This is a genomic window from Patescibacteria group bacterium (genome assembly GCA_041662965.1).
In the GTDB taxonomy this organism is placed as follows: domain Bacteria; phylum Patescibacteriota; class Patescibacteriia; order Patescibacteriales; family GWC2-42-12; genus JACPHD01.
The window spans coordinates 1-57,671 of the sequence record JBAZRI010000002.1 but is presented as its reverse complement, the minus strand read 5'-3'; the positions used below and the strand labels follow the sequence as shown (position 1 = coordinate 57,671).

47 protein-coding genes, 7 tRNA genes and 1 other RNA gene (1 of these 55 running past the window's edge) are annotated in these 57,671 nt (G+C 40.2%); 41 read left to right on the top strand and 14 right to left on the bottom strand.

Going from position 1 to position 57,671, the window contains the following annotated elements:
- From WC639_01570 to WC639_01550, 5 genes are all read left to right on the top strand, one after another.
- A protein-coding gene (locus WC639_01570) for a GerMN domain-containing protein (protein ID MFA6306477.1) crosses the window boundary here: on the top strand, positions 1-495 show its 3' portion. It extends 408 nt beyond the left edge of the window; only the last 495 of its 903 coding nucleotides appear in the window; its start codon lies off the left edge, out of view; the stop codon is at positions 493-495.
- A 43-nt stretch (positions 496-538) separates the two neighbouring features.
- Positions 539-1,543: a 23S rRNA (adenine(2503)-C(2))-methyltransferase RlmN gene (gene rlmN, locus WC639_01565; protein ID MFA6306476.1), complete on the top strand. Its 1,005-nt coding sequence runs from the start codon at positions 539-541 to the stop codon at positions 1,541-1,543.
- Positions 1,544-1,562: 19 nt separating this feature from the next.
- Entirely contained in the window at positions 1,563-1,835 is a 273-nt protein-coding gene (locus tag WC639_01560) for a DUF5661 family protein (protein ID MFA6306475.1), read from the top strand.
- A gap of 149 nt (positions 1,836-1,984) precedes the next feature.
- Entirely contained in the window at positions 1,985-3,316 is a 1,332-nt protein-coding gene (gene nusA / locus WC639_01555; protein MFA6306474.1) for a transcription termination factor NusA, read from the top strand.
- A 124-nt stretch (positions 3,317-3,440) separates the two neighbouring features.
- Positions 3,441-5,432: a sodium-translocating pyrophosphatase gene (locus WC639_01550; protein ID MFA6306473.1), complete on the top strand. Its 1,992-nt coding sequence runs from the start codon at positions 3,441-3,443 to the stop codon at positions 5,430-5,432.
- A gap of 503 nt (positions 5,433-5,935) precedes the next feature.
- Here the strand turns inward: WC639_01550 and WC639_01545 are convergent.
- Positions 5,936-6,310 carry a hypothetical protein gene (locus tag WC639_01545; protein ID MFA6306472.1) on the bottom strand — a complete coding sequence of 125 codons (375 nt, stop codon included), beginning with the start codon at positions 6,308-6,310 and terminating at the stop codon, positions 5,936-5,938.
- Positions 6,311-6,389: 79 nt separating this feature from the next.
- Here WC639_01545 and tig point away from each other — a divergent pair, with 79 nt between their 5' ends.
- The 16 genes from tig (at position 6,390) to polA (ending at position 19,376) form a co-directional block, all read left to right on the top strand.
- Complete coding sequence (tig, locus tag WC639_01540) at positions 6,390-7,688, top strand: trigger factor (GenBank protein ID MFA6306471.1); 1,299 nt, start codon at positions 6,390-6,392, stop codon at positions 7,686-7,688.
- Between the two features lie 5 nt (positions 7,689-7,693).
- The gene (smpB, locus tag WC639_01535) at positions 7,694-8,167 is read left to right on the top strand and encodes an SsrA-binding protein SmpB (protein ID MFA6306470.1); all 474 of its coding nucleotides are present in this window, start codon (positions 7,694-7,696) and stop codon (positions 8,165-8,167) included.
- A gap of 14 nt (positions 8,168-8,181) precedes the next feature.
- Positions 8,182-8,570, top strand: a transfer-messenger RNA (tmRNA) gene (ssrA, locus tag WC639_01530).
- Between the two features lie 5 nt (positions 8,571-8,575).
- Positions 8,576-8,662: transfer RNA gene (locus tag WC639_01525), tRNA-Leu, on the top strand.
- Between the two features lie 79 nt (positions 8,663-8,741).
- Positions 8,742-8,813 (top strand) — tRNA-Gly (locus tag WC639_01520).
- 111 nt (positions 8,814-8,924) lie between these two features.
- Complete coding sequence (infC, locus tag WC639_01515) at positions 8,925-9,482, top strand: translation initiation factor IF-3 (GenBank protein MFA6306469.1); 558 nt, start codon at positions 8,925-8,927, stop codon at positions 9,480-9,482.
- A gap of 184 nt (positions 9,483-9,666) precedes the next feature.
- The gene (gene rpmI / locus WC639_01510; protein MFA6306468.1) at positions 9,667-9,876 is read left to right on the top strand and encodes a 50S ribosomal protein L35; all 210 of its coding nucleotides are present in this window, start codon (positions 9,667-9,669) and stop codon (positions 9,874-9,876) included.
- Positions 9,863-10,210, top strand: a complete 348-nt coding sequence (gene rplT / locus WC639_01505) for a 50S ribosomal protein L20 (protein ID MFA6306467.1) — start codon at positions 9,863-9,865, stop codon at positions 10,208-10,210. Before rpmI ends, rplT begins: the two co-directional genes overlap by 14 nt.
- Entirely contained in the window at positions 10,210-10,431 is a 222-nt protein-coding gene (secG, locus tag WC639_01500) for a preprotein translocase subunit SecG (protein ID MFA6306466.1), read from the top strand. Before rplT ends, secG begins: the two co-directional genes overlap by 1 nt.
- 107 nt (positions 10,432-10,538) lie before the next feature.
- Positions 10,539-12,482: an ABC transporter substrate-binding protein gene (locus WC639_01495; GenBank protein MFA6306465.1), complete on the top strand. Its 1,944-nt coding sequence runs from the start codon at positions 10,539-10,541 to the stop codon at positions 12,480-12,482.
- Positions 12,483-12,512: 30 nt separating this feature from the next.
- Positions 12,513-12,596, top strand: a tRNA-Leu gene (locus WC639_01490).
- Positions 12,597-12,721: 125 nt separating this feature from the next.
- Positions 12,722-14,524 (top strand): ribonuclease J, encoded by a 1,803-nt coding sequence (locus WC639_01485; protein ID MFA6306464.1) that lies wholly within the window; start codon positions 12,722-12,724, stop codon positions 14,522-14,524.
- A 186-nt stretch (positions 14,525-14,710) separates the two neighbouring features.
- Complete coding sequence (locus tag WC639_01480; protein MFA6306463.1) at positions 14,711-16,018, top strand: M23 family metallopeptidase; 1,308 nt, start codon at positions 14,711-14,713, stop codon at positions 16,016-16,018.
- Positions 16,019-16,157: 139 nt separating this feature from the next.
- Complete coding sequence (locus tag WC639_01475) at positions 16,158-16,412, top strand: hypothetical protein (protein MFA6306462.1); 255 nt, start codon at positions 16,158-16,160, stop codon at positions 16,410-16,412.
- Between the two features lie 6 nt (positions 16,413-16,418).
- Positions 16,419-16,491 (top strand) — tRNA-Ala (locus WC639_01470).
- A gap of 83 nt (positions 16,492-16,574) precedes the next feature.
- Positions 16,575-19,376, top strand: coding sequence for a DNA polymerase I (gene polA / locus WC639_01465; GenBank protein MFA6306461.1), 2,802 nt, complete (start codon positions 16,575-16,577; stop codon positions 19,374-19,376).
- A gap of 99 nt (positions 19,377-19,475) precedes the next feature.
- Here polA and WC639_01460 read toward each other — a convergent pair whose 3' ends face one another.
- Positions 19,476-19,844, bottom strand: a complete 369-nt coding sequence (locus WC639_01460) for a hypothetical protein (protein MFA6306460.1) — start codon at positions 19,842-19,844, stop codon at positions 19,476-19,478.
- Between the two features lie 78 nt (positions 19,845-19,922).
- On the opposite strand from WC639_01460, the gene murD reads away from it, so the two are divergent.
- Positions 19,923-21,326 carry a UDP-N-acetylmuramoyl-L-alanine--D-glutamate ligase gene (gene murD, locus WC639_01455; GenBank protein ID MFA6306459.1) on the top strand — a complete coding sequence of 468 codons (1,404 nt, stop codon included), beginning with the start codon at positions 19,923-19,925 and terminating at the stop codon, positions 21,324-21,326.
- A gap of 57 nt (positions 21,327-21,383) precedes the next feature.
- Here murD and WC639_01450 read toward each other — a convergent pair whose 3' ends face one another.
- On the bottom strand, positions 21,384-21,560 hold the full coding sequence (locus tag WC639_01450; protein ID MFA6306458.1) for a lysine biosynthesis protein LysW: 177 nt from the start codon (positions 21,558-21,560) through the stop codon (positions 21,384-21,386).
- 80 nt (positions 21,561-21,640) lie between these two features.
- Here WC639_01450 and holA point away from each other — a divergent pair, with 80 nt between their 5' ends.
- Entirely contained in the window at positions 21,641-22,675 is a 1,035-nt protein-coding gene (gene holA / locus WC639_01445) for a DNA polymerase III subunit delta (protein MFA6306457.1), read from the top strand.
- A 154-nt stretch (positions 22,676-22,829) separates the two neighbouring features.
- Here holA and rpsT read toward each other — a convergent pair whose 3' ends face one another.
- The 4 genes from rpsT to WC639_01425 all read right to left on the bottom strand — a co-directional run bounded on the left by rpsT (position 22,830) and on the right by WC639_01425 (position 27,835).
- Positions 22,830-23,093, bottom strand: coding sequence for a 30S ribosomal protein S20 (gene rpsT, locus WC639_01440; GenBank protein ID MFA6306456.1), 264 nt, complete (start codon positions 23,091-23,093; stop codon positions 22,830-22,832).
- Between the two features lie 83 nt (positions 23,094-23,176).
- Positions 23,177-24,010 (bottom strand): prolipoprotein diacylglyceryl transferase, encoded by an 834-nt coding sequence (gene lgt, locus WC639_01435; protein ID MFA6306455.1) that lies wholly within the window; start codon positions 24,008-24,010, stop codon positions 23,177-23,179.
- A 1,052-nt stretch (positions 24,011-25,062) separates the two neighbouring features.
- A complete protein-coding gene (gene ppsA, locus WC639_01430; GenBank protein MFA6306454.1) occupies positions 25,063-27,438 on the bottom strand; it encodes a phosphoenolpyruvate synthase in 2,376 nt (791 codons plus the stop codon).
- Between the two features lie 79 nt (positions 27,439-27,517).
- The gene (locus tag WC639_01425; GenBank protein MFA6306453.1) at positions 27,518-27,835 is read right to left on the bottom strand and encodes a hypothetical protein; all 318 of its coding nucleotides are present in this window, start codon (positions 27,833-27,835) and stop codon (positions 27,518-27,520) included.
- A 104-nt stretch (positions 27,836-27,939) separates the two neighbouring features.
- On the opposite strand from WC639_01425, the gene WC639_01420 reads away from it, so the two are divergent.
- The 12 genes from WC639_01420 (at position 27,940) to WC639_01365 (ending at position 43,545) form a co-directional block, all read left to right on the top strand.
- A tRNA-Leu gene (locus WC639_01420) sits at positions 27,940-28,024 on the top strand.
- Between the two features lie 380 nt (positions 28,025-28,404).
- On the top strand, positions 28,405-29,781 hold the full coding sequence (locus tag WC639_01415) for an HD domain-containing protein (GenBank protein ID MFA6306452.1): 1,377 nt from the start codon (positions 28,405-28,407) through the stop codon (positions 29,779-29,781).
- Positions 29,782-29,878: 97 nt separating this feature from the next.
- Positions 29,879-32,941 carry a lamin tail domain-containing protein gene (locus WC639_01410; protein MFA6306451.1) on the top strand — a complete coding sequence of 1,021 codons (3,063 nt, stop codon included), beginning with the start codon at positions 29,879-29,881 and terminating at the stop codon, positions 32,939-32,941.
- A gap of 26 nt (positions 32,942-32,967) precedes the next feature.
- On the top strand, positions 32,968-33,516 hold the full coding sequence (locus WC639_01405) for a hypothetical protein (GenBank protein MFA6306450.1): 549 nt from the start codon (positions 32,968-32,970) through the stop codon (positions 33,514-33,516).
- Between the two features lie 112 nt (positions 33,517-33,628).
- On the top strand, positions 33,629-33,937 hold the full coding sequence (locus WC639_01400; protein MFA6306449.1) for a hypothetical protein: 309 nt from the start codon (positions 33,629-33,631) through the stop codon (positions 33,935-33,937).
- A 146-nt stretch (positions 33,938-34,083) separates the two neighbouring features.
- Entirely contained in the window at positions 34,084-36,534 is a 2,451-nt protein-coding gene (locus WC639_01395; GenBank protein MFA6306448.1) for a DNA translocase FtsK 4TM domain-containing protein, read from the top strand.
- 142 nt (positions 36,535-36,676) lie between these two features.
- The gene (locus WC639_01390; GenBank protein ID MFA6306447.1) at positions 36,677-37,321 is read left to right on the top strand and encodes an MBL fold metallo-hydrolase; all 645 of its coding nucleotides are present in this window, start codon (positions 36,677-36,679) and stop codon (positions 37,319-37,321) included.
- Between the two features lie 496 nt (positions 37,322-37,817).
- Complete coding sequence (locus WC639_01385) at positions 37,818-38,261, top strand: hypothetical protein (GenBank protein ID MFA6306446.1); 444 nt, start codon at positions 37,818-37,820, stop codon at positions 38,259-38,261.
- 63 nt (positions 38,262-38,324) lie between these two features.
- Entirely contained in the window at positions 38,325-41,015 is a 2,691-nt protein-coding gene (gene gyrA, locus WC639_01380) for a DNA gyrase subunit A (GenBank protein ID MFA6306445.1), read from the top strand.
- Between the two features lie 162 nt (positions 41,016-41,177).
- Complete coding sequence (locus WC639_01375; protein MFA6306444.1) at positions 41,178-41,990, top strand: response regulator; 813 nt, start codon at positions 41,178-41,180, stop codon at positions 41,988-41,990.
- 2 nt (positions 41,991-41,992) lie between these two features.
- A complete protein-coding gene (locus WC639_01370; GenBank protein MFA6306443.1) occupies positions 41,993-42,169 on the top strand; it encodes a ferredoxin in 177 nt (58 codons plus the stop codon).
- A gap of 77 nt (positions 42,170-42,246) precedes the next feature.
- Complete coding sequence (locus WC639_01365) at positions 42,247-43,545, top strand: excinuclease ABC subunit UvrC (protein ID MFA6306442.1); 1,299 nt, start codon at positions 42,247-42,249, stop codon at positions 43,543-43,545.
- 11 nt (positions 43,546-43,556) lie between these two features.
- Here WC639_01365 and uvrB read toward each other — a convergent pair whose 3' ends face one another.
- The 7 genes from uvrB to WC639_01330 all read right to left on the bottom strand — a co-directional run bounded on the left by uvrB (position 43,557) and on the right by WC639_01330 (position 49,886).
- The gene (gene uvrB, locus WC639_01360; GenBank protein MFA6306441.1) at positions 43,557-45,380 is read right to left on the bottom strand and encodes an excinuclease ABC subunit UvrB; all 1,824 of its coding nucleotides are present in this window, start codon (positions 45,378-45,380) and stop codon (positions 43,557-43,559) included.
- A 284-nt stretch (positions 45,381-45,664) separates the two neighbouring features.
- The gene (locus tag WC639_01355) at positions 45,665-47,533 is read right to left on the bottom strand and encodes a VanW family protein (protein MFA6306440.1); all 1,869 of its coding nucleotides are present in this window, start codon (positions 47,531-47,533) and stop codon (positions 45,665-45,667) included.
- A 55-nt stretch (positions 47,534-47,588) separates the two neighbouring features.
- Positions 47,589-47,804, bottom strand: a complete 216-nt coding sequence (locus WC639_01350; GenBank protein ID MFA6306439.1) for a DUF3006 domain-containing protein — start codon at positions 47,802-47,804, stop codon at positions 47,589-47,591.
- A gap of 8 nt (positions 47,805-47,812) precedes the next feature.
- Positions 47,813-48,295: an Hsp20/alpha crystallin family protein gene (locus WC639_01345; GenBank protein MFA6306438.1), complete on the bottom strand. Its 483-nt coding sequence runs from the start codon at positions 48,293-48,295 to the stop codon at positions 47,813-47,815.
- 56 nt (positions 48,296-48,351) lie between these two features.
- Positions 48,352-48,425: transfer RNA gene (locus WC639_01340), tRNA-Val, on the bottom strand.
- A gap of 22 nt (positions 48,426-48,447) precedes the next feature.
- Positions 48,448-48,521 (bottom strand) — tRNA-Ile (locus tag WC639_01335).
- A 168-nt stretch (positions 48,522-48,689) separates the two neighbouring features.
- On the bottom strand, positions 48,690-49,886 hold the full coding sequence (locus WC639_01330) for a DHH family phosphoesterase (GenBank protein ID MFA6306437.1): 1,197 nt from the start codon (positions 49,884-49,886) through the stop codon (positions 48,690-48,692).
- Positions 49,887-50,184: 298 nt separating this feature from the next.
- On the opposite strand from WC639_01330, the gene WC639_01325 reads away from it, so the two are divergent.
- The 6 genes from WC639_01325 to argS all read left to right on the top strand — a co-directional run.
- A complete protein-coding gene (locus WC639_01325; GenBank protein ID MFA6306436.1) occupies positions 50,185-52,926 on the top strand; it encodes a valine--tRNA ligase in 2,742 nt (913 codons plus the stop codon).
- A gap of 4 nt (positions 52,927-52,930) precedes the next feature.
- The gene (locus WC639_01320; GenBank protein ID MFA6306435.1) at positions 52,931-53,587 is read left to right on the top strand and encodes a transglycosylase SLT domain-containing protein; all 657 of its coding nucleotides are present in this window, start codon (positions 52,931-52,933) and stop codon (positions 53,585-53,587) included.
- Positions 53,535-54,353, top strand: a complete 819-nt coding sequence (locus WC639_01315) for a LysM peptidoglycan-binding domain-containing protein (protein ID MFA6306434.1) — start codon at positions 53,535-53,537, stop codon at positions 54,351-54,353. The genes WC639_01320 and WC639_01315 overlap by 53 nt, the downstream gene beginning before the upstream one ends.
- 9 nt (positions 54,354-54,362) lie before the next feature.
- Positions 54,363-55,580, top strand: a complete 1,218-nt coding sequence (tyrS, locus tag WC639_01310) for a tyrosine--tRNA ligase (GenBank protein ID MFA6306433.1) — start codon at positions 54,363-54,365, stop codon at positions 55,578-55,580.
- A 77-nt stretch (positions 55,581-55,657) separates the two neighbouring features.
- Entirely contained in the window at positions 55,658-56,500 is an 843-nt protein-coding gene (locus WC639_01305; GenBank protein MFA6306432.1) for a glutamate racemase, read from the top strand.
- Positions 56,501-56,689: 189 nt separating this feature from the next.
- On the top strand, positions 56,690-57,671 hold a 982-nt coding region (argS, locus tag WC639_01300), incomplete at its 3' end, for an arginine--tRNA ligase (protein ID MFA6306431.1).

Below are 57,671 nucleotides of genomic sequence, written 5' to 3'. Positions count from 1 at the left end.
GCAGCGGCCACGACTACGGGCATGTTGGTTTTAAAAAAGGATAATCCGTCCGGTTTGCCGGAAAATGATAAAAAAATAGAGATGCCGGTTTTAATCAGCCCTAGCGAAATTATGGCAGTCAAAGCCTTTTTTAGCAATAATAATTTAGATAAAGAGATAACTTGCGCTAAAGTTTTTGCCGTGGAGCGCCAGGCCGCTAAAACCGTAGCGACCGCTAAGGCGGCGCTTGAAGAGCTTTTAAAAGGTCCGAGCGGGCAAGAAATATCCCAGGGCTTTTACACCAGTATTAACCCGGGCGTTAAAATCCAAGAATTGACTATTGCCGGCGGAGTCGCTAAAGTTGATTTTGATGAAACTATGGAAAAGGGCATGGGTGGATCATGCCGCGTCGGCGCCATTCGGGCGCAAATCAGCGAAACCTTAAAACAATTTTCTACGGTTAAAGAGGTTATTATATCGGTTAACGGCCGAACCGAGGATATTTTGCAGCCGTAAAAAAGATAGGCGCTCGATAAGCATAATTATTTTGTTTTTTTATATGAATTTAGAAAAATTGGAAAATATTTTAAGTCAGGAGCCGAAATTTAGATTAAAGCAAGCCAGACAGGCGATTTTTGTTGACTTAATAAGCAATTGGAATCAAGCCACTAATTTTCCTCTGGCGCTAAGAAAAAAATTAAATCAAGAATGCCCGCTAGAGATTGAAGCGGAAAATTTAGTTAGCCGTGAAGGCAATTCTATTAAGGCTTTAATTAGTTTAGAAGACGGCTTAAAAATTGAAACCGTATTACTTGAGCATGGCGCCGGGCGCAACACGGTTTGTTTGTCTTCTCAAGTTGGCTGTCCGCTCGGCTGCTTATTTTGCGCTACGGGGAAAATGGGCTTTAAAAGAAATTTAACCGACGCGGAGATAATAGAGCAGGCTGTTTATTTCGCGCGCTTATTAAAAAAAGAAGGCCGGCAGATTAACAATATAGTTTTTATGGGCATGGGCGAACCGTTTTTAAATTATGATAATGTTTTAGACGCGATTAAAATTTTAAACGGTAAAGACGGCCTTAATATCGGTGCGCGCCATATTTCCATTTCCACTATCGGCGTAGCTACCGGCATTAAAAAGTTGGCTGCGCAGCCGCTACAAGTTAATTTGGCGATATCGCTTCACGCGCCTAACGATGATTTGCGCGAACAGCTTATCCCGGCCAATAAAAAATATTCGCTTGACGCGATTATTGAAGAATTAAACAATTATTTAAAACAAACCGGCCGCCGGGTTATGATTGAATATTTAATGATTGATAAATTTAATGATGATAAAGAGCAGGCTCAAGAGCTAGCGCTTTTATTAAAAAAAATAGATCGGCCGTTATACTTCGTGAATTTAATCGCTTATAATCCGACCGATGAATTTAAGCCGTCGCCGGCCAAGAGAATTAAAGATTTTAAATTGGCCTTAAATAAGCAAGGCGTAGAAGTAACCGAACGCTACCGTTTCGGCCAGGATATCAAAGCCGCCTGCGGGCAGCTGGCGGGGAAATTTTAATAATAAATTATAAAAAATTATGAGTAACAAAAAATTTTTTACAACCGAAGAAGCTAAAAAGGTCGGAGATGAAATCGGGATTGATTGGAATAAAGTGGATCTAGAACAATTTAAGCAGGGCTTGCATGTTGAATTGGAACATGGCTTGGTAGACCCTGTTACCAATGTGACCGATGATGATTTAGTTATCACGGGTAAAATCGCCTGGGCGCATTTGAATGAATTCGCGGATTATTACACCAGGCTTAAAACCATGGAAGATGAGGCGGAAGCATATTGGGAAAATAAATAATAATAAAATCCCCCTAACCCCCTTTGATAAAGGGGGTGAATTTGCTGGTTGACTTTTATGTTGAGCAATGCTAGTATATAGATACTAAGGCTAGTTGATTAAATTCAAACTAGCCTTTTATTTTACTTATAATTTTTAAATAAAATATTATGTCAGACATAACCAACGCCATGAAGCAAATTTGCGAAGAAAAGAACTTGAGCTACGAAGCGGTCGTGGAAACGATTGAGTCGGCTTTGGCCGCGGCTTATCGCAAGGATTTTGGCGAAAAGAACCAGAATATTAAGGTTGAATTTGATCCGGAAACCGGCAAATCCAAAGTTTATGACGTTAAAACCGTGGTGGAAGATATGCCGGAAGAAATCGTTGTTGATGAAACTGCAATGGACGAGGAACCTAAAAGTCAAAAATCAAAAATAAAAACTGATAAAGAAAACGCGGAAGTGAAAACAGAGGAAGTTATTCAGGAAATACCCGAGGAAGAGGTTAGAAAATTCAATCCTAAAACTGAATTACAGATCAAAGACGCGAAGGAAATTAAAAAAACCGCTAAAATCGGCGATGTTATAAAAACTAAGCTGGAAATTCCGGCCGATTACGGCCGCATGGCCGCGCAGACCGCCAAGCAAGTAATTATTCAAAAACTAAGAGAGGCTGAACGCGAAATGATTTTTTCTGAATTTAAAAATAAAGAGCATGAAGTCGTGGCCGGAGTGGTGCAAAGGCGGGAAGGCAGAATCGTTTTGGTTGATTTAGATAAAGCCGTCGGCGTTTTACCGGCGGAGGAGCAGATCATGAACGAAAGATACCGTCCGGGCGATCGGATAAAAGTTTATGTCAAGCAAGTAAGCATTACGCCCAGGGGACCGGAAATTCTTTTATCCCGCACTTCGGACGAAATTTTAAAAAAAGTATTTTATTTGGAAATACCGGAAGTCTCTAACGGGCTGGTTGAGATAAAGGCCGTGGCGCGCGAAGCCGGCAGCCGCTCTAAGGTGGCGGTTTCGGCCACCAGCGAAAACGTTGACCCAATCGGTTCTTGCGTCGGGCAAAGAGGTTCAAGAATTCAAACCATTATCAGCGAGTTAGGCGGAGAAAAAATTGATATTATTGAATATGATGAAGATTTGGCTAAATTTATCGGCCATGCCCTAGCTCCGGCTAAGATTTTAAGCGTGGAAATTAATCAAGATGAAAAGAAAGCCGTGGTTAAAGTGGCCGAAGACCAGCTGTCTTTAGCTATTGGCCGGGAGGGACAAAACGTTAGGCTGGCCGCTCGCTTAACCGGCTGTAAATTGGACATTGTCGGCGAAAAGGCCGAGAAGATTAAAGCTGAAGAGATAAAAGTTGAAGATGCGGTTCAATCGGAAGCGGCCGTAGAAATAGCAGCTGAAGCTGAAACTGAGAAACCGGTGGCGAAAGAGAAGCCGGAAGAAAAAGCTGAAAAGAAAGTTAAAAAAACTAAAAAATCAAAAAAATAAATTAACAATAATAATATCATTGCGAGCGCAACATAGTGGAGCGAAGCAATCTAAAGTTAAGCGCCACGTGCGTGAGATTGCTTCGTCGCTTGAAAGCTCCTCGCAATGACAATAAGAAAACTCTATGTCATTAGTTACTTTGTTAATCCTCGGCAGCTCTTTGCTCGCCATCATCTACGGAGCCATTTTAATTAAATTGGTTTTGCGTTTGCCGGCTGGCAATGAGAAAATGCAGTTTATCGCTAAAGCCATCCAGGACGGAGCCAAGGCGTATTTAAACCGCCAATATAAAACTATCGCGGCGGTCGCGGTTGTTATTTTTTTAATTATCGGTTTTATTCCTAAATTGGGCTGGACCATGGCCTTAGCTTTTTTACTCGGCGCTTTTTTATCGGCTTTAACCGGCTATATCGGCATGAATATTTCCGTGCGCGCCAACGTTAGAACGGCTGAAGCGGCCAGAAGCGGTTTAGCCAAAGCTTTAAACGTAGCGGTTCAAGGCGGTAATGTTACTGGCATGCTAGTCGTCGGCTTGGCTTTACTCGGCACAGCCGGTTTTTATTTTGTAACCAAAGACACTCATGCTTTAATCGGCTTGGGTTTTGGCGGATCTTTAATTTCTATTTTTGCTCGGCTCGGCGGCGGAATTTTTACCAAAGCCGCGGACGTGGGCGCTGATTTAGTCGGAAAAGTTGAAGCTGGCATTCCGGAAGATGATCCGCGCAATCCGGCGGTTATCGCCGACAACGTGGGCGATAACGTGGGCGACTGCGCCGGCATGGCGGCTGATTTATTTGAAACTTATGTCGTAACTTGCATCGCTACTATGATTTTAGGGTCGCTTTTATTCGTCGGTTTTGATAATGCGGTGCTTTATCCTTTGGTTATCGGCGCGGTTTCCATTATCACTTCAATCATCGGCAGTTTTTTTATAAAATTAGGCAGAAGCCAGAATATCATGAACGCTTTATATAAAGGCTTGATCGTGGCTGGAGTTTTAGCCGGTCTGGCCTTTTATCCCATAACCAATTGGCTGATGGCGGACAACGGAACTTACAGCGTTATGAGTTTATATTTAGCCTCGCTGGTCGGTTTGGCGGTAACCGCGGCCATGGTGGTAATTACCGAATATTATACTTCAAAAAGCTACGCGCCGGTAAAATCAATCGCCGAAGCTTCTAAGACCGGACATGGCACGAATATTATTGCCGGTCTAGCCGTCTCTATGAAATCAACGGTATTGCCCATGATAGTGCTTGTAGCCGCTATTTTAAGCGCTTACAGTTTAGCCGGGCTTTATGGCGTGGCGATCGCGGTTATGGCTATGTTATCCATGGCCGGGATAATCGTCACTATTGATTCTTACGGCCCGATTACTGATAACGCCGGCGGTATTGCCGAGATGGCCGAGATGGGCGACGACGTACGCGCGGTAACCGATCCTCTAGACGCGGTCGGCAATACGACTAAGGCCGTAACCAAAGGCTATGCTATCGGTTCGGCCGCTTTAGCCGCTTTAGTATTATTCGCTGATTTCACTCATAGTATTCCGGATACCTATCAATTTTTAATTAATGACCCGAAAGTTTTAGCCGGTTTATTTTTAGGCGGATTATTGCCATATTATTTCGGCGCTTTAGCCATGCAAGCCGTGGGCCGGGCGGCCGGCTCGGTAGTAGAAGAAGTGCGCAATCAATTCAGAGAAAAGCCGGGCATTATGTTAGGCACGGAAAAGCCTGATTATGGCCGGACTGTTGATATCGTTACTAAGGCCGCGATTGGCGAGATGATTGTGCCAGCTTTAATTCCGGTGGCCGCGCCGATTTTAGTCGGGTTTATTTTAGGCGTTGAAGCTTTAGGCGGCTTGCTGGTCGGTTCAATCGTTACGGGAATTTTTATGGCCATTTCCATGACTTCGGGCGGCGGGGCCTGGGATAATGCCAAAAAATATATTGAAGACGGGAATTTCGGCGGCAAGGGTTCGGAGGCGCATAAAGCGGCCGTAACCGGCGATACGGTCGGCGATCCTTATAAAGATACGGCTGGTCCGGCGATTAACCCAATGATAAAGATATTGAATATTGTGGCGTTATTGATTGTAGGGTTGTTAATATAATTTGAAATAAGCTCGGCTGGGGAAAATTATTTTTCCTGCTTGGATGAAATTTGTGCGTTTTTGAAAAATTAAATTTTTCAAAAACGCTACAATTTCGTATGCGCGATAAAAACAATTTTCCCCAGCCGAACAACTAAAATTTGTCATTCCCGCGAAAGCGGGAATCCAGAATTCGTATTGTCATTGCGAGCGAACAGAGTGAGCGAAGCAATCTCTGGTTCTTTAGTAAAACATCTAAATATTGTCGTATACTTTTTTTAATTTTACATTCGTGATGCTTCACTAGGCCTTACTTTTTATGACTAAAAAGTAAGCAAAAAGTCTCGGGGAGTTCCGATTGGCTATCACGTTGATTTATCTTCATACTGTAAGCAATGGCGCCAACTCCACTCCCCGAACCCCCTGGGTGATTTTGAAAAGTTTTATTATTTATAATAAAAAAAGAAGCTCCGCCTTATTCTATCTTAATGATAAAATAATTTAGAGCTTGATAGTGGGGCAAGTTAGGAAATAATAATGTTAAAAGTAGATATTTTAAAACCTAATTTTTTCCACCAGTCAGGGCAAAGAACCGGCAAGCCGATTTTTCCGGGAAGAATTTTTTCCGCACGTGCTTCAAGTTTACGCAATTCTCCATTTTGACTAATGTGTTCATGGCAGCAAATTCCTTTAGTATAACCGGCTTTGTGCTTACAACGATCATTAAGAATCTGTGAAATTCTAAGATGATTCAACAAATCACGGAAGAGATTTGCTACCTCAATGCTAAAAGTTTGATATACTATAGTTTCACCTTTTCTCACGCCAGTTAAGTATATTTTTACCTTCTGCCCATGTTTTAACTGATTTACATCAATTTCTACTCCTAGTTTTTTCATAATATCCTCCCCTTGTTAGATATAAAATGAACATAAAAGCCAATAATAATATTTATCATTAATTTAATAATTAGTCAATATGAAAATAGGAAAAAAAGACCTAGGTAAATCGCAAATAGAATTGACGGTTGAACTTACGGCCGAAGAATTTAAGCCGTATGTTTTGCGCGGCGCGGAAAAAGTTTCGCTTGATGTGAAAATTGAAGGCTTTCGCCCGGGCAAGGCGCCCTATGAAATTTTAAAAAATAAAATCGGCGAAATGACGATTTTAGAAGAAGGCGCGCGCATCGCCATTGATAAAACTTTGGATAAAGTTATTAAAGAAAACGTTACCGGCCAAATCGTCGGCCAGCCGCAGGTTAATATCACTAAATTAGCGCCGGACAATCCCATGGAATATAAAATGGTTTTAACCATGCTGCCGGAAGTTAAGCTCGGGAGTTATAAAGATTTAAAGATTAAAGAGGTTAAATCCGAAATAAAAGATGAAGAAGCGGAAAAGCTAATTTCCGAATTGCGCGAGATGCGCGCCAGCGAAGTAATATCTGAATTAGAAATTAAGGACGGCGACCGGGTGATTATGGATATCGGAATATTTATAGATAAAGTGCCGGTTGAAGGCGGCCAGGGCAAAGGCGCCGGCTTAATTGTCGGTAAGAATTATATTATTCCCGGCTTTGATAAAAAAATAGTTGGCGCGAAAAAAGGCGACACGAGAGAATTCAGCCTGCCTTATCCGGCCGATTATCATGATAAAAATTTAGCCGGTAAAATGGCTGAATTTAAAGTAACTGTTAAAGAAGTTTATAACCGGATTTTGCCGGAAGTAAACGAAGACATGGCTAAAGGCTTTGGCCTAAAAAGTGTCGAAGAATTAAAAAATAATATTAAAAAAAGCCTGCTGGCGGAAAAAGAACAGAAAGAAAAGCAGAAGAGCGAAGCTACCATGCTCGATAAAATTATTGGCGCTTCAAAATTCGGCGATATTCCCGAGACTCTGATTAAGCACGAAGCCGAGGTTATGATTTCCGAGCTCGAATATAACGTTAAAAATCAGGGCGCGAAATTTGAAGATTATCTAATGCATTTAAAAAAAACGCGCGAGCAGATAATGCTTGAATTAATGCCGGACGCGGTTAAAAGAGTTAAGGTATCTTTGGTTATCAGAGAGATAGGTAATGCGGAAAAAATTTCGGTCAGCCACGAAGAAATTCATAAAGCGATTGACGATATTCTAAAGCAGTATAAAGGCAATGAGACCATAATTGAGCGGGTTAAAAGCCACGCTTATCATGATTATGTAGAAAATAATTTGACCGGTAAAAAGGTAGTGGAGAAGTTAAGAGAGTGGAATATTGCCAAGCAAAATGACATTTAAAATTTATGCCCGTACTAGCCTTTAACAAACGAGCCAATTTTGATTATGATATCCAAGAAACTTATGAGGCCGGCTTGGTCTTATTAGGCTATGAAGTTAAGTCCATTAAAACCGGGCATGTAAGCTTAAAGGGCGGTTATGTTACTTTTAAAAAAAGCAAAAATAAAAATTTACCCGAAGCTCATTTGATCAACGCCCATATTCCTTTATATAAATTCGCCGGTGCCAGGCCTGATTATGACCCGACCAGGTCGAGAAAGTTGCTTTTAAAAAAGAAAGAAATCGCCTATTTATTAGGGAAAAAAGACGAACAAGGCTTGACATTGGTGCCGATAAAAATATATACTAAGCATAGTTTTATTAAACTTGAATTCGGGATCGGCAAAGGCAGAAAAAAGTTTGATAAACGCGAAGTAATTAAAAAACGCGAGCTTGACAGAAGCCTTAGAACCTTAACAAAACAAAGTTTTAGAAGATAGAAAATTTAATAAGAGGGGATGCCAGGCGTCGATAATAAAATTTTCTTAAAACATTCAGAAGTGCTCATCAGGGGCGCCACTTTAAACCGCGCCTGTAAACAAAATAAGCGTCAAAAACTTATTCAGCAAAGCGACATTTTCTTGGAAAATGCCGGCCTTTGCAACTGTTGCCGCTTAATAGCCGCAACCATCCGCCCGGCCGCTGCCTAGGCGCCGGATACGGGTGTTATATTTTAGGATCGAATAGCCGGTTGCTTTAGCCGGTTATTTTAAAAAATTAAAGCTGGCTAGCGCCGATTTTGCTCGATTTTTACGGTGTTAGCGAGAAAACAAATCGATCTAATCTGTAAATATGTTTTAAGAAATTTATTAGACAGGGGTTCAATTCCCCTCATCTCCACTGCTAACGCCCGGGTGGCGAAACTGGTATACGCAAGAGACTTAAAATCTCTCGGAGGCAACTCCGTGCGGGTTCGATTCCCGCCCCGGGCACCAGAGAATAATTTTACAATTTGCAATTTATGTTTTGCTTATAGTTTTGCCAAGCGGGCTTGCCCGCCGAAGCGAAGCGTAGGCGGGTATAGTACAATGGTTAGTACGTCAGGTTGCCAATCTGAATATACGGGTTCGATTCCCGTTACCCGCTCAGACTTTACCGCAAAAAGCATGGCTAAAAGCCTTGTTTTTTGTTTATTAAAATTGACTTCTCGCCAATTTTATAATATAATTGGCGTATAATTAAGTTTATCAATTACTAATGCGTCGAGTATATCGCAGGCCAAAACCAGACTTTGAGGAAAAAAGATTCCGGGTTAATCAGCAAATCCGCGTGCCGGTGGTTTTTGTAATTGATGAAAACGGCGAGAGCATCGGCGAAATGCCAATCGGCAAGGCCTTAGTCATGGCCGAACAGGCTGGCATGGATGTAGTTGAAGTTAATCCTAAAATACAGCCGCCGGTAGTTAAAATCATGGATTACGGGCAATTTAAATACAAAAAAGAGAAAGAGGCGCAAAAACAAAAAGTTAAGCAGAAAAAGGTGGAAATAAAAGGCATCAGGCTGTCGGTTAGAATCAGTCAGCATGATTTTGATTTTAGGTTTGAACAAGCCAAGAAGTTTCTAGAAAGAGGCGATAAATTAAAGCTGGAATTAATCTTAAAAGGGCGGGAACGCCAGCATCCGGAAAAGGCCGAGGAAACTATGAAAAAATTTTATCAGCAGTTGAAATCCACGCCCGGTTTAAATATGGAAATAGAGCAGGGCTTGACAAAACAGGGAGGAAGGTTTAATATAATATTGATAAATAAGCAATAATCAAGAATACGAAAATCAGGTATTTCACCTGTTTTTTGTTTAAAAGCCTTTGAAAACTTTTTTAGAAAAAGTTTTCAATACTTTCCCCCTAACGGGGATAAACAAAAAATATAATGTATCAAATAAAATTTTATAGCGAGCAAAGCTCTACGGCCATAAAATTTTATTTGATATTAAATTAAATATGCCGAAAATAAAAACCCACAAAGCTACTGCTAAACGGTTTAAAGTAACTAAAAATGAAAAGATTTTAAAGAGGAAGGCCGGTCAAGATCATTTTAACGCGCGCGAGTCAGGCAAGGTTAAAAGAAATAAGCGCCGAGATATTTCCATTTCCCATACCGAAGCCAGAGTAATTAAACAATTAATGCCATACAATTATGCCAAGAGTTAAGAGAGCAATAACACATCTTAAAAAAAGAAGGAATTTACTTAAAAAAGCCAAAGGCTATAAATGGGGCAGAAAGAATTTAATGCGCGCCGCCTCGACAGCCGTGGTTAAGGCCGGGGTTCGCTCTTATATTGATCGCCGCTTAAAAAAGCGGGATAATCGGGCCTTATGGCAGATAAAAATCAGCGCTTTCGCCAAAGAGCATGGTTTGTCGTATTCAAAATTAATCCATCTTTTAAAAATTAATCAGATTGAAATAAACAGAAAAATTTTAGCCGATTTAGCGGTTAATCATAAAAATACTTTGGCTAAAATTTTAGAACAGATAAAAAAATAATGAGAAATTTACAAATAGTACAAATTATCATAGCGGCTTTATTGATGCTGGCGATTCTTTCGCAGAATCGCGGGGCCGGATTGTCTGGTGTTTTTGGCGGTTCAGGGAATATTTATCGCACTAAAAGAGGCGTAGAAAAAAAATTATTCATCGCAACTATAATTTTAGCCGTTTTATTTTTATCGGTCTCTTTAGCCGTTATTTTATTGTATAAGGGCTAAATTATCAAACAACAAGTCTATTATACTCAAGGAGGTTATTTTTAATTCATAAATAGTTCCGCCGGCTGGAAGCGGTTAAGCCAATCAGCGGCCAAACATTATTTAAAGTGAACTCATTAAGAGACAAAATAGTCCAATTTTTTAGCAAAGTTAAAAATTTTGTTTTTAATTTTGGCGGCTTGGTTAAAGGTTTCAAAAATATTTTTCAACGCGGCCAAGCGCAGGCGGAATTGGATAAAAAATTAGTTTTTTCTCTGGCTAAATCAAGGTGGCCTAGTTTTAAGCAGCTTAAGTATATTAAAAAATACTTAAGTCCTGTCGAGCGATTGGCAGTCGGCGCTTGTCTGGTGATTATTATTTTTAGCTCGGTATTTTTAGCCGCCAGATTTTATAAAACGCATTTGCGAATTGTTCCGGTCGCGGGCGGTGATTACATTGAAGGCGCTATCGGCTCAATAAAATATATTAATCCTTTGTATTCAGGCTCAAGCGATCTTGACAGTGATATCGCCGAGTTAGTTTATTCTTCATTGTTTAAAAGAAATGTTAATGCCGAGCTGGTTAATGATTTAGCCGAGGCGTATGAAGTAAGCCAAGACGGTAAAATTTACACCATAAAAATTAGATCAGACGCGGTTTGGCATAATGGCAGCCCTTTAACCGTTGATGACGTAGTCTTTACTTTTGAAGCTATAAAAAATATTAAGTATAAGTCTCCTTCGCGAACGGTTTTTACCGGCGTGGAAGTTGCTAAAGTTGACGATAAAACCATTAAATTTAATTTAACCGAGCCTTACGCGGCCTTTTTGGATTTATTGAATTTTGGCATTCTGCCTCAAGAGCTTTGGCAGCAAATTGAACCGATTTCAGCCAGTTTGGCTGAATTAAATTTAAAACCGGTTGGATCAGGTAGATATAAATTTAAATCATTGGTAAAAGATAAATCCGGCAATATCAGAACTTATATTTTAGCCCGCAATGAAAGTTATTACGGCTCGAAAGCTTATATTAATACCATCAGCTTTAAACTTTTTGGCAATTTACAAGAAATTATTTCGGCTTTGAACAATAATTTGATTGAAGGGATTAGTTATTTGCCGGAGCAAAATAAAAACCAAGTGGTAGCGCAAGATTCTTTAAATTTTTATAATCTTAATTTGCCGAAACTTTCAGCCGTATTTTTTAATGCGAAGTCTAATCTGGCCTTAGCCGATAAAAAGGTGCGCCAAGCTTTAGCTTATGCTATTGATAAAAATAATTTAGTTGATGAAATTATGGCCGGAAACGCTCGCGTTATTGACGGGCCGATATTGCCTAATAGTTTTGCCTATAATAATGAGATTAAAAAATATGACTATAATACGGCGACATCAAGCCGTTTATTGGCTGAAGCCGGCTGGAAAATTACAGAATTGACAGCTGAAGATATTGCTAAAGCCAAGGCGGATTTAACTGATAAAGATGAAGTTGTAAAAAAACAAGCTGAAGCTAAAATAAAAATGGGCGCTGGCAAATGGTTGATGAAAGACAATAATTATCTAGCCGTAACTTTAACTACGGTGAATAATCAGGAGTACGGCCAAGCGGCTAAACTAATTGCTAAATTTTGGCGGGACATCAACATAAAAATTGAAGTTAATTTAGTGCCGGCCAATCAGATTCAAATTGATGTTATTAAATCAAGAAATTTTAGCGCTTTAATTTACGGAGAAATAACCGGCGCCGATCCTGATCCTTATGCTTTTTGGCATTCTTCGCAGATCGGCCAGTCCGGTTTAAATATCGCCGATTATTCTAATAAAGAAGTTGATAAATTATTGGAAGACGGGCGTTTAAGTTCCGGTCTAGAAGCACGCCAGGAAAAATATAAAAAGTTCCAAGAGATCATCGTTGAAGATGAGCCGGCGATATTTCTCTATAGCCCTAATTATACTTACGTTCAATCAAAAAAAATCAAAGGCTTCAGCACTAAAAGCATTGTTTTGCCGAGCGATCGTTTCGGCGGTGTCGGCCAGTGGTATATAAATACGGGCAAAACAATTATTTGGTAGAAGTTATAACACCCCGCCACTTTTCAACCTGGGGATATGGTGGAATTGGTAGACGCGCTAGCTTCAGGAGCTAGTGGCAGAAATGCCGTGAGAGTTCGAGTCTCTCTATCCCCACATGAGCAATCCCGTGTCCCGCTTTCCTTTTCTGCCCCGAGGGAAGCACCGAGGAGCTTCAAGTCCTCTTTCCGGCACATTTATTAAAAAACTTTGCTATTTTTATAATGGCAATTAACAAATATATGATTACAAAATATAAACCAAGAAATAGAAGACAGCCAATGGTTGTCTCTAAAACCGGCGCAGGTTTAGCGCCTAGGCGCTTCGATTCCGCCGGAGTAAAAACCGCGGCTTTCGGGCCGGCGGAAAATAAATTGAAGGTCATTGTTTTGGGCGGGCTTGAAGAAGTCGGCCGCAATATGACCGTGTTTGAGTATAACAAAGAAATTATTATTGTTGACATGGGCATGCAGTTTCCGGAAGAAGATATGCCGGGCATTGACTACATTATTCCTAACGTGGATTATCTAGATAATAAAAAGGACTGGATAAAAGGCGTAATCATTACCCATGCTCACATGGATCATATTGGCGGTATTCCTCATTTGATGGGCAGGTTAGGCAACCCGAATATGTTTATGGGCAAATTAACCGCCGGCATAGTCAAAAAGAGAATTGAGGAATTCGGTAAATGCCCTAAACTGAATATCCAAGAAATAAATGAAGATTCAAAGTTGCAGCTGGGCAAGAATTTTCGCGTGGAAATTTTAAGGGTAAATCATTCCATTCCTGATTGTTTTGCCATTATTATTCATACGCCCTTAGGCACGGTTATTCATTCCGGAGATTTTAAGATAGATTATTCACCGGTCAACGATAAGCCGGCGGATCTAAACCGCATCGCGCAAATTGGCGGCGCGGGCGTTTTGCTTTTGCTGTCAGATTCAACCGATTCCACGCATCCCGGCTATCAAATTTCCGAATCTTCCATCGGCGATGAAATGGGAAAAATTTTTGAGAAACTTGAGGGCCGGATAATCATCGGCACTTTTGCTTCGCAGTTAAGCCGCGTGCAAAAACTTTTTGATTTGGCGGAAAAATTCGGCCGCCGGATAAGCCTGCAGGGCAGAAGCATGAATGATAACGTGGAAATAGCCCATCAAATCGGTTATCTTAAGTTTAATCCAAAAATTTTAGTGGAAGATCGCGAATTAGACCGTTTGCCCGGCAATAAAGTTATTATTATTGGCACGGGCGCGCAGGGCGAAAGCAATGCTTTTTTAACGCGCGTAGTCAATAATGAACATCGCAGCATAAATTTAAAAGCCGGAGATACGGTAATTTTTTCTTCCTCGGTTATTCCGGGGAATGAAAGAAGCATCCAGACTTTAATGGATATGATGGTTCGGCAGGGGGCCAAGGTAATTAACTATGAAATGATGGATGTGCATGCCGGCGGCCATGCTAAGCAAGAAGATTTAAAGTTAATGATGCGCTTGATTAAACCTGAATATTTTATGCCGATTGAGGGCAATCATTATATGTTGCGTGCTCACGCTGAATTGGCTGAGCAGGTTGGAATTCCCAAAGATAAAATATTCGTGGCTGATAACGGCCAGATTATTGAATTTCATAAAGCGATTGGCGGCGAAGTCTTAGGCAAACTTACTAAAGATAAAGTTTTAACTGATTATGTTATGGTTGACGGCTTAGGCGTGGGCGATGTTTCCAATATCGTCTTGCGCGATCGCCGAGTTATGGCCGAAGACGGCATGATTGTGATTATCGCCACGATTGACGTTAAGACCGGCGATACTATCGGCAACCCGGATATTATTTCGCGCGGATTTGTTTACATGAAAGAAAATAAAGAATTAATCCAAAAAACCAGGATGAAAGTCAAAAAAATCGTTAAAGACCATAATCCGCGCACGCCGGCGGATGATGATTATGTTAAAAATAAAATCAGAAATGATGTCGGCCAATTTTTATTCTCGCAGACTAAGCGCCGGCCCATGGTTTTACCGGTGGTGATAAAGGTGTAAAAATAACGATTATTATTTATAAAAAGAAGGCAAAGAACCAGGCCTTCTTTTTTGCGTTCGGCGATTGACTAAAAACGGTTTAAATGTTAGTATAATGGTGTTATTTAATTTATTTTAATTAGCAATTATATCACTAGAAATTTTAAGAAAATATCAGTAAATTCGCTGATATTTTTAATAAATTTATTGATATTTTTAAAGAGGTTATTAACCGCTTTTTTTGTTAATCTGGCCTTTAAGCCGGTTTTAGCTGTTTTAAGATTTATATTTTATAAAGTGTTGGTTAGATTATATCTGTTTTATTTTTCAACCATAAAACGGCTTGGTCTGGCTGACAAAATTAAAAATAAATCATCGGCCTTTTTTGTTAATCAAAAATTGATTCATGTAGTTGTCGGCGCTTTAACTATATTTTTTATTGTTTTTAATTTGACGCAAAAAACCCAAGCGGTGGCGCCGGATGAAGTCGCCGGAAAAACTTTTTTATCAGAAATAATATCAAGCGAATTCGGCGAAAATGATGAGTTGATAGAGGAATATTTTGACGAGCAGGCGGCCATCACTCCGGTGCAGCAGACTTATTTAGATAATTTAACGGCTTTTAAGCCCCAGCCCATGGCCGAGATGACGGTGCCGGAAGACGGCGTTTTTGATACTGAAGATTTAACGCAGGGCGGCGATGCTATCAGAAAGCCGGACTTAGCGGCTACCAGCAAGACGGTGCGCCCGAGGGAAGGGATTGTTGATTATATAGTGCAGGCCGGCGACTCGGTTAGCACTATTGCCGCCAGTTTTGGGGTTAGCGTCAACACTATTTTATGGGAAAATGATCTTAACGCCTATAGTTTAATCAGGCCGGGCAATAAATTGGCGATTTTGCCGATGAGCGGAATAGCCCATAAAGTCGTGCGCGGCGATACTTTGGGCACAGTTGCTTCCAAATACGGGGTAGAAGCTAATACGATTTTGGAAACTAATAAATTAGCCAGCGCGGAGATGCTGTCTGTCGGCCAAAAATTAATTATTCCCGGAGGCAAAAAAACTTATTACGCTTCAAGCCGATCGTCCGGCAACACTTCCGCCGTTTCTCTTATTAAAGATTTGCTTAAGCCGCAAGATCTTAGGTCAACGGCCAGCAATAAATTGGCCTGGCCAACGGTTGGGGCGCGAATTACGCAATATTTTTCCTGGAGGCATCATGCCGTAGATATAGCCAATAAGACCGGTACGCCGATTTATGCCTGTGACACCGGCGTAGTTGAAGTAGCCGGTTGGGGTACTGGTTATGGCAACCAGATTGTGGTTGATCACGGCGGAGGCAGAAAGTCGCGCTATGGCCATTTGTCAAAATTCTATGTTAAGAAAGGCGAAGCCGTTAAGAAAGGCGAAGTTATCGGTTTAATGGGTTCAACCGGCAATTCAACCGGACCGCATTTGCATTTTGAATATATTATTAATGGCATAAAGTATAATCCGTTGAATTATTTAAAATAAAACTTTAAAAACTTTTTCAAAAAAAGTTTTCCCCCTCCGGGGATAAATAATATTTTCAAAAAATATAAGGTATCAAATAAAAAATTTATAGCGAGCAAAGCTCTACGGCCATAAATTTTTTATTTGATTATATAAGATTATGCATATTTTGCTTGGTTTTATTATTTTGGCGATCGGCGCTTTAATTGTAATTAAATCAGAGGCCATGCTAAATGCTTTCGGCAGAATAGAATTTTTTGAGCGCAAGCTCGGCAGCGAGGGCGGTTCAAGGCTGGGTTATAAATTATTAGGCCTAATAGCTATTTTTATAGGCACATTAATTATGACTAATTTGATTGGCGGATTTATGGAATGGGTATTATCGCCGATTTTACGGTATAACCAGCCACGATAATTTTAGGGGCTGATAGCTCAGCTGGTAGAGCACCGCGTTTGCAACGCGGGGGTCTGGGGTTCGAATCCCCATCAGTCCACTTATAATAATTTACGATTTCACGGCTGGTTTAAAGCCGTGATTTTATTTGCTTTATCTATTTTCTTGTGATGTAATATTAGTATGGAAAAACAAGCTAAAAAAGGAAAATTCATGATTATTGACGGCAACGCGCTGATCCATCGCAGTTTTCACGCTTTGCCGCCCTTAACCACTAAAACAGGGGAAATCGTCAACGCGGTTTACGGTTTTACGGCCGTATTAATCAAGGCTTTACGCGAGTTTAAGCCCGAGTACGTGGCTTTGACTTTAGACAGAAAAGAAAAAACTTTCCGTCATGAGCAATTTAAGGATTATAAAGCCACCCGGGTAAAAGCGCCGGACGAATTATACGCGCAAATTCCCCGAGTTAAGGAAATCGCCAGAAGTTTTAATATCCCGATTTATGAATTGGCCGGTTTTGAGGCCGATGACTTAATCGGTACTTTAGCCAATAAAGTTGACGGCGAAGTAGAGAAAATTATTGTTACCGGCGATATGGATACCATGCAGTTAATTAATGATCATACCAAGGTTTTTACCATGAAGCGCGGTTTAACCGACTCTATGGTTTACGACGGGAAAGCGGTTCGCGAAAGATACGGGCTAGAGCCTGATCAAATGATTGATTTTAAGGCTTTGCGCGGCGATCCGTCTGACAACATTCCCGGAGTAAAAGGTATTGGTGAAAAAACCGCTACCGAACTGTTGCAAAAATTTAAAACTTTGGATGGAGTTTATAAAAATATAGATTCAGGTAAAATCAGAGACCGGGTGCGCGGATTGCTTGTTCAATATAAAGATAATGCTTTTATGAGCAAGGATCTGGCCACCATAAAATGCGACGTTAAAATTGAGTTCGATTTAACCGAGGCGCGCTTCGGGCAGTTTGACCGGGAAAAGTTAGCCAAGCTGTTTAATGAGCTGGATTTTCGTTCGCTTTTGCCAAGGCTCCAAGATTTAGCTCAAGGCGCGGAAAAGCGCTTAGCGAAAAGCGATGATTATGAGCGAATAGATAAGTTTAAAAGAAATTTGGAATTATTTGAATATGAATTAATTGATAACGATAAAAAATTTGCTAAATTTTTAAAAAAATTGCAAGCGCAAAAAGAGTTTGCTTTTGATACGGAAACAGCTAATTTTAATCCGGTAACGGCCGAATTATTAGGCATAAGTTTCAGTTGGCAGGCCGGCGAAGCGTATTATTTAGAAGTAAAAAGCAAAAAGTTAAAAGTGAAAAGCGATTTGTTTAATTATAATAAAAACGATAATCAGGCAGATAATCTGTGGCTGGAAAAATTAAAGCCCATCTTTGAAAACGAGAAAATAAAAAAATACGGTCATAATATTAAATTTGATATTGAGGTAATGGCTAGTTTAGGTATAAAGGTTAAGGGTGTGGCCGCCGATTCTATGGTGGCGTCGTATCTTTTAAACCCCGGCAGCCGCCAGCATAATTTAGACGCGGTGACTTTTAGCGAATTGAGCCATCAGAAAATAACTAAAGACGATTTGTTGGGCAAGGGCCGTGAGAAAATCAGCTTTGCCGAGGTGGCGGTTGAAAAATTATATAATTATTCCTGCGAGGACGCTGATTTTACCAATCGCTTAATTAAAAAATTATTGCCGGAGTTGAAAAAGCAGAAATTAATTAAATTATTTAATGAAATTGAAATGCCGCTGGTTTTAGTTTTGGCCGTAATGGAAACTAACGGCATAAAAATTAGTCAGGAATTTTTGGCCGCGATGAGCAAGGCGGTAGATAAAAAAATCAGCCGTTTAACAAAAAAAATACATGAATTAGCCGGCCAGGAATTTAATATAAATTCAACTCAGCAATTAAGAGAAATTTTATTTGAAAAATTAGCCATACCGGCCATGGGGATTTCTAAAAATAAAACCGGTCTGTCTACCGGCGCCGATGAATTATTTAAGCTTAAAGGCCAGCATCCGATAATTGATTTAATCCAGGAATACCGCGAGGTGGTAAAGCTGTCCACCACTTATATTGAAGCTTTGCCAAAGCTGGTAAATCTGAAAACCGGTCGATTGCATACCAGCTTCAATCAAACCGTTACTGCCACCGGCCGGCTGTCTTCAACCGAACCCAATATGCAAAATATACCGATTCGCACCGAACTGGGGCGGGAAATTCGCAAAGCTTTTATCGCGGAAAGGGGTTATAAATTATTAAGCCTGGATTATTCGCAAATTGAATTAAGGCTGGCCGCGCATATGTCGGGCGATAAAAAGATGATACAGGCTTTTAACCAGGGTGAAGATATTCATACGGCCACGGCCGCGGAAATTAATCAGGTAGCATTAAGCGAAGTGACGCCGGAAATGAGGCGGGAGGCCAAAGCGGTTAATTTTGGCATTTTATACGGCCAAGGGCCGCATGGCTTAGCGCAAGGCGCGGCTATTCCTTACGCGCGGGCCAAAGAGTTTATTGATAAGTATTTCGTAGTCTATAAAGGCGTAAAAAAATTCGTGGATAGTACCATTGAAATGGCCAGGGATAAAGGTTATACTGAAACTCTGTTTCAAAGGCGCCGGATTTTACCGGAAATAAATTCTTCGGTTATTCAGATTAGAAAAGGGGCTGAGCGCATGGCCATTAATACGCCTTTGCAAGGCACGGCCGCGGATATTATAAAAGTAGCCATGATCAGAATTCAGGAGTTGATAGGAAAAAATTATCAGGCCGATGAGATTAAGATGCTTTTACAAGTGCACGACGAATTGGTGTTTGAAGTTAAAGATAGTTTAGTTAAAAAAACAGCGGTTGAAATTAAGGAGATTATGGAAAATGTCCTGAAATTAAAAGTTCCGCTGGGCGTGGACGCGAGCATAGGAGATAATTGGGGAGAGATGGATAAAATTTAAAATTTAAGAATGTGAAGATTTAAAATGAAATTTAAAAATAAAAAAAACGCCGTTTACGGAAAACAGCGTTCGGAGGTTCGGAGTTGGATTTGGATATAGTTATTTTTTTCTAACTACTATTTTTGTAATAATCATCGGCTTGCCAGTAATAATTGAATTTTGGCAAGCAATCTCTGCCGCATTTATCGCCGATATTAAATAAATATCTGTTATACCATTTGTTTGTATTGTTAATCTTTTTAAATATTCCGTTTCCCCGTATTCTTTTACCGTATCACAAGTTTGCATTTTTTCTGATTCGTTTCCAGGCGCAACTCCATATGCATCATAATATACTTTATACGCCCCGTGGTCTTTAGTAAATAAAACACTGAACAACAGTTTTTCTTCATTTTCCCAAGCTAATAAAATATTGCATTGTAGGGAAACTAATATTGCCGCAACTAAAAAAATAACATTTTTTTTCATTTTTTCTCCCCTTTTTATATGGTTTTTTATTGCGAATTAAGAAAGAGCAATAAATTAATATATCATATTATTATTATTATGTCAAGTATTAAAAATTTACAAAATAAAAAAGTTGCTATTTTAGGGCTAGGATTAGAGAATTTAGCTTTGGTTAAATATTTATTGAAACATAAAGTAAAATGCGAGATTACGGTTTGCGATGCGCGGGAAGATGTAAAAGCGAAGAACCCCTGGATTCCCGCCTGCCTACCGGACAGGCAGGCTTTCGCGGGAATGACAAAAGTAAGATGGCAATTAGGCAAAGGTTATGATAAGAATTTAAATAAGTTTGATATTTTATTTCGGTCGCCGGGCTGGCCCATGGATTGTCCGGGGATTGTGGGAGCAAAAAACACAACCCCCCCAGCCCCCCTTGTCAGGGCGGTATTAACCAGCCCGATGAAGTTGTTTTTTGATTTATGTCCAACAAAAAATATTATCGGCGTTACCGGCACCAAAGGCAAAGGCACGACCGCCAGCTTGATTTATGAAATATTAAAAACCGCCGGCAAGCGAGCATGGCTCGGCGGCAATATCGGCGTGGCGCCATTCGAGTTTATTGATAAAATTAGAAAAACTGATTGGGTGGTTTTGGAATTATCATCTTTTCAGCTTGAAGACATGACCGTTAGTCCGCGTATTGCCGTAATTACTAATTTTTATAGCGAACATTTAGCGCCGGCTGATCCAAATAACCCTAACTTCCATAAGACATTAGATGATTATAAAAAAGCTAAATGGAATATTGTCAGGTGGCAAAAGAAAAATGATTATTCAATTTTCAATTTTCCCTGCACAAGGCAGGACAAGCAATTTTCAATTTTCAAAAAAATTCCAATTTCCAATTACAAAGTGAGGAGTAAAAAGATTTATTTTAATAAATCAGAATTGCCGTCAAAATTAATCGGCGAGCATAACAAAGAAAATATTGCGGCCGCGGTTGAAGTAGCGAAGATTATCGGCATTAAATCTGAAGATGTAAAAAAAGCCGTGGCGAATTTTAAAGGGCTGGAGCATCGGCTTGAATTGGCGCGAGCATATCAGGGCGTTAAATATTATGACGATAGTTTTGCCACTACTCCGGAATCAACTATAATAGCTTTAAAATCATTTAGCGCGCCGATTATTTTACTTTTAGGCGGCGCTGATAAAAAAGCTGATTTTAGTCAGTTAGCTAAAGAAGTAAAAAAACGCTGCAAGTTTGTTATTTTATTAAATGGTCAAGCTACGCCGAGAATAAAACAAGAGCTAAAAAAATTTGGATTTAATGAAAATAAAATGAAATTAATAAATAATATTAAAGGCGCGGTAGCCATAGCGCGCCAGCAAACCGATAGAGGCGATATAGTTTTATTATCAACCGCTTGCGCCAGCTTCGGTATGTTTAAAAATTATAAAGAGAGAGGTGATTTGTTCAAGGCTGAAGTCGGAAAAATAAAATAAAGCCACGATGGCTTTATTTAGTAAAGCTTTAAAATTTATTTTTGGTTAGCTAAAATTTTATTCGCTAACGCCTTCTTCCCCTGATTCTTCCTGGAGCGGGCTTAGCTGCAAGGGCTGCAGAGTAACAATTTCCAGCTCGGTGCCGCAGTTTAAGCAGCTGACTAAATCTTTCTCCGATGATTCTTCTTCAATAATAATATCGCTTGAGCAGACCGGACATTGAGTTGTTTGCATAAGTTGAACTTGCTTTTTAATAGTTATTAACCTATTATAATATTAGCAAAATTTAACCAAGATTACAAATTTATAAGAATATGATAATTTTTCTCTACGGCCAGGATAATTTCAGAAGCCGTTTAAAATTAAACGAACTGAAAGATAAATATTTGCGCGAGGTTGATAAATTAGGCAGCGGGCTTAATGTTATTAACGGCGCTAAGGCGACCTTCTCCGAAATTACGGCGGCTGTTAGCCCGTCATCGCTGTTATCTAAAAAGCGCTTAATTATTATTGAGGATGTTTTTATTAATAAAGATAAGCTGATTTTTGAAAATCTTAGCGAGTATTTTAAAAATAAAAAATTAGCCGATAATATTATTATTGTTTGGGAGCAAAACATTAAAACCAAGAAATTTAAGAATGCGCTTTCGCCCATGATGCTAGACTCTAGCGGCAAAGAGAAGCCATTAAATAAAAAACAAGTCGAGCTGTTTAAATTTTTATCCAGCCAAAAATACGCTTATAGTTTTAATTTATTAAGTAATACCGAATCGGCTGAATGGGTAAAAAAAGAGACGATTAAGCGCGGCGGTAAAATCAGCCTTAAGGCCGCCGAAATGCTAGTCGGGTTAGTCGGCTCGGACGGCTGGCAGATTAATAATGAGTTGGATAAATTATTAAGCTATAAAGCGGCCGGCAAGCTGACTCCGGGCGGCGTTAACATAGAAATGGAAGATGTTAAAAATTTAGTTCGCGGAAATTTCAGCGAAAATATTTTTGCTTTAACCGACGCTCTAAGCGTAAAAAACAAAGCTTTAGCCGTTAAGCTTTTAGATGAGCAGATTGAGGCCGGTTTAAGCGACGGCTATCTGTTAAATATGTTTGTCAGGCAATTTAGGATTTTACTCTCCATAAAGCAAGCGCTCGAATCAGGTTTAAGCCAGCGCCAGATCGCCAACCAGCTAAAAATTCATCCTTTTGTCGCGCAAAAAGGCGTAGAGCAGGCGCGCTATTTTACTTTGCCTGTTTTAAAAAGCATTCTAAGCCGGCTGGCGCGGATTGATTATGAAGTAAAATCCGGCCAAAGCAGTTATCTGGCCGGATTGAATATGCTGATAGCGAAGTTGTAAATTTTACCCAACATCATTAAGATATACAAAAACCCCTGTTTAAAGGGGTTATGTATTACTATATATAGCTAGAGATTCCAAAGAACGATGCAAAACAAAAAACTGTAATATTATTATAAACTATAATATATTTACAGTTTTTTGTTTTACAGGCTTATTTAAAAGCTTGGTTTAATTTTTTGCTTAATCTTGATTTTTTGCGGTTGCTGGCGTTTTTTTTAATGACGCCTTTGCCGGCCGCTTTATCTAAAGCGCGTAAAGTTTTCATTACCAATTCTTTGGCGCTTGAATCTTTAGCTTCAATCGCCCGGCGGCTTTTTTTAATTAAGTCTTTTAAATTATTTTCAGTTTTAGAATTGCGCTGTCGGCGATTAATTGATTTGCGCAGCTCTTTTTTGGCAGAAGCTGAATTAGGCATAAGATATAATTATTAATTTTTAATTTCTTAATTTTAAATAAAATATTTCGTGAGGCTTAATCATATTAGCATAGGCTCTTTTATTATTCAAGGGCTTTATTATGGTTTATCTTTCGCCAAAAAATCAGAGCGGAAGATAAAATAAGCAAGATTATAACAAGCAGGCTGGCCAGCTGTGGAAAACGCAGGCCGAAAATCATCGGCGTAGCGTCCAGGCGGATGAATTCCAGGCTAAAGCGCAGGCAGGAATAAAGAAACAGATATAAAGTAAAAAGTATAAAGTAAAAAGTATTATTAATTTTATTTTTTTTAATAAATAAGTAATGTAGAGTAAATAAAAATAAAAAAATCAAGAGATTGCCGAGGCTTTCATACAAAAAAGTCGGGTGAAAATATTCATAATTAGCGTATAGCCAGGGCCGGTTTATCGGGCTTATCGGTATGCCATAAGGCAGATTAGTCGGCAGGCCGAAAAGCTCTTGGTTAAAATAATTGCCCCAGCGGCCGATGGCCTGACCCAAGGGCAGGCTCGCGCTTATAATGCCGGCCAGTTGCCAGAAATCAAGGCTATGTTTTTTTACGAACAGCCAGAGAGAAACCAGGCCGCCGATCAAGGCGCCATGGATAGCCAGCCCGCCCTGCCAGATTTTTAGCATGGCTAAAGGGTTAGCCAGGTAATAAGGCAATTCTAAAAATATTTCATAAACGCGCGCGCCGGCCAGGCCGCCGATGATCAGCCAAAAGGCCAAATCCAATATAAGATCGCTTTTAATATTATAAAGTTTCGCCAAGTAAAGGCAAACCGCCAGAGAAGATAAAATTCCGCAAACAATAAAAAGGCCGTACCAATAAATATTAATCGGGCCGATAGTGGCGAGGATGGGGGAGGGGTTGAAAGTATGGAGGAAATTGAACATAGTTATATTAATTACTTTTTAGGCAGTTAATGTTAAGTTATTTTTAGTATTTTATTTGCCAATTACGACGGTTGCGGCGCTTCGCTAGGACTTACTTTTTATAACTAAAAAGTAAGCAAAAAGTTTTGGGGCGTCTCAATGCGCTATCGCGCTGATTAATCTTCGGCGCGCTCGCCTTGGCGCTTACTTCGCCGCCCCAAACCCCATAGCGATTTATAAGTATTTTATAATTTCATTTTCTCTTTTTAAAACATTTTAGTCAAATTTTAGGTTGGTTTATAAAAAAATAGGGCCGTGCTGTAAAAAAATAGCACGACCCGTAAAAAGGGGAAGGTTAATGCGAAATAGCCTTCCCTTGGTAATTTTTTATAACACTGGTTATCGTCACGATGACGATACCAGCGACGATAAGACCTCCCCCAAAGAGGTGTTCCCCTTCAGGGTAGGTGCCATATTTATTGAATATTTCAACTAGCTGGCATAAATGCCAGCAACCTATGCCGGATACCGCCAAGCCTAAAATCGTGAATATCAAGTACATTATTTTTCCCTCCCTTTCTTGTCGTTATAAAATATCAAAATAGCAGTTATGATTGCTGCTATTATAATTATAATCTGCCGCTTGAAATCAATAACACAAAATTCTGGCATATACCCCTCCCTATTTTAGGTTTAAATTTTATTACCCCGAAACTGCGGATGATGCAAAAATCCCCCTAGCCCCCTTTGTTAAAGGGGGTAAAATAACAGCAATTTTAGGGTAATAAAATTATTTTAAAGGTGCGAAATTATTTTTAAACTATATCATACTTTCATTTTTTTGTCAATGATTATAAAAGGAATTAGGCTAATATTAAGTAAAAAATATAGATAGTTGCTATAATAGCATTTATTATATAGAAAAGTTTTATTAGTTTAATTTTTTTCTGGATCCCCGCTTTCGCGGGGATGACAAAAAATGTTTAAGTAAAAAATAAAGACGGTTATTATAACCGTCTTTATTATATAGTAATGTAGTAATGGATTCCGGCTCGGAGGCCGGAATGACAAAATTATTTGTTAAGTTTTTTTTCAGTCTCTAATATGGCCAGAGTGGTTTTTATAACTGTGTCCGGATTAAGCGAGATGCTGTCTATGCCGCATTCAACCAGGAATTGGGCGAAGTCGGGAAAGTCCGAAGGCGCTTGGCCGCAGATGCCGACTTTGGTTTTGGTTTTTTTAGCGGCTGATATCAAACTTTTTATTAAATCTTTAACCGATTGGTTTTTTTCATTGGAAGCACCGGCGACATTTAAAATGCCGGAGTCGCGGTCTATGCCCAGGGTTAATTGGGTCAGATCGTTTGAACCGATAGAAAAGCCGTCAAAAACAGCGGCGAATTGCTCGGCCAAAATAATGTTAGTCGGGATTTCGGCCATAACGTAAATTTCCAGGCCGTCAACATGCTGTTTCAAGCCGTTTTTCGCCATGATCTCAATAACTTTTTTGCCTTCTTCAACGGTGCGGCAGAAAGGCACCATAACCTTTAAGTTTTTTAATCCCATTTCATCGCGGACTTTTTTAAGCGCCAGGCATTCCAGCACGAAGGCCGGCTGATATTTCGGATCATAATAACGCGAAGCGCCGCGCCAGCCGATCATCGGGTTGGCTTCAACCGGCTCATATTCGACGCCGCCGATTAAATTAGCGTATTCGTTGGTTTTAAAATCCGATAAGCGGATAATAACATCTTTCGGGTAAAAGGCGGCGGTAAGCATGGCTATGCCCTGGGCCAGCTTATCAATATAATACTGTTTTTTATCTTCATAGCCGGCGGTTAATTCGTCAATTTTCTTTTTGGCCTTTTTATCTTTTAGCTTAGGGTAATTTATCAAAGCTAAAGGATGAATTTTAATTTGGTCGTTGACGATGAATTCTTCGCGCGCCAGCCCGACGCCGTCATTGGGAATAAATGATGATAAGAAAGCGATATCCGGCGAGCCGATATTCATCATGATTTTTGTTTTCGGCTTGCCTAGATTTTTAATGCTGGTTTTATTTATTTTGAACGGCAGTTTGCCGTCATAAACAAAGCCTAGATCGCCTTCGGCGCAACTTACGGTTATGGCCTGCCCGGTTTTAATTTTTCTAGAAACGTCGCCGGTGCCGACAACGCAGGGAATGCCTAATTCGCGGGAGACGATAGCCGCGTGGCAGGTGCGGCCGCCTTTATCCGTAACGATGGCCGAGGCGATTTTCATAATCGGCTCCCAATCCGGGTCGGTCATGTCGGTAACCAGAACTTCGCCCGGCTTGAATTTCGCGATAGAAGAGATATCCATAATCCGGTTGGCGATGCCGGCGCCGATGCGGTTGCCCACGCTTTTACCGGCAGATAATATTTTACTTTTCTTTTCTAAAACATATTCTTCAATCACGCTTAAATCGCGGACCGAATGGATAGTTTCCGGGCGCGCCTGGATGATATATAGCTGGTTTTCCTTGCCGTCCAAAGCCCATTCTATGTCCATGGGCCGGCCATAATGCTTTTCAATCCGCATAGCCCAATCGGCCAGTTGCAGAACCTGCGCGTCGGTAATTGATTGCTGGCGTTGCCGGTCGGCCGGAACTTTAACGTCTTTAACCGGGCGCTTAGGGTTAGAGTTATAAATCATTTTGATTTTTTTGGTTGAGATGGAGCGGGAGATAATGGTTTTAGTGGGTTTAAAAATATAAAATTCATCCGGATCAACTTTGCCCTGCACGATATTTTCGCCCAGGCCGTAGATTGAACTGACTAAGACTACGTTATTAAAGCCGGATTCGGTATCAATAGTAAAAGTTACGCCCGAGGCGGCTAAATCCGAACGGATCATTTTTTGCACGCCAACGGATAAAGCGATTTTAAAATGGTCAAAGCCTTTATCCACTCTGTAGGATATGGCGCGGTTGGTAAAGAGCGAAGCCAGGCATTTTTTAACCGCTAAGAGCAGTTCGGCTTCGCCGGAAATATTTAAAAAAGTTTCCTGCTGGCCGGCGAACGACGCGTCCGGCAAATCTTCGGCCGTGGCGCTGGAGCGGACCGCTACATGCAAATTAGCGGTTTTGTAAAATTGGGATAATTTTTTATAAGCTAGAATAATATCTCGGCTTAAATCTTCGGGGAAAGCCGTAGCGATGATTAATTTTCTGACTGCGGCGCCGCGCTTAGCCAAATCGGTTACGTTATGAGTATTTAAGCCGTCCAGAGTTTTTTTAATATTTTCTTTAAGATGAGTTTGCTCTAAAAGATAATTATAAGCTTCAGCCGTAGTGGCAAAGCCGTTAGGCACTTTTATGCCTTGGCCGGCTAAATTTTTGTACATTTCGCCGAGCGAGGCGTTTTTACCACCGACTTCCGGCACATCTTTAATAGTGGTTTCTTCAAAGAATTTAATGAATTGCGGCATACTTTAGATTTAAAATTTTAAATTAGCAAAAAAGCCGAAAACAAGGCTGTTTATCGCCAATTGCCAATTTTATGAATAATTATAGATTAATTTTTTTACTGAATTCGTAGATATAAGGTACTTTCCACCAAGCTCCTTCCAGGCACTTTAAAATGCCCATAATCGAGATAACGATAATCGCTAAGCCGATTAGCCAGCCGATTAGCGGAAACCAGGAAACAAAACTTAGAACGAACAGAATCAGACCTTGTTTGGCGTGAAATTGAGAGAATTTTGAGCGTTTTTTTCCTAGGAGCGGGATTAAAAACAGGATCCAAACATAAGACAAAGCCGCTACGGTTTTATTTTTTTCAATATCCGGGTCGGCCGCTCGATTAGGCATTGTTTCATTGACCATAGTTTTGTATGTTTAGTTAATTATATTATAATGATAGCATAATTTTTGGTATAATGAAATTAGGATTGACAAAAGCTAAAAAATAATTAAAAATGAAACATTACGCAGGCGTGGCGGAATTGGTATACGCGCTAGCCTTAGGAGCTAGTGGAGCAATCCATGAGAGTTCAAATCTCTCCGCCTGCACCAGTTGAAATTTGTTGTTAGCCATTACATCGTTAACCATTTAACCGTCGTTCTTTTTTAAAGGAAAAAGAGGAGGGAAAATGCAAAAATTTTTTATTTATTTGCGTAACGGTAAACCGTGTAAATCAAAAAAATGTAAAACTTGCAAAGGTAAAGGTGGTGTAAGGAGGAAGAAGCGTCGTCAAAAGAATGGAGTGCCGCTATATTTATAAAAGAGCGGAGTTGTATTAACTTATATCACGAGAATTATTTTCAGCCCCGACAATAAACGGGGGCTTTATTTTGACTTTTTCCTGAATTATGTTAAGATAGTCAGTTCTATTCGAACATTAAAAAAGGGCTTATATAATAAGTATTATATTTACCATTCATAAAGAAGGGAGGTGAAAAATTTGCATAAGCGAGTTGATTATTTAATGATTTCTGGAAGCTATGTACCAAGGTTTTTCGGTCTGCACCCCGGGCTTGCGCGCAAGCAGAGAAAAAACTCTGGTCGTTTATTTAGCGCGTATTCAGCGGAAAGCGTCAGTTTAAAGAAATTTTTTTCTCCGCTTCATCCGGAGATTTATTTGATCCCCGGCGATATGTTCGGCGAGGTTAGAGACGAATTTGGCGAAAATATCGGGTTTGAGCGCATGAATTTTCCTTTTAGTTCATACGATTTCTTCATAGATGAGGATGCTAAAGGGGCGTTTGAGTATATCAAGCATTCGCCATTATTTTTTCGTTTGGGGCAGATACCGCAGCTTTGCTATTTAGTGCCTCCGCGGCAGACCACGAGCAGAAGAAACGAAAATATCTGGTATTTAGCGCCGTTATTTCCTCATACTCGCTGGCTGCACTCGCTTCTTACCGGGATATTGGCTGAATTGATTTTAGCTCGTAATGGATTTTCAGCTAAAGAGAGAGCGCCATTTGTTTTAGCGGCTGCTTTCCACGACATCGCTATGCCAGCAGGAGGGGATTCTATCGTTAGGATTGATAAAAAAAATCTGCATGAAGAAAATAATTTTCTTTGGGTTCTTAGGCGGGAGGGAGTATTAGAAGAACTAGAAAAAAAGTTTAATTTTGACGCAGTTAAAGCAGAGCGTTGGATTCGCGGGCAGGAAATGCCGGGCAAGTTGATAGATATCGCTGACAAAATGTCATATGTGGCCATGGACTGTTATTATGTCGGCTTAAACCAAAAAGGCATGATTCGCAAGTTTTGCCAAAAAAATCCTTTAGTCATGGACGTATGGCAGGATGTTAGGATAGATAAAAAGAGCCAGCAAATCTATTTTGAAAGCGCGGAAAGATTATATCGTTTTTTGCTGTTGCGTGCTTATGAACACAGCGAATTTCTTCTTAATCCTTATTCCAGGTCAATGGATTTTTATTTAACTAAAATGACTAAGGTTTTGTATAATAAGGGATTGATAAGCCGCGAGGATTTGCTTATTTATGGTAATTCTTGGCTGGAGGGAAAGTTGCAGCAGATATTTCCCGGTAATTTTAAAACAATAATTTGCCCGGACGAACTTCGCTGGAGAAAATTTTCAACCGAAAATGAGCAACTGGTTTTTGCCAAAAGAATCGGCAGCAGACTTGATCATTTGGATAATATTAAAGGTTTTAATCCAGGGCTGGATTGGCTGGTTAAATCCGGCGGCGAGATAACGCCGTTAATTAATACTTTAAAGCCAAGCCAAGTTGAGAAAATGCGAAAAATCGTTGCCTCAACTAAGGGTTACTATGTTTATTATAACCCAGACGGGTAAAAAGAATAAACGGTCAAGCAGAAAATCGCTGGCCGTTTTTTATTTTTTATTTTTTTATGCTAAAATAAAACTATCTCAATAAGTTTAACCGCTTATTATGAAAAAGCAAGGAGGATATATAGTTGTTTTTATCCTAGCGCTTATCGGCGCGGGATTTTTTTATGGGCAAAAAACTCGGGCCAGTCAAAATATTTTAATCAGCGAAATCCAAATTTATCCGACCGAAAGCCGATTTATAGAGCTTTACAACCCCAATAGCTTGCCGGTAGATTTAACAAATTGGTATTTACAGAGAAAAACCCAGAGCGGCGCCAGCTTCAGCTCGTTAATTTCCAAAACTTATTTTTCCGGGAAAATAATCGGCGCCAATAGTTATTTTTTAATTTCCCGGAGCTCTTTAGACGGCAGTGATATTGTTTTAAGCGGCTTAACTCTTAGCGAGGCAAATATAATTCAGCTTAAAGACGCTAACGGCGATGTCGTCAATAAAGTCGGCTGGGGCGATGCTAATGACTGCCAGGGCGCTTGTGCCTTAACTCCGGCGGAAAGTCAAAGCCTTGGAAGAAAGCTGGAAAATAGTATTTTTATTGATACGGGCGATAATGCTAATGATTTTGCGATTAATAGCTGCCCGAGCCCTAAAGCGCAATCAGCCGTTTGCCAAACTACCGGCGATAATCAGCCGGGCGATGGGAATAATCCCGCCACTTCAACGCCGCCGGCGATAATAGATAATGAAACCGCGGCCACTTCAACCGCCTCGACTTCGCCGCAGTTTAGCAAGGTTAATTTCGGCGATGTTTTAATAAATGAGTTGGTGTCTGATCCGGCGGATAATGAAAACGAGTGGATTGAGATATATAATAAAACTTACCGCGAAATTGATCTAACCGGCTGGTGGATTGAAGAGGGCGGTAAGGCGAAAACTATTTTAAGCGGCAAGCTAGGCGCCAGCGGAGCCGGTCGCTATAAAATAATTGATAAACCGGTCGGCAGCTTAAATAATGGCGGCGATATAGTAATTTTATATGACGCGAGCGGAAGAATTATTGACCAGGTTGCTTACGGCGGCTGGGACGACGGCGATATCGGGAATAACGCGGCCGCGGCCAGCGACCCTTTAAGCTTAGCCAGGAAATTTGACGGCTATAATACTTATAATAATTTAAATGATTTCGCTATAACTTCAACGCCGACTAAAGGCGCCGGCAATATTATTAAAATTGAAGATGAAGTAAGTTCGGAAGCTAAGGCTAAATTTGATTTTTCAAGCGATATTTTTATTTCCGAAATATTGCCTAACCCGGACGGCGATGACGCTAAATTAGAATTTATGGAAATATATAACGCGGGCAAGCGGGAAGTTAATTTAACCGGCTGGAGTTTAAGCAATGAAGATAATAAAAAAGTTAATTTGGAAAAAATCGCCACCAGCACGATTATCAGGGCCGGAGAATATCTGGTTTTTTTCAGGCCGCGCTCTAAAATAGTTTTGCATAATGACCAGGGGCAAATAAAATTATTTCAGCCCTTGGCCGATAAGCCGTTTATAATCGTGGATTATAAAAATACTAAAGAAGGTTGGAGCTATAATCTGGCTGATTTTAAAATAAAAGATGAATGGGTTTGGAGCGAAACTATAACGCCGGGCGCGATGAATGTATTTAAAGCAATTAATCATCTGCCGGAAGTTGAATTCAGTTTTTCCAAAGAAGTTTTAGCCGGCCGGCCGGTAATTTTTGACAGTTCTGACGCTAATGATCAGGACGGCGATAAATTAAAATTCAGCTGGGACTTCGGTGACGGCTTTAAAAATGATTTAGCCAATCCGGAGCATACATATTTAAAAGTCGGAGTTTATAAAATTAGTTTAGAGGTTAGCGACGGACAAGGCACGACTACCAAGGAGAAGAGCATAAAAGTGTTTGACAGTTTTGAGGGAATTAGTGATGTTAGTGAGATTGATTTAAATGTTGAAATCCCCATTAATTCCCCTTTACCAAGGGGAGCGGTGATCAACGAAATTTTTCCCAATCCGGCCGGCGCGGATACGGGCGAGGAATGGCTGGAATTAAAAAATCAAAGCGCGGAGCAAATAAATTTATTAAATTGGCGGGTGGAAAACAGCAATGGCAAATATAAATTTAATAACGTGGAGCTGCTCGACGCCGGCATTTTTTATGTTTTGGATAATAGTGTAAGCCGGCTGGCATTTAAAAATACTGACGATACTATTAGATTATATAACGATCTTGATGAATTGGTTGACCAGGTTGAATACGCCGGCGCGGTTCAAGGCGAAGCTTACGCCCGCGGCGCCAACGGCAATTGGTTCTGGACGACTAGATTGACGCCGGCGGAAGAAAATATTATCAGTTTGGCCGGCAGTAAAAGCGAAATAATAACTAAAGTATCCGCGGCCGCCGGCGCTGACGGTTATATTGAAACTACGCTGGAAAAAGTTAAAGAGCTGGATATCGGCAGTCTGGTTAAAGTCAAAGGCACGGTAGCGGTTGAACCCGGCATCTTAGGCGTACAGATATTTTATATTGTCGGCTCGCCCGGCATGCAAATTTATAATTATAAAAAAGATTTTCCGGTTTTGCGTGTCGGCGACTATATTGAAGTGACCGGCGAATTAGCGCAGACACAAGGCGAATTCAGGATAAAAACCAAAGATAAAAACGATATTAAAATAGCCGGCAGCAAACAAACACCGCAGGCCTTAGCCGTTAAGAGCGATGAAGTCAGCGAAGAAAACATCGGCCAGCTTATAACCATCACCGGCGAAATTACGGATAAAAAAAGTTCTTCGCTTTATGTTGATGACGGCAGTGATGAAACCTTTGTTTATATCAAGCAAAATACCGGCATCAGCGCTAAAAGTTTAGTAGCCGGGCAAAAGGTTGCGGTAACCGGCATTTTAAGCAAAACCCAAACCGGCCTTAGATTGCTGCCGCGCTATCAGGAAGATATTGTTTTAATCAATTCGGCGGACGGGCTAGAGCCCCAAGTTTTAGGCGAGACAGTAGAAGCCGAAGAATGGAATTTAGCCGAGCGAGATAAAAAATTGGAATTGTTTAAGTATTTATTGATTATCGCCGGGGGTGTTATAATAGCCTTAGGCATTTTATTTATAAAAAGCAAAAGAAAAAGTTAAAATTATTTGCGGAGTTTATAATATTTATGAGCATATTAATTTGGCTTTTAATTTTAAAAATAGTCTTAGCGCTTGTCGCGGCCGGCAGTTTTGTTTTTTTCTTTTTTGCCGTTTGCTCAATTTACACCAATCTAACCACCGGTATTCCTTGGGCGAAAATCCCCAAAGAAAATATTGATAAAATTTTTAAAGAAATTGATTTGCCGAAAAATTCATTAATTTATGATTTAGGCGCGGGCGACGGCCGGGTAATACTAGCGGCGGAAAAGTTTGGTTTTAGGGCGCGAGGGTTTGAGCTGTCGCTTTATCCTTATTTAGAGGCTTTATGGCAAATATCAGTTAGCCACAGCCGAGCCGAGGTTAAGCGGCGAGATTTTTATAAGGAAAATTTAAACCAAGCCGACGCGGTATTTATTTTTTTGACCGGCAAAGCGCTAATTAGGCTGGAGGGTAAATTAAAGCGTGAATTAAAGCAGGGCGCTACCGTAATATCTTATGGTTTTGCTTTGCCCGGCTGGCAGCCGCAAAAAACAATTTTTACCAATCCCAGTTTAACTTATGTTTATAGAATATAAACCATCCGGGCGCGGGTTTGACATTAGGCAAACTTTTGTTTAATATTTAAATAATTCAAGCGGTCTTTTTAAATTAATGATTTTAATCTTATAAACAGAAGAGGGAGGGGACATGAAAAAAAAATCTTCAAAAAGTATAGCCGATTCGGTTATTGAGTATTATCGGGGGAGTATTTTTAGTGGTGAGTTGGAAGGTGAAGTTATGTTAACTGAATTTATGGGTATTAATAAAAATCAATGGAATACTCTTGGCGTACCAGTTATTAAAGCCGATCTGGGAATAAGGTATAATTTAGACGTCTCGGTAGAGGCGTTAAATAAATGTAAGACTTTTGATAACTTGATTTCCGCAATTGAAGAAGCACGCCATCAGACACTTTCAGGGCCGAGACAGAGTATATTAAATGGTATGATAGCTTGAGAGTTTAAATAAAAAAAGTGTTAACCCACCTCGGCCAACGGGGTGGTTTTTTTATTGGAAAAAATTTGGTATAATAAAGAAATGGATTCCCGCCTACGCGGGAATGACAAAAAAGATTGCCGCGCCTCGCCGGCGCGGGGCTTATAATGACAAAAATGGCCAGACGCAGAAGAAAATTAAATTCGCTGGATTATATAAGACTGCCCAAAGTTGATTTAGACCCTGACATGAAAAGGGGTATTTTTATTATTCTAATTTTAGCTTTTGGCGCCATTAGCCTTTTAAGCCTATTCGGCTTGGCCGAGGGCTTAGGCAGATATTTAGAGCAAGGCATAATCTTTTTATTCGGCTGGGGCAAATGGCTGTTTCCCTTAACCGTGCTGGCGATTGGATTTTTAATGTATAATCGGGACAAGGAATGGTTCAGAGGCGCTAATTATTTAGGCTTGTTTATTTTTCTCATTTTTTTCAGCGCTTTGCTCCATATCCTGGTAGGCGAAGAAAATTGGCAGACGGCGATTGAAGCGGGCGCGGGCGGCGGCTATATCGGCTATGGCATAATGTCCATTTTTACAAAAATCATGGGTTTTTGGGCCAGTTTAATCGCGGTGGTCTGCTTGATTTTGATTTCTTTAATGCTGATGCTTAACGCCACTTTAGAATCTTTAATCGGCAGAGAAAGCTGGTTCGTTAAAATATTTTATCCGGTTAATTTTATTTTTAATAAAATTTTTGGCGGCAGTCGAGAGACTGAAGCTGAATCCGAGGCAGAAGTTGAATTTGACGAGGCCGAAGAACCCTCCTTCGCTGAAGCTTCGGAGGGCGAGGGAGAAGATGATGGTGAAGCGAGCGAAAACATGCCGGGTTTTTATAAGCGTAAAATTAAAAATGAGCAGGACGAGGCTAATAATGCGGCTAAAGAAGTAAAAAATAGCGGCTGGAAGCAAACCCATGTGAAAATTGACTTGCCGATGGATTTATTAAATGCTAAAATCGGCAAACCGACTTCAGGCGATATTAAAAATAACATGCTGATTATTCAAAGGACTTTGGAAAATTTCGGCATTCCGGTGGAAATGGGAGAAGTTAATGTCGGGCCGACCGTTACCCAGTATACCTTAAAGCCGGCTGAAGGCATAAAATTAACCAAAATTACCACTTTAAGCAATGACCTAGCTTTGTCTTTGGCCGCGCACCCGATTAGGATTGAAGCGCCGATTCCGGGCAAGTCTTTAGTCGGAGTTGAAGTGCCTAACCAAACTAAAGCTATCGTCGGATTGCGGGAAGTTTTAGCCGGCGAGATGTTTAAAAACAGAAAAACTAATATTATGGTTGCTTTAGGCAAAGACGTTTCTGGTAAAGTTTGGCTTGATGATTTATCTAAAATGCCGCATTTGCTCGTGGCCGGCGCCACTAATTCCGGAAAATCAGTCTGCCTGAACGCGATTATCGTAAGTTTGTTATATCAAAATAACCCGGATGATCTGCGCTTTATCATGGTTGATCCCAAGCGCGTTGAGCTGCCGGCTTATAACGGCGTACCGCATCTTCTAACTCCGGTCATTACCGATGTCAGCAAAACCATTAATGCTTTAAAATGGTGCTTGAATGAAATGGATCGGCGGTTTGAAACTTTAGCCAAAGCCGGCAAAAAAAATATCGCCAGCTATAATGAAATGGGCAAGGAAAAAATGCCGTTTATTATTTTTATCATAGACGAATTGGCTGACTTAATGGTGGCGGCGGGTAAAGACGTGGAAGCCAGCATCATCAGGCTGGCGCAGATGGCCAGGGCCGTAGGCATTCATTTGGTTTTGGCTACGCAACGGCCGAGCGTTGACGTTATCACCGGCTTGATTAAAGCCAATATGCCGGCGCGCATCGCTTTCTCCGTGGCTTCAGGCATAGATTCGCGCACGATTTTAGATTCCTTAGGCGCGGAAAAATTACTCGGCCGGGGCGATATGCTTTTCACTACGGCGGAATTTTCCAAACCTAAAAGGCTGCAAGGCGCTTTTGTCAGCGATAATGAAATCAAAAGGATTATTTATTACATTAAAGACCGCAGCGGCGAGCCGCAATATATTGAAGGCATAACTGACCGGCAAAAAGTTAAAGGCGTGGCCGGAGTCGGCTTAGGCAACGGCGGTGAGGATTCGGATGAATTGTTAGAAGAAGCCAAAGAATTAATTATTAATTCAGGTAAAGCCTCGGCTTCATACCTGCAGCGCCGGTTAAGCATCGGCTACGCGCGCGCGGCCAGACTTTTGGATTTACTGGAAGAAGCCGGGGTAATCAGCGCCGGCAACGGCGCTAAGCCGCGGGAAATCTTGATAACGCGCGAACAGTATGATAGTATGATAAATCAAGGAACTAGCGGAGTATCTTTACATAAACAGGAAGAGGCGGTGGCTCCGGATGAATATTTGCCCGAAGACGAGGAAGAAGATGTTGAGGCTGAAGTTGAAGCTGAAGATGATGAGGCCGGAGAAGAGCCTGATGATGAGGCGGCGGAGTTAATGGAAGATCCGACGAAGACAGCCGGAGCTAAGGCATTAAATAAAGATGATGATGAGGGAAAATATTTTTCAAGATAAAAATTAAATTATCAATTACCAATGACCAATTTTCCCTGCCTGCCGGCAGGCAGGAATGAATTTTCAATTAATTAATTAATTATCAATTGAAAATTTAAAAATTGTTTGAAAATTGAGAATTGAGAATTGAAAATTATTACTTATGTACATAACTTGGCTGGGACAATCATGTTTTAAATTTCAGGATAAAATCGGACCGGACGGCGTAACTTTAATTACCGATCCGTTTGCCGCCGATGTTGGCTTAAAAGTGCCTCATTTTGAAGCTGATATCGTTACCGTCAGCCACGGCCATCATGACCATAATAATACGGGCGCTATCCGCGGCAATCCGTTTATTATTGATACGGCTGGAGAATATGAAATAAAAGGAGTGTTTGTTGAAGGCGTAGAAAGCGCTCATGACGAGAAAAACGGCAGCGAGCGCGGAGAAAATATTATTTACCGCATTGAGATAGAAGATATTTCCATTACTCACCTAGGTGACTTAGGCCATGTTTTAGAAACTAAACAATTGGAAAAACTGGAAGGCACCGATATATTGTTAATTCCGGTGGGCGGGAAATATACGATTAACGCGGCTAAAGCGGTTGAAGTTATATCGCAAATAGAGCCGAGAATTGTTATACCCATGCATTATAAAGTGCCCGGCCTTAAAGTTGATATTGACGGCGTGGAAAAATTTATCAAAGAATTGGGCATTAAGCCGAGGAATGAAGAAAAGTTAAAAATTTCCAAAAAAGATTTGCCGCAGGAAGATATGGAATTGGTAGTGTTGAGTATGTAGAATAATATATTTTAAAAAATACTCAGCGTTCAATTAGACGCTGAGTATTTTTTATTATAAAAAACTATAATTTAAATTACTTGCGTGTTTACGCTTCGCTTGAACTTACTTTTTACCACGCCCGCAACGCTTCGCCACGCCCGCTAACGCCTAAGCGCAGCGATGGCGGGCAAGGCTTGCGAGGCGGGCGGGTAACTAAAAAGTAAGCAAACCTGCCTGCCGGCAGGTAGGAAGTTTTGGGGCGCCTCAACCTGCCTGCCTGCCGGCAGGTGCGCTATCGCATTGATTTAACTTTAAACACTCACGCCTTGGCGCTTAGTTCGGCGCCCCAAACCCCTCGGTGATTTTATAATGATAAATTTATTTAATATTAGCTATAAAATCTATAATAATATTTTATTATTTTTTATAATAAGAATGTTTACATATTCAACTTTTTTTGCTACAATTTAAGTAGTTTTGCACTCTTAAGAGGGTGGTTTTTAAGTGTTATTTTATGGCAAAAAGGAGGCAAAAAAAGCTGGAAGTTAGGGTTGAAAAAAAGAAAAAAACCGATAAGGCTGACGGCCATGTTATTTCAGAAAAGAAAACCGACGAAGAGATAGAGAAAGAAAAAATTTTATTAATGCGGGTGGGCGTGGCTTGCGTTATGGTAGTTTTTTTTGTGGCCTGGATTTTTAATTTAAAATATCAGTTTAAAATCAACTCAAATAATAATAACAAGAGTTCGTTTAACTGGGAGCAAACTAAAGCTGAATTGGATAAGGCTATGGATCAGGTAAAACAGGGCATTAGTGAAATTAAAAAAATTCAAGCGGCCAAGGAGCAAGAAGCTTCGCCTAATGAGCCGGAGTTAACGAGCGAACAGATAAATTTATTAAAAATAAAATTAATGAATGAGGCGGCGACAGGCACGATGGCGACAAGTACAATTAAATAATTTCTGGATTCCCGCCTGCCTGCCGGACAGGCAAGCCTACGCGGGAATGACAATTAGAATATTATGCCGAAAAAAATAGTGAAAAAAATTAAAAAAGCCGAAGAACCGAAAAAGCCCTCCTCCGCTAAAGCTACGGCGGGTAAAAAGGCTGAAATCAAGAAAGATAAGCCCGAAGAAATTAAAATAAAAGTTGTAAAATCTCCCGAACCCCCTTTGCTAAAGGGGGATAGTGAAACCGTGGAATCGGAAGCAAAAAACGGAGTTGGTTCAATCGCTAATTTAACAATTACCAAAAGAGAAAAAACTCTTTATGGCATTGTTGAGCCTCAGCCGATAAACGACGAAATGCGCAAGTCGTATTTGGATTACGCCATGAGCGTAATTGTTTCGCGCGCTTTGCCTGACGTGCGCGACGGCCTTAAACCGGTGCATCGCAAAATTTTGTATGCGATGTGGAATGTCGGCTTGCGAGCGGGCGGAAAATTTCGTAAATCAGCCACAGTCGTCGGCGAAGTTTTAGGCAAATACCATCCGCATGGCGACACCGCGGCTTATGAGTCTATGGTGCGTATGGCGCAGGATTTTTCCATGCGCTACCCCTTGGTTCGCGGCCAAGGTAATTTCGGATCTATGGACGGCGACCGCGCCGCGGCCATGCGTTATACCGAGGCTAAATTATCCGCCATTTCCGAAGAAATGCTGTTTGATATTGACAAAAATACCGTTAATTTTGTGCCAACCTATGATGGGTCGCATCAGGAACCCAGTGTTCTGCCGGCGAAGCTACCTAATTTGCTATTAAACGGCACTATGGGCATAGCCGTGGGCATGGCGACCAATATCCCGCCTCATAATTTAAGGGAGTTAATCGATGCGATTGTTCATTTAATCAGCAACCCTGAAGCCACAGTAGAAGATTTAATGCAGTTCGTTAAAGGACCTGATTTTCCGACCGGCGGCGTGATTTATAATCAAAAAGATATTTTACAAGCTTACGCTACCGGCAAGGGCGGCATTGTCATGCGCGGCGTAGCCGAGGTAGTGGAAAATAAAAGCGGCCTGTTTCAAATTATAATTTCAGAGATACCTTACCAGATTAATAAAGCCACTTTGGTGGAAAAAATCGCCGAATTGGTAAAAGACAAAAAAATTGAAGGCATAAAAGATTTGCGCGACGAATCGGATAAAGACGGCGTGCGCGTTGTAGTGGACTTGAAGAAAGACGCTTATCCCAAAAAGATTTTAAACAGCTTGTTTAAGATGACCCAGCTGCAAGAAACTTTTCATGTTAATATGCTGGCTTTGGTTGACGGCATCCAGCCCAAGGTTTTGACTTTAAAAATGGTTTTGGAAGAATATGTCAAGCATCGCACCGAAGTTGTTAAGCGCCGCACGCAATTTGATTTGGATAAAGCGCGTGAGCGAGCCCATATCTTAGAAGGTTTAATGATTGCTTTAAACAATATTGACGCGGTGATAAAAATCATTAAAGCTTCGCGCGACAAAGAAATAGCTAAAGTAAATTTAATGAAGAAGTTTAAGCTGTCCGAGCGCCAGACCATAGCGATTTTAGATATGAAGTTATCGACTTTGGCCAACTTAGAAAGATTAAAAATAGAAAATGAATTGAAAGAGAAGCGAACTTTAATTAAAGAGCTTGAATCAATTTTAAAATCAACGCTTAAGATCAAAGATATTATTAAGAAAGAAATTAAAGACCTAGCGGAAAAGTTCGGCGATGACCGCAAGACTAAAGTCATGCCCCATGGCGTTAAGGAATTTTCCACCGAAGATTTAGTGCCGAACGAAGAAGCCGTGGTCATGATGACGCGGGACGGCTATATTAAGCGCACTACGCCCGATACTTTTAAAGTGCAGGGCCGCGGCGGCAAAGGCGTTATCGGCCTAACCACCAAAGAAGAGGATATGGTGGAATTCATGTTTACCACTTTAACTCATAATGATTTGTTGTTTTTTACTACTAAAGGCCGAGTTTTTCAGCTTAAAGCTTATGAAATACCTCAAGCGCAGAGGACGGCTAAAGGCACGCCGATCGTTAATTTTTTGCAGCTCGCGAGTGGAGAAAAAATTACTTCGGTTTTACCTTTGGATAAATTAGCCAAAAGCAAATATTTATTTTTCGCCACGGAAAAAGGCTTGGTTAAAAAAGTTGAGATTGACGCTTTCTCCAATGTCAGGCGTTCCGGACTGATTGCCATTAAAATAAAGGAAGATGATTCATTGATTTGGGCTAAGCCGACCGATGGCAACGATCATATTGAACTAGTCACGGCCCAAGGCCAGGCTATTAGATTTAAAGAAAGCGACGTCCGCGACATGGGGCGCAACGCCGCCGGGGTGCGCGGCATTAGGTTAAAAAAGAAAGAAGACACGGTTGTCGGCATGGGCATTATTAAGAACGACAAAGAAAAAATTAAAAAATATCAGCTTTTAGCTATTTCCGAACATGGCTTTGGCAAGCGCACGCCGATCGGTTTGTATAAAGTCCAGGGTCGGGGCGGTTCAGGTATTAAAACCGCCAAAGTAACTTCTAAAACCGGAAAATTAATCAGCGCTTTTGTGGTTAACGCCGAGGCTATGGCGGATAAAGATATGATTATTATTTCGGAAAAAGGGCAAGTTATAAGATTAACGTTTAAAACCGTCAGCCAATTGGGCCGCGATACGCAGGGCGTCAGATTAATGAGATTTAAGGAAGATTCGGATAAAGTGGCTTGCGTGACCTGGGTATAAAATGCGGTTTGGGAAAATTGTTTTTTGCTTAGACAAAATTTGGGCGATTTTTTCTAAAAAATTTATATATTTTATTAAATGGTTATTTTTCAGAAAAAATCTGCTACAATTTCGTATGCACAAAAAAACAATTTTCCCAAACCGCACAAATAATTTAACTATATGTCAAAAATTTTAATCGTGGAGGATGAAGAATTTTTATCGGACATGTATAAAATTAAATTTGAGCAGGCAGGTTATGTTACTATTGTTGCCGGCGACGGCGAAGAGGGTTTTGAGTTAGCTAAAAAAGAACAGCCGGATTTAGTGCTTTTGGATTTAATTTTGCCTAAATTAGACGGTTTTAAAGTGCTGGCAAAATTAAGAGAAGAGCCAAACACGAAAAAAATTAAAGTTTTTATTTTATCTAATTTAGGGCAAAGCGACGAAGTTAATAAGGGTATGGCGACCGGAGCGGACGGTTATTTTATAAAAGCTGATTTAACGCCCAGCCAATTATTAGAAAAAGTTAACGCTATTTTCAATAATCAGGGTGAAGCGGCCAAAGGCAAAAAAAACAAAGTTGTTCATACTGAAAATTTTGAGCATCAGGCGGTTGAAAAAAAACAAGCCAAAATTTTATTGATTGAAGATGAGGAAGCGATTATTAATATGTATAAATTGCGCTTTGATAAAGAAGGTTTTCAGATTGAAGTGGCGCGCAATGGCGCTTGGGGACTTAAGCTCGCCAGGCAGAAAAAATTTGATGTTATCCTTTTGGATATGGTTATGCCGGCTATGAACGGCTATGAAGCGATTAAAGTTTTAAAGTCTGATGATAATACCAAGGACGTGCCGATTATAATTTTGTCCAACAGCGCTCAAGACGGAGACATTAAAGAAGCTAAAAAATTAGGAGCGGCCGTCTGCTTATTAAAATCAATGATTACGCCGGCTAAATTAGTTAAAGAAGTGGAAAAAATTTTAAATAAATAATTATGGCGATTAAAGTAAATTATGATCTATGCATCGGCTGCGGAACTTGCGAAGTTTTATGCCCGGCTGTTTTTAAATTAAACGCTGAAGGCAAAGCCGAGGCGATCAGCCAGGAAGAGATTCCTTGCGCTAAAAATGCGGCTGAAAGCTGCCCGGTGCAAGCTATCGAGGTTAAATAAGAAATGAGAAGTAAGAAAAACAATCCTGGTTAGGGGTTGTTTTTAATTGGCGAAAATGATATGTTGTAGTAAATTTTATGACCTTGAATTATATAAAAAAATTAAATATTCCCGTTTCTCCCGGCTCATACCAATTCTATAATAGCCGCGGCGATATCATTTATATCGGCAAAGCGGCTAATTTAAAAAGCCGGATTCTTTCGTATTGGCAAAAAAGCACTAATCATACGCCGGCTAAATATTCCATGTTAAAGCAAATAGCCAGAATAAAGTGGATAGAAACCGAGAGCGAAATTGAAGCATTACTCCTAGAATCCAATTTAGTAAAAAAATATCAGCCGCAATATAACGTAGCTTTGCGCGACGACAAAAGATTTTCTTATATCAAAATTTCTTTAGCCGATGAAATACCCGGAGTTTTTTTAACCAGGACCGTTGATAAGTCCGGAAAATATTTCGGCCCGTTTATTAGCGCTTTGGCGGCGAGGGAGACTATTAAAATAATCAGGAGAATTTGGCCTTATTGCAATATGAAAAAGGCGCAAAAGCGGCCTTGTTTTTATTATCAAATCGGGCGTTGTTTAGGAATATGTGCAGGCAAGATAACTAAAGAGGAATATTTAAAACAGGTGATCAGGCCTATTATGTTGTTTTTGAACGGGAAGAAAAATAAGATAGTTAAAAATTACGAATTACGAATTAAAAAATTAGAAAAAAACAATAAAGACGGAGCTAACAACGAAGCTCTGGGAATTTTTAAATTTGAGTTAAACAACATGAAACAGGTGCTAGCCGGCTCAAGAGTTTTAAGCGTGGGAGAAAAATATATTAATGACGTAGTAGAGCTGGCTAAGATATTGGGTTTGCCAAAAATTCCGGAAAGAATAGAGGGCTACGATATCGCCAATATTTTCGGGAAAGAGGCCGTTGGATCAATGGTAGTATTTTCGGGCGGTGAGCCTGATAAAAATGAATATCGCAAATTTAAAATTAAAATCGGCCCCGCCTTCGCTGAAGCTTCGGCGGGCAAGCAAGGCGATGTGCAAATGCTTAGACATGTGCTAGAGAGACGGTTTAATAATAATTGGCCGTTGCCGGATTTAATCGTGGTAGACGGCGGCAAAGCGCAGTTAAATGCGGTAAATAATATCATAAGAAGATTGAAGCTGGAAATACCGCTAGTCGCTATTTCCAAAGGTGCGGGCTTGCGCTCGGCTCAAGCGCCGGATAAATTATTTTTTCCCGGCCAAGCTAAGCCTTTAGAATTGCCTTTAGCCTCGCCGGCTTTGCATCTGATCAAGCGCGTGCGCGATGAAGCGCACCGCTTCGCTATTGCTTATCATAGAAGATTGAGAAGTAAGGCGAAGTTTGGTTAAATGAAAATATTTTATATTATACTTTCATGAAACTCGGCGGTAATCTGGCGCGGCGTGATGCCGTGTTTTTTGTTATAGAGTTCTTGAGTATGGCGGCGGCGTTTAGTTTCATTAATGGCGTAGCGCATGGCTGGGGTAATTTTATCGCCGTACATAATAACTTTGCCGTTTAGATGCCTGGCCGCCCGGCCCATTGTTTGGATGAGCGATGTTTCGGTGCGCAAGAAGCCGGACATGTCCGCATCTAAAATAGCGACCAGAGATACTTCAGGCAAGTCCAAGCCTTCGCGCAAGAGATTAATGCCGACTAAAACATCGTATTTGCCCAATCTAAGATTGCGTAAAATATCTACCCGCTCCAAAGTTTCAATATCGCTATGCAGATATTGCACTTTGATATTTTGTTCAGAGAGATAAGCGGCTAGTTCTTCGGACATGCGCTTGGTTAAAGTCGTAACCAAGGTCCGCTGGCCTTTAGCGGTTCTTGCTTTTATCTCCTGAATTAAATCTTGAATTTGGTTTTTATTCGGCCTGACTTCAATTTCCGGGTCTAATAGTCCGGTCGGCCTGATTAATTGTTCAACCACTTGGCGGGAATTTTTTATTTCATATTCAGCCGGCGTGGCGCTAACGTAAACGGCTTGATTCACTTTAGTATTAAATTCTTTAAAATTAAACGGCCGGTTATCGCGGGCGCTCGGCAAGCGAAAGCCAAAATCAATTAAAGTTTGCTTGCGCGATTGGTCGCCGGCATGCATGCCGCGGATTTGCGGTATGGTCGCGTGCGATTCATCAATAAACATTAAGTAATCTTTAGGGAAAAAATCAATTAAAGTTTCCGGCGGCTCGCCGGGTGCGCGTCCGGTAAAATGCCGCGAATAATTTTCTATGCCATTGCAATAACCGACTTCTTCTATCATCTCTAGATCATAGTTAGTCTTTTTTTCCAACCGGTAAGCCTCAACATCTTTGCCTTGCTTAATTAATTCTTTAAGTCTTACTTTTAATTCCCGGCGGATGGTTTTTAAGGCGCGCTTCATTTTTTCTTCCGAGGTCATAAAGTGCTTGGCCGGCAAAATAGCGACGTTTTTAAGTTCCTGGCCAGGCTGCTTTTGATATTCGGCCGACCATAAGGGAGCATTTTGTCCCGGCCGGATATTATAAATGTTAATTTTTTCAATTATTTCTCCCAGCATAGTAATTTTTACCGCGCCCTCGCCGGTAGCCAGATGAATATCAATATTTTCTCCTTTAACGCGGAAACTGCCGCGTTTAAATTCTTTATCGTCGCGCGCGTATTGGATTTTTACCAAATTTCTTAACAGCTGATTGCGTTTTATTTTTTGTCCTACTTGAAAATACTGGCTCATGGCCTCGTAATCGGCGCGTTCACCCAGGCCGTAAATACAGGAAACGCTGGCCACGATTAAAACGTCTTGGCGATTAAGCAAAGATTGGGTGGCGGCATGGCGCAAGCGGTCAATTTCTTCATTGATCGTGGCTTCTTTTTCAATATAAGTGTCGGTCTGCGGGATATAAGCTTCGGGCTGATAATAATCATAATAAGAAACAAAATAATGCACGGCGTTTTCGGGAAAGAATTTTTTAAATTCACCGTAAAGCTGGGCGGCTAAAGTTTTGTTATGGGAAATTATCAGGGTTGGTTTTTGGATTTTTTCGATTATGCCGGCCATAGTAAAAGTCTTGCCCGAGCCGGTAACGCCGAGTAGAGTCTGTCCGCGATAGCCGTTTTTTAAGCCTTCAACCAGCTTGGCAATGGCCTCGGGTTGATCGCCAGTGGGACGAAATTTACTTTTTAATATAAATTTTGGCATATTAATTTTTTCTTGATATAAGCTAATAATAGTCTCTCTAGTCGCCTTTATCAAGGGGGAGTTAGCTGGGGACTTGACAAGATTATTTAATTATGATAGACTAAAAAGTTAATTTAAAATTATAAAGGTAAAGGCCGATTTAAGCGGGCCAGGCACGACAAGCATGGGGATCTTCTTGCAAGGCGCGATATGGTTTCTACTGTGTTTCGCCTAGCGGAAATTTTCTTGCCTGCCCGCTCAAGCTGGTCTTTTTTAAAAACTGCTCCTATATTTAGGAGCAGTTTTTAGTTGGCCTCGGCCGGCGGAGTGGAAGTCGCGGTTTCCGGCGGCGCGGTTAATTCAGCTACGCCTAAAAGGCAGACTTCCCGCCAAGGCACGTAATGAGAAGAAAATCTATTTTTTTTAATTTCGCCGTTTGCGTAAACCACTTCATAATCAAAGTAGGCATCGGCTCCGTTATGGGCGTGTTCGGTGCATTTTTTTTCGCCTGGCTTTAAATCCGTGGTTTCAATAATTTTAGCCGGCCCCGGCTTTACAATATTATAAATTACGGGTTTGGTGTTTGTCGCTGCGCGGCCGTCGCGCGTGCCCCAAAATTCAAACGAGATGTTATCGCCGGAGATTTTCTCTTGGATTAAGATATAAGCCGGAGTGTCGTTAATAAAACGAAAATCAGGCCAAGGATCGTAAATCGTGGCATCAGTGCCGGCCGGTTCATAATAGCCGACGCGGTAAGAATGGTTGCGCCTCATGGTTACGGGCAGACCGCTATTAATAACCGACCTAAAGACTGTTGTGCCGATTTGGCATAAGCCGCCGCCGTATTCAGGTATGGTTTTGCCTTCTTTAATGACTAATTCAGGCAGATAGCCGGTCGAGCCGGTGATTTCGCCCAAAGTTTTTATTAAAGAAAATTCTTCGCCCGGTTTTATCAGTGTGCCGTTAACCGCGGCGGCGCCGACTTTAATATTGTGGCGGCGGTTCGCCGGCGAACCGGCAAAATTTGAAGTGCCAACGCCGATTATTTCTTTAACGCCAAAATTATTTATATTGCCGGCGTTAACTAAAACCGGCTGGGCTTCAACCACCAGTTCAATTTGGCTTGAAGTTAATATTTCATTTTCGATTTTTAACAAAGTGGCTTCTAAATTAAGCGCTAAGCCGTCCTGGCCGTTTTGGAATTCGCTGACTTTGCCATTATTGATTTCAAATTTTGCTTCAATTGGCTTTCGGTCTATTTGCGAGGCAATTTTTTCTTGCAAATAAGCGCCGGCTTTAATTCTATCCAAGCCAACGCCGACTTTATCGGCCGCTGAATTATTTAGCTTTAACGCCAAGAGCCCGGCTAGCTGATCTTCTTCAATGACCCATTTATTATCGCCGTAGATTAAGGTTAGGGGCGCGGCGGCTAAAACAGTTTTGGCTTTACTGGCTATGTTTAATGAATCTTTGGCTAGAATTTTCGGGTACTCGGTTATAGTGGAAAGTTTTATTTCTTGGCTGTTAAGGTTTGATAAGTTATTCAGCATTTGTCCGATGGCTTCTTTATAATCTATGGTTTTGCCTAATTTTTCATCAAGCACGGTAAATTCGTAAGCATCGGCGGCTAGTGTTTTTTTTACCGCCAGCTTAGCGTCTTCGGCCGGTTGAAAAGTTTTAGCAAAGGCATTTTCTAATATTTTTTCCGCTTGGGCTTGATTAATGGATGTTTCCAGCGGTAATTGTTTTTTATTGATTAATAGGGATATTTTTTTTTCTAAATTTGTAAACAAATTGCCGCGCCGGCCGTAATTTAAAGCTGTTTTAGCCGTAGTATCCGCGTTAAAATTAATAATTTGGATGGCTAAATCGCCGTCGGCCGAAGCGATAACCGGCATTATGGTCGTCCGGTTGTCTTTATAGGAAAAAATAACGCCAGTCTGGCTGATTTTATTAATTTCCAAATTTATTATTTCTTTAGCCTCTTCGCCAGTTTTGCCGCTTAAATTTAAAGGGCCTATGAAAATATTGGGGTAAATTTTATTTTGATAAATTTTATCAAATATAAATAGTCCGGACGCGGCTAAAGCCAGTAAAATAAAAAAAATGATTGCTATCGTAAGCAACCATCGCAGTTTGTCTTCATTTATTTTACCATTAATAATCTCCGGCATTTTAGGGGTAGTTAGTTCGCCGCCAGCGAGCTTAGCGGTTAATGAAATTTTCTATTTAAGAATTTTTAATTATTTCATTTATTATGTCTTTGGCTGTTTGCTTGTCTTGTTTTTCCCGTTCAGCCGCTTCTCTGATGTCAAAACTTAAAACCGCGCCTTCATGAGTATCGGCCGGCAATTCATTTTTCGGCCAAATAATCGCCAAGCCGTTTTTTGCTATTAAAACGGCCTTATCTTCTTCAAAGCGGTCAACGGTCAATTCAATCAGCATAAAATAGTTTATTTCTCCTTTACTTTAATGGAAAATTGCTTAGCGCTTTTAGCTTTCGGCAATATTACGGTTAAGACGCCGTTGTCTAAAGACGCTTCAACTTTTTCTACTTCAACTTCCACCGGCAGAATAATCGAGCGGGAAAATCCGCCCCAATAGCATTCTTTTATCAGATAGCTTTCTTCAGAAATTTTTTCTTGAATTTCGCGCCGGCCCCTGATTGTCAGCATGTCGTTATTGATTGAGATATCAATATCGCCTGATTTAACGCCGGCGATAGTGGATTTAACCACTAGGCTGTCCGGGGTTTGAAAGACATCAATAGAAAGCTGGCCTTCATCATAATCTCCGCCCAGCCATTCGTTTGGTTCTGAATTTAAGTCTGGTTGTTCAACTATTTCATCAACAGTAGATTCAAACTCATTTTCATCCGATTGTTTGATTTTAATTTTATCGTCCAGGCCGGATAATTTTTTAAAAAAATTTACCATAATATTATAGAATGTTATATGAATATTATAATATTAATTATAATATTTAACAAGGGTGGACAATACAGGGCTCGAACCTGTGACCTCCACAATGTCAATGTGGCGCTCTAACCAACTGAGCTAATTGTCCAAATTTAAATTAATTTTAAAAGTGGGCGTGGATGGACTTGAACCATCGACCCCGGCTTTATAAGAGCCGTGCTCTAACCAGCTGAGCTACACGCCCTAGCCTAAAAGAAAAAAAGGAGTTAATCCTTTTTATCAATTTAACACTAAGTTTGGTTTTTTTCAAGTTTATCCCGTTAAATGAAAATTCTTTTTAAATCGATAGCAATAAATTAATTATGGTTTGCAGTTTAAAATCGTTGGCAGGTTATACAAATTTAACTGGGTCTTACAAAGGCAATTTATTCAGTTTGTCCTGAATAGCGTTAATGATAGCTGTTTCCGCTTCTATAATCGGTAAATTAATAATCGCCCGCGCCAGGCTTTTTGTGCCGACCGGATTAAATTCTTTTATTAATCCCAGCGAATCAATATTTTTTATAGTATAAAGCAATAGATTGGTTTTACTCGCTGGTCCATTCGCAGATTCTTCGCCCGCGCTTTTATTTTCATAAATAATGGCAATAATTTTTGCTTGCGGGATGCTGACTATCAGCTCATCTATAACATCGGTTAAATCTTTTTCCGTAGAATTAGTTTTAGTAAAATCTGACGAGGATAAAGTCGACCAGACTAATTTATTGTCTAAGCCGCTGGACAATCTGGCTAAAACCCGGCCCCAAAGCTTTAAAACGTTGATGCTTTTTGAGCGGTAAAGATAATTGACGATTTCTTCCCGCCGCGCGCCTAAAGTCATAAGCTGGGAAGCGGTCAGAAGGGCGCGCGGGGTGACATTGTTGGTTTTAAAACTTTTAGTTTCAGCAATCATGCCGGTTAGCAAGCAGGTGGCGATATTTTCGTCTATTAGATCGCGGCCGAAGCTTTCAAATAGAGAAAAAATTATTTCCGAGGTTGAAACCGCTGTTAGTTCAATAAAATTAATTTGGCCGAAGCTTTCGTTGGTTGAATTGTGGTCAATATTAATAATCGGAGTTTGGTAAAAAAATTCAGTGTCATTATCGTAAATTCGGCCTAAAGATTCAAGGTCGGGCGTATCAACCGCGATAATTAAATCATATTTAAAACCCGAGGCGCCCGAAGTTATATCGGAAGAGCTGAAAAAGCCGTCTTTAGGCGAGATGATAAAATTTAGCTGGTTCTCTTCTTGTTTGTATTTAATCTGCGAGACTTTAGTATTGGTAATATCCAGGCAAATAATAAATTTGCGCAAATTGTCCAGCTCATGCTTTATCTCGGTGTAGCCGGGCAAGAAAGAATAGAGTTTGTCCAAGCTGAATTTTTCCGCCACTATCTCAACATTTTTATCCATTTTTCTTAAAAATAAAAAAAGCGCCAAGGCCGAAGCTACGGAGTCGCCGTTCCAAGTTTTTTTAAAAGTGATTAAAATATTGGAAGCTTTTTTAATTTGTTCAAAAATTTGCTGTTCCTGGGTTAACATGTTTGATTTTTCTATATTTAACGGCATGAGGATTATCCCGGCGCCAAACTTAGCGCCGGGGCTTAATTAACTAGTTTATTAATATATCTTATATATAAGAAGGTGTCAAGAGGGTTTTAGGGTGGTTTTTTTCTTGCAAAATAAGGGCAATTCTGTTAAGGTAAAGATATAAAAATGACGCCCGCTTCGGGTAAATTACTTTTTCTGCTTAGACGAAATTTGGCCGTTTTTTTGCAAAAATTATATTTAATTTTTGCAAAAAAACGCTACAATTTCGTATGCGCGATAAAAATAATTTACCCGGCGCGGGCTAATATAAATAAAGATGCCCAAAAAAGAATTGCCAAAAACATATAATCCGGCCGATTATGAAGATGAGATTTACGCTAAATGGGAGAAGTCGGGTTTTTTTAATCCGGACGAATGCGTTAAACAGGGAATTACTAAAAAAAACTCGCCCGGATATTCAATCGTTATGCCGCCGCCGAACCGCACCGGCATACTGCATATCGGCCATGCCTCTATGCTGGTAATCCAGGATATTTTAACTCGCTATCACCGCATGAAAGGCGAACGCGCTTTATGGCTGCCCGGCACGGACCACGCGGCTATCGCCACTCAGACAAAGGTGGAAAAAATTTTAAAAGCAGAAGGCTTGGACCGGCATAAATTAGGCAGAGAAAAATTCTTGGAACGAGTTGTAAAATTCGCCCAAGAGTCGCATGATTCTATCGTTAATCAAATAAAAAAAATCGGGTCTTCCTGCGATTGGTCGCGCGAGGCTTATACTTTTGACGAAGTGAGAAATAAGGCGGTAAATTCGGTTTTTAAATTAATGTATGATGACGGCTTGATTTACCGTGGGCAGAGGATCGTAAATTGGTGCCCACGCTGCCAGTCAACTTTAGCCGATGATGAGGTGGAACATAAAGAGGAGAGAGGAAAATTATATTGGTTAAAATACGGACCCTTTATTTTAGCGACTTCAAGGCCGGAAACTAAATTAGGCGATACGGCCGTGGCCGTTTACCCGGGCGACAAGCGCTATGAAGATATGGTTGGTAAAAAATATATGATTCCGGGCGTACTAGGAGAGTTTGAAATTACCGTGGTGGCGGACAAAGCGGTTGATCCTGAATTCGGTTCAGGCGCGATTAAAGTTACGCCGGCGCATGATTTTACAGATTATGAAATCGCCCAAAGGCATAAAATTGGCATGAAACAAATAATTAATGAAGAGGGGAAGATGATGGCCAATACTGGTAAATATGCCGGCCTAACCACTGCCGAGGCCAGGAAAGTTATCGTGGCTGATATGGAAAAAATGGGGTTGATAGACCATATTGAAGATAATTATACTCATAATATCGCTATTTGCTATCGTTGCGGCGCGCAAATTGAGCCTTTGCCAAGCCTGCAATGGTTTATTGATGTTAATAAAAAAATTCCTAAATATAAAAAAACCATTAAAGAACTGTCGGTTGAAGCGGTTAAAAAAGGCGTCTTCGGCCGTGATAAGATTAAAATCGTACCGGAACGTTTTGAAAAAAATTATTTTCACTGGATGAATAATTTGCACGACTGGTGCATTTCTCGCCAGATTTGGTTCGGGCATCGGGTGCCGGTTTGGTACAAGAATAAATCAAAAGTTGATGATGAAATTTACGTTGGTATAGGAAAGCCCGATGGCGAAGGTTGGGTCCAGGATGAAGATACTTTGGACACTTGGTTTTCGGCCGGCATTTGGACATTTTCAACTTTAGCACAAAAGGCGGAGCAGATTAAGATTGAAAATGGCCGGCTGGTTATTGATAGCGATGATTTTAAAAATTATCACCCAACTTCAGTTTTAGAAACCGGCTATGATATTTTATTTTTTTGGGTGGCGCGCATGATAATCATGACGACCTACGCTTTAGGCGATATTCCGTTCAAAGATGTTTATCTTCATGGTTTAGTACGCGATGAAAAAGGCAGAAAAATGAGCAAGTCTTTAGGCAACGCTATTGATCCTTTAGACAGTTGTAAAAAATTCGGCACCGACGCCACCAGGCTGTCGCTAATAATCGGCACTACGCCGGGCAATGACATGAATTTAAGCGAGGAGAAAATCGCCGGCTATAGGAATTTCGCCAATAAGTTATGGAATATTTCCAGGTATGTAATTACGAATTACGAATTAAGAATTACGAATTACGAAATTGATCGGAAAAATTTAACCTATGCCGATAATTGGGTTTTGCTAAAATTTCAAGCGCTAGTAAAACAAATTACGGAAGATTTGGATAGTTATCGATTTTCTCAAGCCGGCGAAAGATTAAGAATATTTACTTGGGATGATTTTGCTGATTGGTATTTGGAAGTTTCTAAATATGAAAAAACAGAAAATAAAAATGGTATTTTAAGTTATATTTTAACAAATTTGTTAAAACTCTGGCATCCTTTTATGCCTTTTGTAACGGAAGTAATATGGAAAGAATTTAGTGCAGAAAAGATGTTGATTATAGAAGAATGGCCGGCGTTTTCTCTTCTTCAAAGGCTAGACAAAAAATTATATCTAACTACTAAGGAAATTTTGTCGTTTATTAATCCTAATCCCCACGATAGTAGTAAATTTACGATGATAAAAAATATTATAATCGCAATTCGTAATAAGAGATCAGAATATGGGATTGAACCGTCAAAAAAAATAAAAGCTGTAATTTACGCTGGTAAAAATAAAGAATTAATAGAAAATCAAGCGCATTTGATTAAAAGTTTAAAAACCGGGATAAGCGAGCTGGAAGTTAAGGAAAAAGGAGAGAAAATGTCTGATGCCATATATGCGGCTGTAGGCGATATAGAAATTTATTTATTAGGCGCGGTTGATGAGGAAAAAGAAAAAGTTAGAATAGAAAAAGAAATTGTTAATTTAGAAAAAATAATCGCCACCGCGGAAGTTAGATTGGCTAATAAAGAATTTACGGCCAAAGCGCCGGCCGAAATCGTGGAAAAAGAAAAAGGTAAATTAGGCGGTTGGAAGTTAGAAAAAGAAAAGTTAAGAAAACAACTAAGAAGTTTAAAATAAAAAAATGGGATTTGAAGGCGCGTTAAGCTACAATCAAATAAATCAACCGAAACCAAAGAGAGATGATTATAATAAAGAAGGCGAAGGGTTAACGCGCCGAAAATTTTTAAGAAATATGCTTGGGGCCGCTGCCGCCGTAGCCGCTAGCTCCGCTATTGTAAAAGGAGTAGATTATTTTGTTGATAAATTTGAGAATGAAGAAGAGAAGGCGGAGGAAAAAATTACGGAAGAGCCGACCGAAGAGCAGAAGGAAATTGAAAAAGATGACAATATATCCACTAAAGAAGTTTTAGATTTTAATAATAAAGGGCCGATAGAGTTTGATTTAAAAACTACCGAAGCCATAAAAAATAATTGGAAAGAAAAATACCGCAATAACCCTAAATTAAAAAACAGTTTAATCAAAGCCTATCGGGAAATAGGTTATTGGCAGCCTTATTTAGAGAAGATATTTGAAAAAAGAGGCGTGCCTAAAGAATTTATTTTTTTAGCTATTCCGGAATCGCACTGGCAGCCTAACGCCGTATCCAAGGCTGGCGCGGCCGGTCCGTACCAATTTATGGCGGGAACCGCCAAGCTTTATAATTTAAAAGTAAGCGCGAGCTATGATGAAAGGAAAGATCCGCTGGCTAGCGCGCGCTTGCGCCGATCTGCTAAGTGATTTATATAAAGCAACCAAAGATTGGAATCTGGCGTTGTCAGGCTATAACGGCGGGTTTATTTGGGAATATTTGAAAGAATCAAAAAAAGAGGAGGCGGAAGTTTCTTATAAAGGTTTTTTGAAATTTATTGAGAATAAATTAAATTCAGCTAAAGATGATGTTAAAGCCGCGAACAGCTATACGAGGATAATAAAAAGGGGAGAAAATTTAGATGCTATCGCGGCCGAGCATGGGCTTAAGACAGCGGAGTTGGCCGGTTATAATAAGATTGGCAATCTAAAGAACATAAAGGCCGGTCAAAAAATAGCCATACCTTTGCGCCAAGCGGAAAAACAAGCTATTTTTAATAAAAAAATCAGCGGTTTTTCGGAAAATTTAAATTATCCGGCAAAATATTACGCCGTCATGGAACTGATTAGGGAAGGGTTAACCGAGGAACAGGAGAAACCGATCACTTTTGAGATTAAAGAGGTTAAGCAATCCGCGCCTAGCCATAATACTTATATAGCCAAGGCCGGAGATAAAAATTTATTTAGAATTTCCAAAGCTTTAAGAATTGATTATAAAGAATTGGCAAAATTTAATCCTGAAGCGGTGAAAAATTTAAAAGTTGGCATGAAATTAAAAATTACTAATGATAAAAGCAGGCAGGTAACCTTGGCTGACGTAGCCAGGCAGACGAATAAATCCATCGCCAGATTGGAATTTTTAAACCCGGCCGTTAGAAAAAACGCGCCGATTATAATTAATCAAATAAGAGTTTAATAAAATTATATGACTAAAATTATAACCGACAAAAATAAGATTGATGAAGTTTTAAGGCGCGGAGTGGAAAATATTTATCCTAACCGCGAAGCTTTGGAAAAAGTTTTAATGTCCGGTAAGCGGATTAGACTTTATTGCGGTTTTGATCCGAGCGCGCCGGTTTTGCATATCGGCAACGCCATCGCTTTGATGAAGCTGGCGCAGTTTCAGGAGCTTGGCCATGAAATCATATTTTTAATCGGTGATTTTACCGGCATGATCGGCGATCCGACGGATAAAACCGCGGCCAGGAAAAAATTAACCCGCCAAGAAGTTTTAGCCAATGCTAAAAATTATAAAAAACAGGCTTCGGCTTATATAAAGTTCAGCGGCGCCAATCCGGCTAAAATAATGTATAACAGTAAATGGAGCGATAAACTAAGCTTTAAAGATCTAATAGAGATAACGTCTAATTTTACAGCGCAACAAATGTTCGCTCGCGATATGTTTCAGGAGAGAATTAAGCAAGAGAGGCCGATTTATCTTCATGAATTTTTATATCCTGTAGCTCAAGCTTACGACAGCGTGGCCATGGACGTTGACCTAGAAATTGGTGGCAATGATCAGACTTTTAATATGCTTTGTGGCCGGGATTTAATGAAAGCCATGAAAAACAAGGAAAAGTTCGTTTTGACCATGAAACTGCTAGTTGATTCCGGCGGTAAGAAAATGGGTAAAACAGAGGGCAATATTGTGAACTTAGATGAAACTCCGGAAAATATGTACGGCCAAGTTATGTCCTGGCCGGACGGAGTAATTGAAGTCGGCTTGGAATTATGTACTAATTTACCGTTAGCCGAAGTTAAAGATATGGCCGGGCAAATTAAGCAAGGTAAAAATCCGCGCGATATAAAAATGCGGTTGGCTTATGAAATTACAAAAATAAATCATGGCGAGAAAAAAGCGGAGGCGGCAGAGGATTTTTTTGTGAAGACAGTGCAGAAGAAAGAATTACCAAACGACGTTCAGGTTGTACCTAGTCCTGCGCTTAGTGTATCAATCATAGATTATTTGGTAATAGCTGGTTTGGCTGCCAGTAAATCTGATGCGCGAAGAAAAATAGAACAAGGTGGAGTTAATGTGGAAGGCAAAAGAGTTGAATCAATTAATTTAATATTGAATTCCGAGTTAGATGATGGGAAAATAATAACGGTAGGCAAAAGACATCATAAAAAAATTGTTTTTTAATTTTTATAAGGGTAAATTTGATTATCGCATTCGTGAGATTGCTTCGTCGCTGATGCTCCTCGCAATGACAGAAAAATATGATTGGAGTTTTTGATTCAGGGTTTGGCGGGTTAACCGTCTTAAAAGAATTTTTGCGCGTTTTGCCTGATTACGATTATATTTATCTGGGCGATAACGCGCGTACGCCGTACGGCAATAAATCGGACGAAGTAATATATGAATATACCAGGCAGGCGGTTGATTTTTTATTTAAACAGGGTTGCGAATTGATAATTATCGCTTGTCATACGGCTTCGGCTAAAGCTTTAAGGCGGATCCAGCAGGAATATTTGCCGGCTAATTATCCCTGCCCGCCACGCTTCGCTGGCGATGCGGGCGCGGCGGACAAACGCGTTTTAGGCGTAGTGGCGCCAATCGTTGAAGAAGCGGTTAATTTAAGCCGTTATCATAAATTAGGCGTTATCGGCACAACAGCCACAATCAGCTCCGGCGTTTATAAGAAAGAACTGGAAAAATTAAGAAATGATCTGGAAATTTTTCAGCAAGCCTGCCCTTTGCTCGTACCGCTGGCGGAAGAAGGCTGGGCGGGTAAGCCGGAAGCTAAGATGATTTTAAAAAAATATTTACGGCCGTTAAAAGTAAAGCAAATAGATACTTTGATTTTAGGCTGTACCCATTATCCGCTAATGGTTGAAGATATTAAGAGAATTATGGGGAAAAACGTTAAAATTATTGATCCGGCGACTGTGGCCGCGGAAAAGCTGTCCGACTATTTAAAGCGGCATAATGAGATTGAAAATAAATTAGGTAAAAATGGAAAATTATTTTTTTATACGACTGATGATAAGAATAAATTTAAACAGTTGGGGAAGAGATTTTTAGGTAAAGAAATTAAGGAAGTTAAAAAGGCTATTTATTGATATTATATTTTATGTAAGGGAAGACAGTAGCGCTGCCGCGGGCCTTACTTTTTGTGACCAAAAAGTAAGCAAAAAGTCTCGGGGAGTTCCGATTGGCTATCGAGTTGATTGTTATTGGTACTGTAAGCAATGGCGCCAACTCCACTCCCCGAACCCCAGGGTGATTTTGAAATTTTTAAATTATTTTATATGTATACTCTTGATAAAGTAAAACAAAATATTGCCGAGGCGGTTAACGCGGCTTTAAAAAATAAATTAGTTAAAGCGTCTGATTTAGTTTATCCGCCGAATCCGGAATTCGGCGATATCAGCCTGCCCTGCTTTAATTTAGCCAAAGAACTCGGAAAAACAGCGGTAGAAACCGGGGAATTTTTAGTGGGCAAAATTAGATTAAACGATACGGTAGTGGCGGCCAAAGCTATCGGCCCGTTTTTAAATTTTACTTTCAATAAAACTAAATTGGCGCAAGGCGTGATTGAGGAAATATTAAAATTGAAAAACAGATACGGCGTTAATAATATCGGCCGGAACAAAAAAGTCATGATTGAATTCTCCAACGCCAACACGCATAAAGAATATCATGTCGGGCATTTGCGCAATATCTGCTATGGCGACGCGGCAAATAAAATTTTAGCCGCCAACGGCTATAAATCAATCCCGGTTTCCTATATTAATGACTTTGGCATCCATGTGGCAAAAACCTTATGGGCTTTCAGCAAATTTTATAAAAAAGAAAAACTGCCGTTAAATAAAGGTTATTTTTTAGGCAAAGTGTACGTCAGAGCCAGCCAGGAGTTAGCCGATAATCAAGCGGCCAAAATTGAAGCCGGGCAAGTTATGAAGAATATTGAAAGCCGGCAGGGCGCGGATTATAAATTATGGCAGAAAACCAGACAGTGGAGCATTAACGGCTTTAACAAAATTTATAAAGAATTGGGCGTTAAATTTGAGCATATTTTTTATGAAAGCGAAGCGATAAATAAAGGCTTGGACATGGTAGCTAAGCTCTACGCCGAACATTTTTTAGTTAAAAGCCAAGGCGCGGTTATCGCTGATTTAAATAAATATGATTTAGGCGTCTTAGTGGTCTTAAGAAGCGACGGCACGGCTTTATATCCGGTGGCCGACTTGCCCTTGGCCGAGGAAAAATTTAAAAAATATAAAATTGACA

Bases quoted from the DNA above. Each gene is read 5' to 3' on its own strand.
- rlmN (MFA6306476.1), top strand. From the start codon at position 539: ATGAATTTAGAAAAATTGGAAAATATTTTAAGTCAGGAGCCGAAATTT.
- WC639_01560 (MFA6306475.1), top strand. From the start codon at position 1,563: ATGAGTAACAAAAAATTTTTTACAACCGAAGAAGCTAAAAAGGTCGGA.
- nusA (MFA6306474.1), top strand. From the start codon at position 1,985: ATGTCAGACATAACCAACGCCATGAAGCAAATTTGCGAAGAAAAGAAC.
- WC639_01550 (MFA6306473.1), top strand. From the start codon at position 3,441: ATGTCATTAGTTACTTTGTTAATCCTCGGCAGCTCTTTGCTCGCCATC.
- WC639_01545 (MFA6306472.1), bottom strand. From the start codon at position 6,310: ATGAAAAAACTAGGAGTAGAAATTGATGTAAATCAGTTAAAACATGGG.
- tig (MFA6306471.1), top strand. From the start codon at position 6,390: ATGAAAATAGGAAAAAAAGACCTAGGTAAATCGCAAATAGAATTGACG.
- smpB (MFA6306470.1), top strand. From the start codon at position 7,694: ATGCCCGTACTAGCCTTTAACAAACGAGCCAATTTTGATTATGATATC.
- infC (MFA6306469.1), top strand. From the start codon at position 8,925: ATGCGTCGAGTATATCGCAGGCCAAAACCAGACTTTGAGGAAAAAAGA.
- rpmI (MFA6306468.1), top strand. From the start codon at position 9,667: ATGCCGAAAATAAAAACCCACAAAGCTACTGCTAAACGGTTTAAAGTA.
- rplT (MFA6306467.1), top strand. From the start codon at position 9,863: ATGCCAAGAGTTAAGAGAGCAATAACACATCTTAAAAAAAGAAGGAAT.
- secG (MFA6306466.1), top strand. From the start codon at position 10,210: ATGAGAAATTTACAAATAGTACAAATTATCATAGCGGCTTTATTGATG.
- WC639_01485 (MFA6306464.1), top strand. From the start codon at position 12,722: ATGATTACAAAATATAAACCAAGAAATAGAAGACAGCCAATGGTTGTC.
- WC639_01475 (MFA6306462.1), top strand. From the start codon at position 16,158: ATGCATATTTTGCTTGGTTTTATTATTTTGGCGATCGGCGCTTTAATT.
- polA (MFA6306461.1), top strand. From the start codon at position 16,575: ATGGAAAAACAAGCTAAAAAAGGAAAATTCATGATTATTGACGGCAAC.
- WC639_01460 (MFA6306460.1), bottom strand. From the start codon at position 19,844: ATGAAAAAAAATGTTATTTTTTTAGTTGCGGCAATATTAGTTTCCCTA.
- murD (MFA6306459.1), top strand. From the start codon at position 19,923: ATGTCAAGTATTAAAAATTTACAAAATAAAAAAGTTGCTATTTTAGGG.
- WC639_01450 (MFA6306458.1), bottom strand. From the start codon at position 21,560: ATGCAAACAACTCAATGTCCGGTCTGCTCAAGCGATATTATTATTGAA.
- holA (MFA6306457.1), top strand. From the start codon at position 21,641: ATGATAATTTTTCTCTACGGCCAGGATAATTTCAGAAGCCGTTTAAAA.
- rpsT (MFA6306456.1), bottom strand. From the start codon at position 23,093: ATGCCTAATTCAGCTTCTGCCAAAAAAGAGCTGCGCAAATCAATTAAT.
- lgt (MFA6306455.1), bottom strand. From the start codon at position 24,010: ATGTTCAATTTCCTCCATACTTTCAACCCCTCCCCCATCCTCGCCACT.
- ppsA (MFA6306454.1), bottom strand. From the start codon at position 27,438: ATGCCGCAATTCATTAAATTCTTTGAAGAAACCACTATTAAAGATGTG.
- WC639_01425 (MFA6306453.1), bottom strand. From the start codon at position 27,835: ATGGTCAATGAAACAATGCCTAATCGAGCGGCCGACCCGGATATTGAA.
- WC639_01410 (MFA6306451.1), top strand. From the start codon at position 29,879: ATGAAAAAGCAAGGAGGATATATAGTTGTTTTTATCCTAGCGCTTATC.
- WC639_01405 (MFA6306450.1), top strand. From the start codon at position 32,968: ATGAGCATATTAATTTGGCTTTTAATTTTAAAAATAGTCTTAGCGCTT.
- WC639_01400 (MFA6306449.1), top strand. From the start codon at position 33,629: ATGAAAAAAAAATCTTCAAAAAGTATAGCCGATTCGGTTATTGAGTAT.
- WC639_01395 (MFA6306448.1), top strand. From the start codon at position 34,084: ATGACAAAAATGGCCAGACGCAGAAGAAAATTAAATTCGCTGGATTAT.
- WC639_01390 (MFA6306447.1), top strand. From the start codon at position 36,677: ATGTACATAACTTGGCTGGGACAATCATGTTTTAAATTTCAGGATAAA.
- WC639_01385 (MFA6306446.1), top strand. From the start codon at position 37,818: ATGGCAAAAAGGAGGCAAAAAAAGCTGGAAGTTAGGGTTGAAAAAAAG.
- gyrA (MFA6306445.1), top strand. From the start codon at position 38,325: ATGCCGAAAAAAATAGTGAAAAAAATTAAAAAAGCCGAAGAACCGAAA.
- WC639_01375 (MFA6306444.1), top strand. From the start codon at position 41,178: ATGTCAAAAATTTTAATCGTGGAGGATGAAGAATTTTTATCGGACATG.
- WC639_01370 (MFA6306443.1), top strand. From the start codon at position 41,993: ATGGCGATTAAAGTAAATTATGATCTATGCATCGGCTGCGGAACTTGC.
- WC639_01365 (MFA6306442.1), top strand. From the start codon at position 42,247: ATGACCTTGAATTATATAAAAAAATTAAATATTCCCGTTTCTCCCGGC.
- uvrB (MFA6306441.1), bottom strand. From the start codon at position 45,380: ATGCCAAAATTTATATTAAAAAGTAAATTTCGTCCCACTGGCGATCAA.
- WC639_01355 (MFA6306440.1), bottom strand. From the start codon at position 47,533: ATGCCGGAGATTATTAATGGTAAAATAAATGAAGACAAACTGCGATGG.
- WC639_01350 (MFA6306439.1), bottom strand. From the start codon at position 47,804: ATGCTGATTGAATTGACCGTTGACCGCTTTGAAGAAGATAAGGCCGTT.
- WC639_01345 (MFA6306438.1), bottom strand. From the start codon at position 48,295: ATGGTAAATTTTTTTAAAAAATTATCCGGCCTGGACGATAAAATTAAA.
- WC639_01330 (MFA6306437.1), bottom strand. From the start codon at position 49,886: ATGCCGTTAAATATAGAAAAATCAAACATGTTAACCCAGGAACAGCAA.
- WC639_01325 (MFA6306436.1), top strand. From the start codon at position 50,185: ATGCCCAAAAAAGAATTGCCAAAAACATATAATCCGGCCGATTATGAA.
- WC639_01320 (MFA6306435.1), top strand. From the start codon at position 52,931: ATGGGATTTGAAGGCGCGTTAAGCTACAATCAAATAAATCAACCGAAA.
- WC639_01315 (MFA6306434.1), top strand. From the start codon at position 53,535: ATGAAAGGAAAGATCCGCTGGCTAGCGCGCGCTTGCGCCGATCTGCTA.
- tyrS (MFA6306433.1), top strand. From the start codon at position 54,363: ATGACTAAAATTATAACCGACAAAAATAAGATTGATGAAGTTTTAAGG.
- WC639_01305 (MFA6306432.1), top strand. From the start codon at position 55,658: ATGATTGGAGTTTTTGATTCAGGGTTTGGCGGGTTAACCGTCTTAAAA.